At 52.4% G+C, this 57,671-nt stretch carries 44 protein-coding genes (2 of these 44 cut by a window edge); 10 read left to right on the top strand and 34 right to left on the bottom strand.

Going from position 1 to position 57,671, the window contains the following annotated elements:
* The 6 genes from L1F29_RS14280 to L1F29_RS14255 form a co-directional block, all read right to left on the bottom strand.
* A protein-coding gene (locus tag L1F29_RS14280; protein ID WP_258388968.1) for a Tc toxin subunit A-related protein crosses the window boundary here: on the bottom strand, positions 1-6,973 show its 5' portion. The gene continues 3,632 nt to the left of window position 1, outside the view; the window shows 6,973 of its 10,605 coding nt (coding positions 1-6,973); it begins with the start codon at positions 6,971-6,973; its stop codon lies beyond the left edge, outside the window.
* Positions 6,974-7,497: 524 nt separating this feature from the next.
* Positions 7,498-7,671, bottom strand: a complete 174-nt coding sequence (locus tag L1F29_RS14275; RefSeq protein WP_258388967.1) for a hypothetical protein — start codon at positions 7,669-7,671, stop codon at positions 7,498-7,500.
* Positions 7,672-7,809: 138 nt separating this feature from the next.
* Entirely contained in the window at positions 7,810-9,660 is a 1,851-nt protein-coding gene (locus L1F29_RS14270; protein WP_258388966.1) for an ABC transporter ATP-binding protein, read from the bottom strand.
* Positions 9,641-11,380: an ABC transporter ATP-binding protein gene (locus L1F29_RS14265; protein WP_258388965.1), complete on the bottom strand. Its 1,740-nt coding sequence runs from the start codon at positions 11,378-11,380 to the stop codon at positions 9,641-9,643. Before L1F29_RS14265 ends, L1F29_RS14270 begins: the two co-directional genes overlap by 20 nt.
* A 202-nt stretch (positions 11,381-11,582) precedes the next feature.
* Entirely contained in the window at positions 11,583-12,704 is a 1,122-nt protein-coding gene (locus tag L1F29_RS14260) for a DUF3626 domain-containing protein (protein WP_258388964.1), read from the bottom strand.
* A gap of 259 nt (positions 12,705-12,963) precedes the next feature.
* Positions 12,964-13,515 carry an OTU domain-containing protein gene (locus L1F29_RS14255; RefSeq protein WP_258388963.1) on the bottom strand — a complete coding sequence of 184 codons (552 nt, stop codon included), beginning with the start codon at positions 13,513-13,515 and terminating at the stop codon, positions 12,964-12,966.
* A 159-nt stretch (positions 13,516-13,674) separates the two neighbouring features.
* Here L1F29_RS14255 and L1F29_RS14250 point away from each other — a divergent pair, with 159 nt between their 5' ends.
* A complete protein-coding gene (locus L1F29_RS14250) occupies positions 13,675-14,184 on the top strand; it encodes a Crp/Fnr family transcriptional regulator (protein ID WP_258388962.1) in 510 nt (169 codons plus the stop codon).
* 45 nt (positions 14,185-14,229) lie between these two features.
* On the opposite strand, the gene hmpA is transcribed toward L1F29_RS14250, so the two are convergent.
* From hmpA to L1F29_RS14215, 7 genes are all read right to left on the bottom strand, one after another.
* A complete protein-coding gene (hmpA, locus tag L1F29_RS14245) occupies positions 14,230-15,447 on the bottom strand; it encodes an NO-inducible flavohemoprotein (protein ID WP_258388961.1) in 1,218 nt (405 codons plus the stop codon).
* 235 nt (positions 15,448-15,682) lie between these two features.
* Positions 15,683-16,060, bottom strand: a complete 378-nt coding sequence (locus L1F29_RS14240) for a hypothetical protein (protein WP_258388960.1) — start codon at positions 16,058-16,060, stop codon at positions 15,683-15,685.
* 58 nt (positions 16,061-16,118) lie between these two features.
* The gene (locus L1F29_RS14235; protein WP_258388959.1) at positions 16,119-16,826 is read right to left on the bottom strand and encodes a DUF4274 domain-containing protein; all 708 of its coding nucleotides are present in this window, start codon (positions 16,824-16,826) and stop codon (positions 16,119-16,121) included.
* A gap of 157 nt (positions 16,827-16,983) precedes the next feature.
* Positions 16,984-17,712 (bottom strand): DUF6081 family protein, encoded by a 729-nt coding sequence (locus L1F29_RS14230; protein ID WP_258388958.1) that lies wholly within the window; start codon positions 17,710-17,712, stop codon positions 16,984-16,986.
* 55 nt (positions 17,713-17,767) lie between these two features.
* Positions 17,768-18,688 (bottom strand): prenyltransferase, encoded by a 921-nt coding sequence (locus L1F29_RS14225; protein ID WP_258388957.1) that lies wholly within the window; start codon positions 18,686-18,688, stop codon positions 17,768-17,770.
* 251 nt (positions 18,689-18,939) lie between these two features.
* Positions 18,940-20,322 (bottom strand): Glu/Leu/Phe/Val family dehydrogenase, encoded by a 1,383-nt coding sequence (locus tag L1F29_RS14220; protein WP_258388956.1) that lies wholly within the window; start codon positions 20,320-20,322, stop codon positions 18,940-18,942.
* Between the two features lie 253 nt (positions 20,323-20,575).
* Complete coding sequence (locus tag L1F29_RS14215; protein ID WP_258388955.1) at positions 20,576-23,650, bottom strand: copper amine oxidase N-terminal domain-containing protein; 3,075 nt, start codon at positions 23,648-23,650, stop codon at positions 20,576-20,578.
* Positions 23,651-23,983: 333 nt separating this feature from the next.
* On the opposite strand from L1F29_RS14215, the gene L1F29_RS14210 reads away from it, so the two are divergent.
* A complete protein-coding gene (locus L1F29_RS14210; protein ID WP_258388954.1) occupies positions 23,984-24,529 on the top strand; it encodes a hypothetical protein in 546 nt (181 codons plus the stop codon).
* Between the two features lie 6 nt (positions 24,530-24,535).
* Positions 24,536-26,737 (top strand): hypothetical protein, encoded by a 2,202-nt coding sequence (locus tag L1F29_RS14205; RefSeq protein ID WP_258388953.1) that lies wholly within the window; start codon positions 24,536-24,538, stop codon positions 26,735-26,737.
* Positions 26,738-26,837: 100 nt separating this feature from the next.
* On the opposite strand, the gene L1F29_RS14200 is transcribed toward L1F29_RS14205, so the two are convergent.
* From L1F29_RS14200 to L1F29_RS14160, 9 genes are all read right to left on the bottom strand, one after another.
* Positions 26,838-27,926 (bottom strand): NAD(P)H-dependent flavin oxidoreductase, encoded by a 1,089-nt coding sequence (locus L1F29_RS14200; RefSeq protein WP_258388952.1) that lies wholly within the window; start codon positions 27,924-27,926, stop codon positions 26,838-26,840.
* A gap of 259 nt (positions 27,927-28,185) precedes the next feature.
* Positions 28,186-28,926: a glycerophosphodiester phosphodiesterase gene (locus L1F29_RS14195; RefSeq protein ID WP_258388951.1), complete on the bottom strand. Its 741-nt coding sequence runs from the start codon at positions 28,924-28,926 to the stop codon at positions 28,186-28,188.
* Between the two features lie 21 nt (positions 28,927-28,947).
* Complete coding sequence (locus L1F29_RS14190) at positions 28,948-29,868, bottom strand: carbohydrate ABC transporter permease (RefSeq protein WP_258388950.1); 921 nt, start codon at positions 29,866-29,868, stop codon at positions 28,948-28,950.
* A 15-nt stretch (positions 29,869-29,883) separates the two neighbouring features.
* On the bottom strand, positions 29,884-30,756 hold the full coding sequence (locus L1F29_RS14185) for a carbohydrate ABC transporter permease (protein WP_258388949.1): 873 nt from the start codon (positions 30,754-30,756) through the stop codon (positions 29,884-29,886).
* A 1-nt stretch (position 30,757) separates the two neighbouring features.
* Positions 30,758-31,828, bottom strand: a complete 1,071-nt coding sequence (locus tag L1F29_RS14180) for an ABC transporter ATP-binding protein (protein ID WP_258388948.1) — start codon at positions 31,826-31,828, stop codon at positions 30,758-30,760.
* 194 nt (positions 31,829-32,022) lie between these two features.
* The gene (locus L1F29_RS14175; RefSeq protein WP_258388947.1) at positions 32,023-32,889 is read right to left on the bottom strand and encodes an HAD family hydrolase; all 867 of its coding nucleotides are present in this window, start codon (positions 32,887-32,889) and stop codon (positions 32,023-32,025) included.
* 87 nt (positions 32,890-32,976) lie between these two features.
* Positions 32,977-34,314, bottom strand: a complete 1,338-nt coding sequence (locus tag L1F29_RS14170; protein WP_258388946.1) for an ABC transporter substrate-binding protein — start codon at positions 34,312-34,314, stop codon at positions 32,977-32,979.
* A 214-nt stretch (positions 34,315-34,528) separates the two neighbouring features.
* Positions 34,529-35,176 (bottom strand): glycerol-3-phosphate responsive antiterminator, encoded by a 648-nt coding sequence (locus L1F29_RS14165; RefSeq protein WP_258388945.1) that lies wholly within the window; start codon positions 35,174-35,176, stop codon positions 34,529-34,531.
* 10 nt (positions 35,177-35,186) lie between these two features.
* Positions 35,187-36,029, bottom strand: a complete 843-nt coding sequence (locus tag L1F29_RS14160; protein ID WP_258388944.1) for a metallophosphoesterase family protein — start codon at positions 36,027-36,029, stop codon at positions 35,187-35,189.
* A 331-nt stretch (positions 36,030-36,360) separates the two neighbouring features.
* Here L1F29_RS14160 and L1F29_RS14155 point away from each other — a divergent pair, with 331 nt between their 5' ends.
* Entirely contained in the window at positions 36,361-37,752 is a 1,392-nt protein-coding gene (locus L1F29_RS14155; RefSeq protein WP_258388943.1) for an ABC transporter substrate-binding protein, read from the top strand.
* Positions 37,753-37,799: 47 nt separating this feature from the next.
* On the opposite strand, the gene L1F29_RS14150 is transcribed toward L1F29_RS14155, so the two are convergent.
* Positions 37,800-38,288 (bottom strand): hypothetical protein, encoded by a 489-nt coding sequence (locus L1F29_RS14150; RefSeq protein WP_258388942.1) that lies wholly within the window; start codon positions 38,286-38,288, stop codon positions 37,800-37,802.
* Between the two features lie 171 nt (positions 38,289-38,459).
* Between L1F29_RS14150 and L1F29_RS14145 the strand changes: the two genes are divergently transcribed.
* The 4 genes from L1F29_RS14145 to L1F29_RS14130 all read left to right on the top strand — a co-directional run bounded on the left by L1F29_RS14145 (position 38,460) and on the right by L1F29_RS14130 (position 41,700).
* On the top strand, positions 38,460-39,050 hold the full coding sequence (locus L1F29_RS14145) for a class I SAM-dependent methyltransferase (protein ID WP_258388941.1): 591 nt from the start codon (positions 38,460-38,462) through the stop codon (positions 39,048-39,050).
* Entirely contained in the window at positions 39,047-39,733 is a 687-nt protein-coding gene (locus tag L1F29_RS14140; RefSeq protein ID WP_258388940.1) for a phosphatase PAP2 family protein, read from the top strand. The genes L1F29_RS14145 and L1F29_RS14140 overlap by 4 nt, the downstream gene beginning before the upstream one ends.
* Positions 39,734-39,890: 157 nt before the next feature.
* Positions 39,891-40,586: a response regulator gene (locus L1F29_RS14135; RefSeq protein ID WP_258388939.1), complete on the top strand. Its 696-nt coding sequence runs from the start codon at positions 39,891-39,893 to the stop codon at positions 40,584-40,586.
* Entirely contained in the window at positions 40,576-41,700 is a 1,125-nt protein-coding gene (locus L1F29_RS14130; protein WP_258388938.1) for a sensor histidine kinase, read from the top strand. Before L1F29_RS14135 ends, L1F29_RS14130 begins: the two co-directional genes overlap by 11 nt.
* Here L1F29_RS14130 and L1F29_RS14125 read toward each other — a convergent pair.
* The 5 genes from L1F29_RS14125 to L1F29_RS14105 all read right to left on the bottom strand — a co-directional run bounded on the left by L1F29_RS14125 (position 41,645) and on the right by L1F29_RS14105 (position 47,235).
* Positions 41,645-42,229: a GNAT family N-acetyltransferase gene (locus L1F29_RS14125; RefSeq protein ID WP_309252397.1), complete on the bottom strand. Its 585-nt coding sequence runs from the start codon at positions 42,227-42,229 to the stop codon at positions 41,645-41,647. The two genes, L1F29_RS14130 and L1F29_RS14125, sit on opposite strands and share 56 nt — an antisense overlap.
* A 272-nt stretch (positions 42,230-42,501) precedes the next feature.
* Positions 42,502-43,890: a sialate O-acetylesterase gene (locus L1F29_RS14120; RefSeq protein ID WP_258388937.1), complete on the bottom strand. Its 1,389-nt coding sequence runs from the start codon at positions 43,888-43,890 to the stop codon at positions 42,502-42,504.
* Between the two features lie 139 nt (positions 43,891-44,029).
* Positions 44,030-45,049 (bottom strand): M15 family metallopeptidase, encoded by a 1,020-nt coding sequence (locus L1F29_RS14115; protein ID WP_258388936.1) that lies wholly within the window; start codon positions 45,047-45,049, stop codon positions 44,030-44,032.
* A gap of 55 nt (positions 45,050-45,104) precedes the next feature.
* The gene (locus tag L1F29_RS14110) at positions 45,105-45,809 is read right to left on the bottom strand and encodes a histidine phosphatase family protein (protein WP_258388935.1); all 705 of its coding nucleotides are present in this window, start codon (positions 45,807-45,809) and stop codon (positions 45,105-45,107) included.
* 205 nt (positions 45,810-46,014) lie between these two features.
* Positions 46,015-47,235 (bottom strand): GNAT family N-acetyltransferase, encoded by a 1,221-nt coding sequence (locus L1F29_RS14105; RefSeq protein ID WP_258388934.1) that lies wholly within the window; start codon positions 47,233-47,235, stop codon positions 46,015-46,017.
* 226 nt (positions 47,236-47,461) lie between these two features.
* On the opposite strand from L1F29_RS14105, the gene L1F29_RS14100 reads away from it, so the two are divergent.
* On the top strand, positions 47,462-47,836 hold the full coding sequence (locus tag L1F29_RS14100; RefSeq protein ID WP_258388933.1) for a hypothetical protein: 375 nt from the start codon (positions 47,462-47,464) through the stop codon (positions 47,834-47,836).
* 129 nt (positions 47,837-47,965) lie between these two features.
* Here the strand turns inward: L1F29_RS14100 and L1F29_RS14095 are convergent, their stop codons facing one another.
* Complete coding sequence (locus L1F29_RS14095) at positions 47,966-48,244, bottom strand: hypothetical protein (RefSeq protein WP_258388932.1); 279 nt, start codon at positions 48,242-48,244, stop codon at positions 47,966-47,968.
* A gap of 605 nt (positions 48,245-48,849) precedes the next feature.
* Between L1F29_RS14095 and L1F29_RS14085 the strand changes: the two genes are divergently transcribed.
* On the top strand, positions 48,850-48,951 hold the full coding sequence (locus L1F29_RS14085; RefSeq protein ID WP_258388930.1) for a YjcZ family sporulation protein: 102 nt from the start codon (positions 48,850-48,852) through the stop codon (positions 48,949-48,951).
* A 243-nt stretch (positions 48,952-49,194) separates the two neighbouring features.
* Here the strand turns inward: L1F29_RS14085 and L1F29_RS14080 are convergent, their stop codons facing one another.
* From L1F29_RS14080 to L1F29_RS14060, 5 genes are all read right to left on the bottom strand, one after another.
* The gene (locus L1F29_RS14080) at positions 49,195-50,958 is read right to left on the bottom strand and encodes an ABC transporter ATP-binding protein (protein ID WP_258388929.1); all 1,764 of its coding nucleotides are present in this window, start codon (positions 50,956-50,958) and stop codon (positions 49,195-49,197) included.
* Positions 50,933-52,705, bottom strand: coding sequence for an ABC transporter ATP-binding protein (locus L1F29_RS14075; RefSeq protein ID WP_258388928.1), 1,773 nt, complete (start codon positions 52,703-52,705; stop codon positions 50,933-50,935). The genes L1F29_RS14080 and L1F29_RS14075 overlap by 26 nt, the downstream gene beginning before the upstream one ends.
* 382 nt (positions 52,706-53,087) lie before the next feature.
* Positions 53,088-55,310 (bottom strand): ABC transporter ATP-binding protein, encoded by a 2,223-nt coding sequence (locus L1F29_RS14070; RefSeq protein ID WP_258388927.1) that lies wholly within the window; start codon positions 55,308-55,310, stop codon positions 53,088-53,090.
* Between the two features lie 41 nt (positions 55,311-55,351).
* Positions 55,352-55,906 (bottom strand): DUF1854 domain-containing protein, encoded by a 555-nt coding sequence (locus L1F29_RS14065; protein ID WP_258388926.1) that lies wholly within the window; start codon positions 55,904-55,906, stop codon positions 55,352-55,354.
* On the bottom strand, positions 55,903-57,671 hold the 3' portion of the coding sequence (locus tag L1F29_RS14060; protein ID WP_258388925.1) for an ABC transporter ATP-binding protein. 529 nt of this gene lie beyond the right edge of the window; only the last 1,769 of its 2,298 coding nucleotides appear in the window; its start codon lies off the right edge, out of view; the stop codon is at positions 55,903-55,905. Before L1F29_RS14060 ends, L1F29_RS14065 begins: the two co-directional genes overlap by 4 nt.

Genomic DNA, 57,671 nt, shown 5'->3' with positions numbered 1-57,671 from the left:
GGCGAGGCTTCAAGTGGTACGACGTCGTCGGACGCTCCCAAGGATGGATGAGCTTTCGCTTCGATATTTTCTTCGGCGACCAGGCACCGTTCCTCTTCACGGACCAGGCAAGTTTAATTTCCCAATATTTAGGTGATTCCGGCGCTCTCTTAGGCGATTTTTCCGCTACTGCAGGCGGCTGAGTATGACGCTTAGGCAGCATCTCGGTAAAGACCGGCCAGAAAATATGCAGCTTCCGGTTGTGGACCGCGAGCGTCGCATGATCGGTTTCCAGCTCCAGGTCGATTTTCTCCCAACCGGTCCAGTAGCTATTGTCGATGTATTGACGGTAGTAATATACCGAAGGCGTCGCCTTGGTTCTCGCGAGGACATGAACGATGTTGCGGGTGCCCTCAATCTCATGGTACATCGAGCAAATATCAAGCCGTGCCACTTCGTCCAGCTTATCCAGATAGGTCAGATAAGCAGCTTCGACATGGTCTTCGGTAATATCATTCTGCGATATATCATTCTCAAGCGATTGGAAAAATTCCGACTTGTCGTCACGCAGCTCAGGCTCCGTCCAGTTCTCCGGATAGAGAAAAACTTTGCGGTTTGCCTCCCATATGCGGTAATTCTTCATCCACTTCCATTGATCCCATCCGTCCGTCTCCTTGGCGGTCACTTCGCTTCCTTCGAGATTCATCAGACATCTCTGCACAAACAGCTGCACGGAGCTGATCGCCTGCTTCAGGCGCGACGTCATCTGCTGCGCGCCCATCTCCACGTCCAGCAGGAAATACGCATACAGGTCGTTCACATGATCCCAAGCAAGCGGGTTATGCGCAATCAGATAAGATACCAGGGCATCGCGCTGCTTCTCGCGCAGCGGATCCTTAAGCGCCTTGGCCAACGTAAGCCACTGGCCGTCCTCAACCTTCGCCTTGACCGATTGCTTCAGCGATGCGGCTTCCAGCGGACCCGGGTTCGAATTCGTCCAGGATTTGGCTGTCACGGGCGCGACGCCGAGCTTCTTCGACCATAGCATCGCTTCGCTCAAGCGCAGAAGCGCTGCCCCCTCCCGGTAACCTGCCGGAAAGGCGATACCGAGGATGCCGGTATCCGCAAGATCGCCAGGTTCGCCAAGCAATTGCCCAAGATCGGCAGCCGGCCATCCCACAGCTTTCGCGAGCATGCCATGGCAGCTGCGCTTCGCGGCAGCCTTCTCGGCTTCGGATGCTCCGCTATCCAAGGCAAATATGGTCGTCATGACCGCTGCCAGCTCGGCATTCGTCAGCGGAACGCGGTCCCGCACCTCCATGAACGCGCTAAGCTTCAGCCATGCCGCGAACGCGGCTGCAGCTTGCGCCGCAGTCGTTCCGCCTTCAGATACCGGCAGACTGCCGGGATGAAGCCATCCTCCGGCCGTCGCTTTGTCGCAAACGACCGTTAACAGCTCTGGCGTCAGCTTCCACCGATGGATGATAGAAGCAATTTTCACCAGCAGCGTGTAGGTTTGGAACACGGCTGGATGGCTTTCCGGCGTAAGACGCATATTCGGACTGCTCTCCACGAAGGACGGAGCCAGAAAATCCGCGATTGCGGGACGCCTCACCGCCGGATCCGCTCCCGGATTCGTAGGCGATTGAACATATCGCGTGAGCAGCAGCTCTGTCATGGCGCTGTCCAGCTTCAACGCTTCACTAAGCTTCTGTTTGACCGTCAATTCGCTAAACGAGCTTCGGATATGCGGCAGCAGCTTGGCGAGTACATAAACGTAGCGATCGGCCGGCGTCAGGCTGCCGTTGAACAGGCCGGTTATGTCGCCTTCCGTCAGGAACGGCTCTTCCGCGGCCTGCGGCTCCATCGATTTGTCCTGAAGCGCTTCGACCGCCGAGCGGTATGCGTTCTCGCCCGGCTGCGCGAGCGAGAGGAGCACATTCCTCTCCGCATCGGTCATGACGCCAAGAAAACGCAGCTGCTTGGCAGCTTGGTCGTAATGCATTCTGGGCTGCAGCACAGCGGGAACGACTACACTGCTTGGAAGCTCGCCGAGATAGACGCTGGATTGGATGAAGCCCCCCGAATCCGGCCAAGCCTCAAGCTGCATGACGGCGCGTGCGTAATTCTCGTCGGATGACAGGGCGAGCAGCTTCAACCGTTCCGCAGCTCCGATCGCCCCTGCCGATCGAAGCTGGCTTGCTTGCGCATCATAATACACCTTGGAACGAAGCGCAGCCGGGATGACGAGTCCGGCAGGCTTCTCTTCGAGGAAAGCCGCATACTGCGTCAACCGGAAGCTGCGCAAATTCCGTCTTACGAAGGACCTTGGTTCTTGGAAAAGCTGCTGAACGGCCGTCCGATAGGAGGCATCCGCAGACTTCTCGATCAAGTACGCGCGGCGGACCTCCGTCATCACGCCGGTTATCCGCAGCTTCTTGCTTGCCGCATCATAAGCGACCGCTCCGCGCAATCTTGCAGCTTCAGAATCGAGGTCCTCGATCGCCTGCCGATAGGGAGCGTCAGCCGACGCATCCAGCAGCTGCCGCTTCTCTTCCGGCTTCAACGCCATGGTAAGGCGCAATTTACGAATAGTACCGTCATAACGCAGCCGCGACTGCAGCGATTCCGGAATCGCGATTCCCGGCGGCATCGCATGGAGGTTCACTTCATAGACCCCGATATCATTGTCGATCGCCGCCTCTGAAGGCAATGCTTCAAGCGGCGCCTCGAACACGGCGGCATCCCCCAGCATCGCCATGATCGGATCGGTTACCGCCGGGCTCCACGCCAGCTGCTCCAGCTTTTTGCGCGTGATGTCCCCGTTCGGATCGGCCGCGCCGCTTTCATCGGTATTGTCATCTGCAATGGTGCGCAGCGCCCGAAGCAGTTCAAGCAATACCGAACCGATTTGACCGTTGGTTGGAGCGGCAGACGATTCGGATGCACGCTTATGCCGGAGCAGCCAGTCAAGATCCGCTGCGCTCAATCCCGATTGGCGCCGGATATAATCGGCTTGTTCCATGAATTCGATGGCCGAAGCGATGTTCGGGAACGCAAACGAATCGATCGCGGATAGCTCGCGCAACGTTATATAATCCCGGATGGATACTTTCAATGCCTTCGCCATCGAGACATGTCGATGCAGGATGGATAGATTGCCAAGATTCATCTCATCGGCGACCTGAGTACTCTTCATAAGCAGCAGAAGGTCCGGCTCGGTTAATCCGAAGGCAGCCAATAGCGCAGGCTTATGGGCTGTCAGCGGATTGGCATTCCCGGCCGAATGCGGATGAAGCAGCTCGGTGCGTGCGCTATTGAGCTCAAACGCCTCATCCGGCGGGTTCAACACCGCCTTGCTGCGAAATAGCCGGTCATACAGCGGCGATTCTACCGGCTCTCCGTCAATAGCCTTATAGGTAACCGTCTCCATGCTGTTCCACCAGCTTAATAGCGTGGATAGCGGAACGTTCCATTCCTGCTGCAGCCGCTTCACATGCGACAGCCGAATAAGGAATGGGTCGCTTATTCCATCCGATTGCATCAATACACGCATGATGCGGTCGAGCTCCCGGAACCCGTAACCTGCCGCATCGGCCAGACGGACGAAGCGGTGCATCCTGTCGAATGCGGCAACGATACGCTGCTCGCGCTCGGCAGCGTTAGCTGCGGCTGCTTTCAGCACCAGCTTACTGAGCGTGCAGGTCAGCGGATCTGCCGGATCCAGCGATTCGATGACGAGCTGGCGAACCGGTGAATGAGGCGACTCAGGCGGATTAACATAATCCGTATCGAGCAGCTCCAGCAATTTCTTATAACCGCCGCCGGTGTCATTCTGTCCCCCGATGAATCCGGACCGCCTCAGCAGCAGATCCACTCTTGTGATCAGCTGATGCCACTTGCCGGTCAGCGTCGTATCCGGATCAACCGGATCGGTAAGCGATGCAGTCTCTGAGGAAAAGCCCCAGAACGCCCAGGGTGGGACAACGGATAAATTCACGCCATCGACAGTAGCGCGATTTCCCGTTATGACCGCCCAAGATACGGGTGTCAGGCCGAGATACTCCCGCGCGAAATGCTTATCGTTCAACATCGCATTACGCTTGTCATGCGTTGAGAATGCTTCAGCCATGCGGTCCCGTCTTGTGCCCAGATGAGCAAGATAGACGCGCGTCTCCTCCTGCCAGAGATGGAACGGCAGGTTCCATGGGTAAACTTGAGACAGGAGCTTGAGGTATGCATCATGATGGACATATTGCGGATTAGCCGCAAGCTCCGCTGCAGTACCGGTTGTCTGTCTGCTGCGGGACATGACGCGAAGCGCGCCGTCCTTCAGCTTCACTTGATACCGGAAGGCAGATTCAGCAATCATCCATCTGGCGCCTGCTTCTTTCACCTCGATTGAAGCCGCATTCGAGAGCGGAGGCACGAAAGCATTTCGCAGCGGAGCCGTTATCTCCTTCACATCCAGCGATGCAGCCAATCCGATTGGAAGACCAAACGGAGCGAATGCCGGAGGCGGCGCGACTGCCTCTTCCAGCAGTTCGTTCACCAGGTCGATATAGGGCAGAACGATGTTGGTATTGCCGCAGGAGAGCTCCAGTTCCCCGATATCCGGACGTCTTCGAAGCAGCACGTGCTTGGCGCTCTCGCCCGCCTTGACCGCGTCCTTCTCATTCAGAAAGCGGAGAATATCGACCATATAGGCCGCGGGACTGTACACCGAGCGGCAATCCTTGCACGCGCAATAATCCAGCGAGCCGAACAGCGCCTCGAGACTGGGGAATTCCTGGATCTGCTTCCGCTGCTCCTGCGTCGCCGTCCATGGCAATATCGCTCTGGGTGTCATTTGCTGGAACTCGGCTCGATACTCGCTTGCTTTGGCCAGCAGCATGGCATAGTTCCGCGAAGCCAGATCATAGACCTTCTTGGACTCCAGCTTCGTGAAGCCCTGCGCGGCGAACTTCTCGGCGAACCGGCTCTTGCCTTGAAAATACACATGTGCCGAGCTATGCCAATTTTGCTTCAGCAGCCCAATTCCCGTATTCACGCTCGGGGCCATCTTGAATGCTCGCTGCATCATTTTCAGCTCCGCAACCGCTTCTCCCCGCAGAGCGGCTTCAGCGCCCTTCTCCTTCAGGAATTGATCGATGTTCGTCCGGCGCAGGTCGAATTCCGGCAGCTTATCGCTCATGCGCACCAGTTCGTCGCCGTGCTCAATCGAAGCGACGACAGGACTGGCCGCCGCCGACATGAACGATTCGGTCGGATACAGATCCTCGGTCTTACTCTTCATAATCGCTGCGAATCCATTCACTTTCTCCGTCTGATTCGCGCCATCGACATTGTCGGGATAGCCCTGTCCGCCTCTTGCGATGTTGGCTTGAATATGCGCAACCCAATCCTCATGGCTCAGCTTCGCCAAGTCGCGGGGATCTGCAACGATCTGCTTCATATAATTGACCGTCGGCATATGGTTCTTCGCGACAGCCGCGACGGCAAACGTCTTCTTCAAGTCGGTTAAGACCGGTTCGGAGAAGGTTTGCGCCTCGTTCTCAAGGGCAACCCAGAACTCGCCCGTCGTCCCGCGATGTGCCGTATACAGCTCGGAGAATCGGTTGAACCCGGTAACCGGCAGCTTGGAATTCTCAAGAATAGTCTTCAAGCTGGCATTGCCGCTAAGATTAGCGCTATTCAGCGCATAAGCCGTACGCAGTTGATTTAACTGCGCGATAACGGCGTCGAGATTCGCCAGCCATGTGCGTGGAACATAATTGCTTCGGATCGCCGATTCAATCGCCTGCTTCTGCAGCGCCTCCTCCATGAAAATAACGCCGGCCAGCGTATTGTCGACCAAACGGTCGATCAACTGCCACTGCTGCGTGCTCTCGATCAATGCGCCCGGCAGGCTGACCGGCAGGTTCTGACGCAGAAAAGCGTAGCACACGTCCGGCGCCAATCCGCTCTTGGCTCCCATCCGGCTGGCAAGCGCAAGCTTCATGATATCGTCCGCCGATTTCCCCGTATGTTTAGCCAAGTACGTCAGATCCTGATGGACCGCGCTTTCCTCCAGCTGCTCCAGCTTCAGCTCGCCAAGCTCAGGCTTCAGCGCCTTAGTCAGTATCTCAACCTCCGAACTTCCGACATACGGCAGATTACCTTCGGTATAATTGACCCATGCGACATTACCGGGATTGGCGATCGTTTCCGTCTTCAATACATTCCCATGCGGATCAATGAGCTTGACGACAACCGGCTTGACCTGCTTGCCGTTCATGGGCGGATCATATTTAAGATCGTAGAAGCCGTTGGCAAGCGACTTCTGTTCTCCTAACAGCTTCTCGCCGCGGATCGACTTTTCGTACAATTGAACCTTGATGCCCTGCTGTCCTTGCCACAGCTCGTTGCGAATGGAACCGCGGATGCGGAATGCCGTTTCCCGTTCAGGCGGAGCGGGATTCCCGGCATGAATGACCTGGTTCAGCTTCTCCGCCGTCCCGCGATCCACCTCCCCCGTTACGGCAAGACCGTGCTTCTCTTGAAACTTCCTGACGGCTTCCATCGTGCTTTTGCCAAACCGTTTCTGCTCAGCCTCGCTTATGTCGATATCCATCTTCAGGAAGCTGAGCGACTTCTGAAGCTCCTCGACCGCATCCTTCGCCATATTAAGCCGCATCGGGTAACGAATCCGCGTTATATCGTTCAAATGATCGACCTTCAGATGCTTGATTACCGACTGTGCAGGCTTACCGGCTTCTCTCGCAGCCATAGCTTCTTTCAGCTTCGCAAGCGTTGGTTCGTCCAGCTCCCCGGTTTGCTGCAGGCGATGCGTCTTCTGAAATTCGGCAACGGCTAGCTGTGTCGACTCGCCGAGTATGCCAAGCGTATGCTCCTGTTCGGATACCGTAAACTTAAGTTTGCCCAGTGCCCGTTGCAGCAGCTTGACATCGTAGTTTTGAACATTCTTCGTTAATTGTCGGCCTGGAAGTTTCATCGTCTTCCCCCTCGTGGTCAGGCTAATCGCCTGTACCGGTATGAAACGCAAATAAACGGTTTCCCGTCGATTGTCGAATCTGGGTGCCGGATTGTTGCGGCCATTCGAGCTTTAGGGCACAGCAAATACGTGTATGATTCCTGCAGAAACAGACATTGATCATTCGGCCCTATTCAAATTGTCATTCGAATCGTAAGTCTTGCCAGAATGCGGGTATTGTGAGTACGATCTTGAGATGCGGGAGGATGCTGCGGGATGATTGAGGCAATGAATCACTAGGATGACGCGGCAAATTCATCCCCCATCTTATCAGAGCAATCGGCTTGATCACAATAGGGACAAGGAGCCATGACAGCGAGTGCAAAGCGAGTTGGATTTAAGAGAAATATGTTGGATTTATGCGACGCGGGCGCGAGCCTTCCGTACCGGAAGTTTATTAATGGGCGAATAAAAAGCTTGATCGCTCAAGCTTTTTTTATTCGCATCTTCCGCGAAGGCATCTCCTACCGCGGACACGGTTCGGGTTAACCATTTTCGATGCGCCCTCGCTGCTTGACCGCCCTTACGGTGAAATATTTTTCCGCCCAGGCTTGATTGCCCCCGACTGCTCGATGTCTGATTTCGATCTTGACGATCTCGCTGCGATGAGCCCGGCAAGGGATTGAACTGATCCCGATTGCCGACCGTATACGTCTCATGTATCCGCACACCCAAGTTATGAAGAATGGATATTTTCTATGACAGTCCCATGTGATTGCAATCAGATTTGCACACCAAACAAAGAGGCTGTCCGTTGACCGGACAGCCTCACTTCATTTCACTTCACTTCAAATCGATCATGTTCCGAGCCCCATCGATTCGCCTTTGAGCTGCCCTTTGTACAAGCTGCTGTAGAAGCCTTCCCGTTTCAACAGCTCTTCATGCGACCCTTGCTCAAGCAGCCGTCCATCCTTCAGCACCAGGATTCGGTCCGCCTTCCGGATCGTATTGAGCCGGTGCGCGATCACGAAGCTCGTCCTCCCTTTCATCAGCCGCTGCAGTCCTTCCTGGATCTTGATCTCCGTTATCGTATCGATGCTGCTGGTCGCTTCGTCGAGGACGAGTATCGACGGATCGGCCAGAATCGCGCGGGCGATCGCGAGCAGCTGCTTCTGTCCCTGACTGATGCCGCTCCCGTCGGCGCTAAGCCGTTTGTCATAGCCTTCCTTGAAGCGAACGATGAAGGAATGGGCATTTGCCAGCTTGGCCGCCGCCTCCACCTCGCTATCGGTCGCATTCAGCCTGCCATACCGGATGTTCTCCCGGATCGTGCCTTCGAATAGGAAGGAGTCCTGCAGAACGAAGGCCATATTTGAGCGCAAGCTCTCTCGCCGGATTGAAGCCAATTCCCGGCCATCGATCGTAATCTTACCGCCGCTCGGCTCATAGAAACGGGAGAGCAGCTGGATTAACGTCGTCTTCCCGGCTCCTGTCGGACCGACCAGCGCAATCATCTCGCCGGGCTTCGCCTCGAAGTTGATCTCTTCAAGCGTAGCGCCGCCTGCTTCGTATGAGAAGGAGACGTTGGAGAAGCTCACCGCTCCAGCAACATGATCCAGTGTGACGGCCGTACCTTCGTCCTTGGTCTCCACATCCTCGTCCAGCACCTCGAACACCCGCTCGGCGCCAGCAATGGCGGATAATAACGTATTCCACTGATTCGCCAGATCGTTGAGAGGCCTTGTAAACTGTCTCGCATATTCCACAAACATGATGATCACCCCGACGGTAATGAAGTCCTTGATCACCATTATTCCGCCTATGCCGGCTATGATGGCGAAGCTGAAGTTGTTCAAGCCGTTCATCAGCTTCGGAATGAAGCTTGAGATCGTCAGCGCCCAGAAGCCCGAGCGATAGATTTGGTCATTGCGCTCGGTAAAACCGCGTATAACCCGCTCTTCCTGCGAGAAGGCCTTAATGACCCGCTGGCCGGACAGCGTCTCTTCGATGTAGCCGTTCAATTCGCCCAAGTTGCGCTGCCGCTGCTTGAACAGCGGACCTGTGCGGCGCGTAATCCAGCGCATGCCGAGCGCCATGAGCGGAACTACGGTAAAGGTAAGCAGCGTTAGGAGCGGGCTGAGCCATAGCATGACGGAGAGCGTTCCGACCAACGTCAGCGCGCTGGAGAAGATTTGGATGGCCGAGCTGTTCAGCGTCCCGCTCACATTCTCGATATCATTGGTCACGCGGCTCATGATTTCGCCCTGCTGGCGTTTGCTGTAGAACGGGATCGGCAGCCGGTGCAGATGGGCGAACAGATCGGTTCGCATCCGATAGACCGTCTCCTGCGCGATCCCGATCATCCATATATTTTGCAGCCAGCTCACGAGCGAGAACAGAATATAGACCGATGAGAGGACGAGCAGGAATTGTATCCAGGACGGACCTCCCGTACCCTCGATGTAATCATCGATCGCAACGCCGATGAGATAGGGTCCGAGCAGCGCAAGCGCCGAACTGAGGACCACCATGGCCAGCACCAGCGTAAGCTTCCCTCGGTGCCGGGCCAGATAGGTCCATATCCGGCCAAGCGTGACCGTCCAATTCTTGGCCTTCGCCTTCGCTTTCTGCCCTTCCTGATTCTTCGCCGCGCGAAGATTCAGCTGTGGAGACGGATGGCGAAACGGCTCAATAAGCTCTTTGAACATGCTGCGCCTCCTCTCCATACTGCGATTGATAGATCTGTCTATACAGCGGCGAACGGGATAATAGCGCTTCATGGCTGCCTTTCTCGATTAACCGTCCTTCGTCCAGCAGCAGAATGAGATCGGCTGACATCGTAGAGCTTATTTTCTGCGTGACGAGGAATGTTGTGCAGGACAGATCGGTTAACGAATTAAGCAAGGCGGCTTCCGTCCTGACGTCAAGCGCACTGGTGCTGTCGTCGAGAATAAGAATGGATGGATTCCTGACGAGCGCCCTGGCGATGGAGATGCGCTGCTTCTGCCCGCCGGATAGATTGACTCCGCGCTGGCCAAGCATCGTATCGTAGCCTTGCGGCAAATGAATAATCGTGTCGTGGATTTGAGCCCGCTTGGCGGCCTCCTGAATCTCCTCCATCGTCGCGTTCTCTTGCCCCCAAGCAATATTGTCGCGCACACTGCCTGTAAAGAGCAGCACCTCCTGAGGGACATACCCGATTGCATCGCGAATCGCCGCAGCGTCCAGCTTACGGGCATCGGCTCCATCGATTCTTACGGTTCCTTCATTCTCCTCATAGAGGCGGGTAATCAGCTGCACGAGCGACGTTTTTCCGGAGCCTGTTGCCCCCAGAATGGCGATCCGTTCTCCGGGACGGGCAGTGAAGGAAATCTCTTCTAGCACGTTGATCCCGTTATTCGGATAGTGGAAGCCCACCTGCTGGAACTCGACATGGCCTTGAATCCGCGGCAGATTAAGCGGAGCACGTTTGTGCTCATCTGCATTGTTGTCAGTGGCAAACACCTCGTTGATCCGTATGGCGGAAGCCCTTCCCTTCGAGAAGGACACGACAAGCCAGGAGATGGCCGACAACGCTCCTATCGTCCGTAAGGAATAGTTGACCACGGCAACCACTTCGCCTACCGAGGCGCTGCCGGCTGCAATATCTCTCCGGCCGAACCACAGGATCGCGATGATCCCTGCATTGCCGATAAGATAAATAAACGGCATGGTCGTTTCCGTCAAACGAAGCGCCGATACCGTTCCCCTCATTAAATTAGCGCTTGCTTGGGCGAAACGGCCGACTTCATGGCTCATTCGCACAAAAACCCGGATAAGCCTGATCCCCGTCAGATTTTCTTGAATGACGCCGTTGACGGTGTCGAGCCTGGCTTGGACAGTGCGGAACAGCGCAGCCGACTTCTTAATCACCCACGCGATGAACAAGAGAAGAAACGGAACCGTTATGGCCATCAGCAGCCCGAGCTTCAGATCAACGATCAGCGCCATAATCATGCTGCCTGTCACAATGAGCGGTACGCGCGTCATAAAGCGCAGGCTCATAAATACCAAGTCTTGCACCTGGCTGACATCGCCGGTTAATCGGGTAATCAGCGATGAGGTCGCGAACCGGTTAAATACCGGATAGGCGAAGGACTGCATCTTCTCATACAGCTTGTCCCGGAGATCGTACCCGAACCCCATGCTGGCATGTGAAGCATAGAAGGAGCTTGCAATTCCGCACGCGAAGGCGAAGACGGCGCTCCCCGTCAGCACCCCGCCCCAGAGCCACACGACGGAGAGATCCTGCTTCATGATTCCATCGTCGATTATTTTCGAGATCATCAGGGGCTGAACCAGCTCTACGCTAAGCTCAACCAGCAGCATGGCTAAAGCTACAATTGCCGCAACCCGGTATTTCTTTAGAAAAGTGAAAATTATGCCCATTCCCATTCCTCCTGACGCCCGGAGAACCGCTAAATCAACCTCGTTCGTTCAATAATGGCCTCCATTTTGTTTGATACCTTAAGAATCCTGACCACCCATATCGATTTTTGACCGTTTGTATATTATACCTTATTCAGGTAAGGTTTCGTAAACCGTTTCCATACCCGATTATTATGCTATTGTGGTGATTTGGAACCGGCTGTCACACCCGCTCGTAAGCCCTGCCGAAATGAACAAGGACATGCCAAAGCTGCTTCAAGTGCTGTAAAGTCTCTTCGTACGACCCCCAGTCTCGCCATTGCTGAGGATGCGCCTGCAGGGATGCAGCGGCTCTGCCTATCGCCGCTGCATCGACAAATCCTGCGGGACTCGTAAATTGCTGGTCCAGCCGCCGGGCCAAAGGCGGCATTGCCGGGCCTCGAAAGTCATCCGGCACAGCTTCTGTCTCCAGCTGGAATCCGGAGTGCCAATAAAGGCCAATGCCGTAATGAGAGCACAGCCTCAACAGCCCATCGCCGATCACCGTTCCGGCGAAGGACGGGTCTGCGACAAGCGCCGCCACATCATTCATCAGGTCGATGTCCCCATGAATTTGAGCTTCGATGTAATTGTCGAGTGCCCGTCCGGGAATACCGGAGAACGGCAATCCATCCGTTGTCTGCAGATGAAGAATCCGTTCGGTGAACGACTTCAGGTCCGCAATGGGAGTGCCAAGCGCCATGCGTTCGGACACCATTACATCCACTACCGAAGCAAGCAGCGGCTCGAAGATATCGCCCGTTCCTATGCATTCCGGACCCAAGTGGCTGTCGCCGAACGTAAAGGTGCAGCGATCCGAGACCTGCGGGCGCAGCTTGAGGTAGCAAGAGCCAAATCGGGGGGCGGCGCCGTCCCCATAATTCATTATATTGAGCGCACCGTACTTCGGTCTCTCATCATGGGGCACATCGGGCGTATGATACGCACCGCCGAAGAGCAACTCCTCCCATCGGTCGCGATCCCCTCCGGGATATGCAGTCCGGCTTCCGTTCGAGACGAAGGTTTCGAACTGGCTGCGATAGCGGCCTTCGCGAAGAAGCCCCTCGATAACCGTAATGCCGCTGGGCAGCACCCGATCCGGATGAAAGTTGACTGTCACGCAGCAATATGCGGCGATGCAAGACAGAGCCGAATCCATCCAAGCGGCACCCGGAACCCCAGAACGTGATAGAATAGCTTCAGTTCTGCGGCGGTCCCGATCCCGCCTGGACTTCGCCGCTGCCCGCACATGCTGTATCGCATGCCGCTGAGCTTCCGTCAAGCGGTTCGTATCCATCTCAGCCATCATGATCGCACCCTTTCGTCGGTAAGATTGATCGAGAATGAACGAAGAACGAAGCAACGGAAGATTGATCAAGCCAATGCAACATGCAAAACCAGGCAGATCAAGAAGAAACGGCTGTCGCCGTCCTCTGCGGCGATGCAAGTTTCTTCCCTTAGAAATATAAGCAAAGTAGGAAGGAAAACTTATACTTTCTTATATTTGAACAAAAAACCGCCCTCGCAGGCGGTTTCGTCATATGGATGGAGAGTAAATAACCTGGTTATTGCTGATACACCCTGGTGTTACCCTCACCGATGAAAGGGATGAACTCATGCGGGTGCTGACGAATGTACCGGGCAAGCCGTTCAATTGTTAATGAAGTAACGGAATGGAGTCTGGCATATAACGCGCTGAACAGAAAGGACAAGTCGGAGTCTTGCTCCAAATCGCTGGCTGCGGGTTTAAAGTCGACCAGGCTTCGCGGGTAAGTCCTAATCGCGAGCTCTCGCTCGATTTCATGAAGCAGCGTTATCATCTCGTTATCCTTCAGCATATGCAATCTGCTCTTCAGTGATGACCATCTGGCAGGCTGTGCATAGAAATAGGCGCTCCACCAATACAAATCGACTGGAGACTTGCTTACGTGATCGTAGTATACTCGAAAAATAAATAACGTCTGCTGCCCGGCCGTAAGATTTTCATAAAACTTGCTTTCGTCGCCGCCTTGAATGCGCACTTCCTTGAAGGCATCGATAAGAGGCTTGAAGCATGCCGTCCCGAGAGCCATGTCGTCCAGCTCATCCAACATGAGCCGATTCCCGTTAACCGCCAATTACACAATCACTCCTTTACCATGATTATAGGGAAATAAAGGGTATAGTCAATGCCGGATCATTCGACTTTTCGGAATTGCTGTAATACAATCAAAAAAAAAGCAAGCCCCTCGTTCATGAGGGACTTGCGATTCGTTGCGAAGGAGGCCACGGCCATCATGATCCTGCATAAAGGCGAGACGTTATTCCGCCAAGGCGAAGCCGGTCCCCTCTTTCATCTGAGAAGCGGTCTGTTGAAGATCATGCGCATTCATCAAGACGGCACTGCGATTCTGGTCAATATTATTACGCCTGGCGAAGTCATCCCGCATCATTCCCTTATCAGTCCAAACCCGTATTACGGCACCGCGATCGCGCTTGTTACGAGCGAGATCGACATTCTGCCGGCATCGGACTGGTACCGGCAGCTGGAAGAGGATCCGCGCAAGTGCCGCGACCTCGCTCTGGTGCTTCAAGAGAAGCTGCGCATGATGCAGCAGCGGATCGATCAACTGACGCAGGTCGCCCCCGCAGACAAGCTGCTCAAGCTGCAAGCGTGGTTCCGGAGTTATATCGAGCCAGAAACCATAACCGATATCCTGACACAAGACGAAATCGGACAATTCATCGGTCTTCGCCGCGAAACGGTGAACCGTCTCCTGCGCGCGCAAAAGACGGCCGGCGATTAGTCAAGCAGCTTATTTCGCTTGCACCGTTTGAGCGTGGTTCGGGCTTCAATCCAATGTTCCGGCGGGACCGAAGAACTCATAATGAATATCCGCCTCGGCAACCCCCCATGTTTTCAACGCCTGGTTCATCGCTTTCATGAATGGAACCGGGCCGCAGAAATAGAAGCTTGCATCTGAAGCCGGCACCTTGCTCCGGAGCCATTCGAGATCAATATAGCCTTCTTTATGGAACGCTCCGCTTGCCGCATCTTCTTCCGTCGGCAGATTGTATACCCAATAAACCGACAGCTGAGGAAGCTTCTGAGCAAGCTGCTCCACATGCTCTCTCATCGCATGAACCTTCCCGTTCCGTGCGGCATGTATAAAGGTGACCGGACGATCCGGAGCCGTCTCTGCCAGCGTGTTGAGCATGCTGATCATCGGCGTCAGCCCTACGCCGCCGCTAAGCAAAACAACGGGGCGCGCATCCTTCTGATCGAGTGTGAAATCTCCTGCTGGCGCTGATAGCCAAAGTGTCTCACCGGTATTGATCTGCTCATGCAAGTAAACAGAAACCTTCCCTGCCGGGCAATCGGGTTCGCCCGCTTCCTTCTTTACCGAGATCCGATAATACGGTTTTCCCGGGGCGTCGGACAGGCTGTATTGACGGATATGCGTGTTGCGCTCCCCCGGAATATCCATCTTGACGCTAACGTATTGTCCCGGCTCGAACCCGGCAATGGCCTTCCCGTCCTGCGGCACGAGATAGAACGAAGTAATAACGTCGCTTTCCTTGATTTTCTTCTCTACGATGAAGGCTCTATAGCCCGCCCAGCCTCCGGCCTGTTCTTCGGAATGCTTATACATCTCCGCTTCAACGCCAATGAATGCATCTGCGATGACGCCGTAAGCATCCGCCCAGGCCTCAAGAATTTCCTCCGTAGCTGCACTGCCTAGCACTTCCTTTATGGCAGCCAGCAGATTCTCGCCGACGATCGGATAATGCTCAGGCAGCACGCCGAGACTTCTGTGCTTGTGGGCGATCTGCTTTACCACCGGCAGGATGGATTCCAATTTATCGATGTTCGCGGCGGCGGCATAGACCGCATTGGCGAGCGCCGTTTGCTGTCTGCCTTGCTTTTGATTCGCATGATTGAATATATTCAATAATTCAGGATGTGACTTGAACATTCTTTCATAAAAACGCTTCGTGATTGCAGTCCCATGTACTTCCAGAACCGGAACCGTCGATTTGATGACGGCGATCGTATTGTTGTTTAGCATGATCGTTCCCCGCTTTCGCTTGACTTGGTATGAACCAAGTATACTCAACGCGGCCCTGCTGCCCTTGTGATTACAATCACACAAATAACCAACGATTTGTGACTTATTCTCCGTTCGGACCGCCGCTGTAACGCCCTTAAATGGCTCGTCAGCTATTATTCGCCAGCCACTGGATTTTAAGTTATTCCAATATTCACCGCTGTTGCTGGTATACACTTAAGCTTCCTGACCAGAATTAACGGGTAAACTCCTGCCGTAAATCATCATAAAACCGCTTCAGAGTGTCCTTGTCGATGATAAAGGAGCATTTTACTTTATCGTTATAGAAATATACCCGGACCAAATAACCGGAAACACCCAAGCCATCGAACTCCCATGTCAAATCCTGCTCCTGCTCCCTGGCCGGGAAAACAAAATAATCGCAATCGCCCTTAAGCTGTCTGCCTAGCAATGCGATGAACGCTTCCATGTCGGGGAAGAGAAAGGTATCTTTCAGCTCAAAACGTACACCCGAGCCGGCGGCAATTTTCTGTATGAGGAATACCTCAATCGTATTCGCGCCTTTTGGCAGGAGAATAAGCTTCACTCCCGCATCCGTATCCAAAACAACCATCATAGCCCCCCTATTGCACCGGTTCACCCGGTTCGATCCCGTTTTTGCGTTTCACGGATCACTTTCCCAAACCGCCTACACGCGGAAATCTGGCCAGAATAGCGTTCGCCAGTTCGAGGTATTCACGCTCGTGCTGAGCGACATTCTCTTTCTTCAGCCAGTAATCGCCCTCCAGCAAATCAAACATTTCATAGGCCGTAATTTCTTTGCATTCCGGGTGATCGATAATGACCTTCAGCGGCTCGATCGCATCATCCCAGTTAAAATGAAGCACAAAGGCATGCAGGAGCTCCGGCGTATCCAATTTAGACATCAGCGCCATGCGTTCTTCGTGCTCGGCATATATCGCTTCTTCAATGACGGATTTCTCGAGCCGGGTCAAGGTTAACCGCAGCGAGCCTTCGGTTGCGAGCATTTTGTCAGCCATCAGCGGATAATGTCTGGCTTGGAACCAATAGGTATGCATAATGCCTGCCGGATGATTAAACTCCACGCCGCGGGAGAGCAGCAGATCGACGGCACCTAAATTGCCGAACTTGATCGCTTTCTGCAGAACCGTCAGGCCGAGCTTGTCTTGAAGCTCCGGATTGGCCCCGTGCTCAAGCAGTGCCGCAAGAAGTTCAATGGGCGCTTTCTGGGTGATGACGTAATGCAGCGGCGTTCTGCCCAATGCGTCTTGCACGTTGAGATCATCCGGCTCGCATTGATTTATAACTGCAATTAGTTCGATTATGGACTTGTTTTTGATGGCTTCAAATAGAGACATGTCTGCAATTCTCCCTTCATGCTGTCTGTACCGAAAGCTCTGCTTCCAGCCCCCATCCCGCCCGTATTCTTCCGAACGCTTATATGCTTTCAAAAAAAGGCCGCATTCTGCGGCCCTCTTCGTTGCGCAGACATTCGCCAATGAATAAGCTAAGCTGCTAATCCTTGTATGTTACCGTTACCGGCGACCATTCGCCTATTACCGTCTGGCCATGGACAGACACGCTGCCCTCCGGGGTCAGATCCTTCTCCGTCATGATGCCAAGCGCGATCGTGAAGCGGTTGAACTTGATCGGCACACCCTTCTCCCGGCGCACTTCCTCCCCGTTCACATAGAAGACGACCTCATCATTGCCCCGATGATACGTAATTTTATAGGTGTTGAATTCTCTTGCTTTGAAATTCGTATCTTCCTTGAAGACGCAGAAATATCGGGTCTTGTCCGATTGCGGCACTTGAACGCCAGGGAACGGCAGAACCGCATATACACTGGCGTACTTGTCATTGCCTGCAAAGAAGTCAAGCGCAGCGCCCGTCGAAAAATCAAGCAGATTCAGCGACACGTAACCGTCGTACAGATCGCCTGGCGCCGTATTCTGCGAACGCGCCCGGATTTGCAGCTCGAAGCTCACTTCGCCTTCTTCCGGCACTTCAACCTGCTCAACCGAGTAGTACATATGCTTCGCGTTGTCGAGAATTTGGATTTGATCATTCGACCGGCTGAGCGGTGCCCGTACGTATAGAATGCCATTGCGGACAATGACGACCGCGTCCGGCTCGCGATAGGACCAGAATGTACCGTCCGGCAGCGGAAAGCCGCCGATTTTCCAAACCTCGCCTTCGGATAGAATCGTATGAAAATCGCCAAACACTTGCTGCTTTTCCATAATCGAAGCACCTCTTTCTTGTTGCTAATCATGATTGTCATGATCGATATGATGATTATTGAATCAGTCCATGCACCAGCAAAGCAAGACCCGTAATGCCCCCGCATCGCACGGAGGCTTGGAGCGACGCGCCCATCAGCGGGAGATAGGCTCTTGAATCATTCTCCGGGCCAAGGGATCCGTAAACCTTGAACAGCGGTACGATCGTTATTAAAGCAATGAGAGCATACCAAGGCAGCGCCTGGAACAATACGCAGGCAATTAACGAGACATAGGCCAATATCGCCAGCATTCTAGAAAACACAAGCGACTTCCGCGGGCCCCATACCACGACGAGCGTTCGTTTGCCGGCTTGGCGGTCCGCCTGCCAATGGAGAAAATGATGATTGAATAAAACGAGCGTCGTCAAAAGTCCGACCGGGAGCGACAGCAGCAGCGGACGATATCCAAACTGCTCGACTTGCACATAATAAGTTCCCATTACAGGCAAAATACCAAAGGAAAGCAGAATGGCAATTTCACTATAGCCTTTCCCGCGATAACCGAACTTAAGCGGCGGGGCGACATAGAAATAGGCGATCAATCCCCCCAGACCGCCGAATAAGAGTGCCCACCAGCCGCTTGCCAGACTGACGGCAACGCCGCTTCCGAGAGCAAGGAAGAAGAACAGCCAGGTTACGAAAGCGAATGCCCGTTCCGACATGGTACCGTTAGCCAGGAAACCCGAATTGGTCGAGATGGCGGCCGCCGTTTCTTTCGCAGCCACATCGACGCCGCTGCGAAAATCCCAGAGGTCGTTGATCATATTCGAGAATAAATGAGCAGCAGCTGAACCCAGCAGCGTGATGAGAAACAGCAGCGGGTGAAAGGTTCCATTCCACGCATATGCCCCTAAGCCGCCAAGAAAGACCGGTATAACCATGACCGGCAGCACGCGAAACCGGGAGGCTTTCATCCACAGCTTGAGCCTGTCCATGAATGCATACCTCCTTCCATATGTTTGTGAAAAAAATTACATCTTCATCTCCCTCTATTATAAAACAATCCGTCTGCTTCCGGGTATACATATTTATTGGATTCGGCAAATTTCGACATGTACCGTGATGACGATTCCACGGATTGTACACATTTCCTGTCGCGAACATCGAAAAGCCTCCAAATCCATCGGATCCGGAGGCTGCGAGAAAGTTCTGCTGCTTCAGCGGCGTTAGCATGCGCCGTGAGACATTAATACAATTTCCCTTGGATGTACAAGTTAGTCGAGAGCTTCATCACCGCATAATTGTAACAAGTCTGGCGCAAAGAACGGGCGCTTTCGAAATAGGACGGATACACGGCATCCATCGTCGATTGCATCTTCTTGTTCAAGAGGTCGAAGACCTGTTCTTCGCTATAGAACTGGGTTTCCCTGCCTTGAAGCCATTCAAAATAAGAGACGATAACACCGCCTGCATTCGCCAGAATATCCGGAATGACGATTCCTCCATTATTCGTTATCCGTTGATCCGCTTCTCCGCTCACAGGTGCGTTGGCGCCCTCCACGATGATTCTAGCTTGAATACGATCGACATTATCGACTCGAATTTGATCCTCCAGAGCAGCCAGGACCAATACGTCCACATTCATGTAGAGAATATCCTCCCGGCCCATAATCTGCGCCGTTACTCCCGCTTCCGAGATCCCCTCGAGCGTGGTAGGGAGATCGCCGTTATGGGTGCCGGCATACGAAATAAGAGCAGGTATATCAAGCCCATCGGGATTATATAACGTAATATTACGGTCACTGACGGCAACGACCTTATTCGTCAGATATGTACAGCGGGAAGCTTCCAGCGCCACAACCGAACCCACGTTGCCGAAGCCTTGCACGGCCATGGTCAACGGACGATTCATATAGCCAAGCGCCGTATGTCCGAAGGCATTATTGCCGCTTGCCAAATTGCGCTGATGCTTCGTAACGAAATCATGGATCAAATAACGGAAGGTCAAGTAAACGCCTTTGCCCGTAGCTTCTCTTCTTCCAAGCGAACCGCCGTTCAAGACGCTTTTCCCGGTGAAGCTGCCGCGGTAAGGCTTGCCTGGATTAATGCTCTTATATTCCGACATCATCCAGTCCATCTCGCGCTGTCCGGTACCAACGTCAGGTGCGGGAATATCTTTGTCGGGCCCGAGAATATCACTGAAATACTGGACATACTTTTTGCAGATCAAATAAAGCTCCCGGGCCGAGTAATTGCGCGGATTAATCGCGACGCCGCCCTTGCCGCCGCCGAACGGGACCTCGTGAAGGGCATTCTTCAGCGTCATCAGCGCGGCCAAGTTGATGACTTCCTCTTCATTGACCGATTCGTGGAATCGGATGCCGCCTTTGTACGGACCCAAAGTATCGTTATGCTGCGTCCGGAAAGCCGGAATCCGCACAACCTCGCCGTTATCAAGCGGAATGCGCAGGAAGGACTTATGAATCTTGTTCGGTGTCGATAGAATAGAAGCCAACGAATGAAAGGCTTTCGTTCTGGCTTCCTCCTGTAAAGTCGGTAAGAATGCGGGATCCTCCAGCAAGTTGAGCAAGGAATTTTCAATAATGACACTGGTCTGGTTCTTCGCCATCTGTACAATCACCTCTGTTAATGATTTGATGTCCTTACATCCGCCCACTCCTACAGTATAACCAAACCTTACATCCATAAAGCAATAGAGATATGGACGATATGGGACAGTTTCGTTAATTTTCCGTTTCTTCCAGCCATAATGAAAGAGGAACCCGATTGCCGGACATGCCGGCACTCAGGTTCCTCGATTTCACTGCTTTATCGTTCGGTCATGTCGCTGCAGGCTGCTCGCCTGTGTTCGACGGTACCCATCATGATTCGAACAGCGTCACGGTAGGCGCGGAAGAGGACAGCCGATTCACGGTTGCCTTCGATCCGTCCGCCACGGTCAGCACATATACTCTGTAAGTCACGTTGTACTCAAGCGGCGTGCCGTTCACATCGACGCTTCCGCTCGAGAGGTCGACGGATCTCAATGATTTAGCAACCTGCGTATAGTTGCCCTTCTTGTAATAATCCGTTGCTTCGGCCTCCGTCAAGCCGTTTGCCGGCTGCGGTACGAGGAGGACGGCGTAGTGCGCGACCCCGTTCTCATCCGAGTTGGTGAAGGTAACACTTATAGAAGACGATGCTCCAGCCTGATTAGCCGTTACATTCTGCACCTCTGGGGCCGATACGGTTGGCAGAGCGGCCAAGGAGAACATATTCGATGAACCGGCCGATAATGCATCCAACGATCCGTTAGTATTGCTTACGGCAAGGACGAAAGCACGGTACGTGTAGCCTGCGCCTCTGCCAAGATCATTGCCTTGCGAATCCTTGAGGTTCGCCGCCAATCGCACGCTGTTGTCCGACTTGCTGACATACTGGGAATATCCGTTCGCAACAGCACTTTGGGCATCATACACGTCGAAGGTATTGGCCAGGCTGGATGGCACGATGATCACGCGATATTCTCTCACCAGCGATTCCGTCGTCGACTTGCTGAAAGTCACTTGAACATCGCTGGCATTGCCTTTGTTATCGACGATCGTCGTCGTTACGTTCCGGACGGCTGCAACCGTGCCGTTATTCGTCAGCGTAATCTCGTTCGATGCGGCCGACAGCGCATTCGAGCCGGAATAATTGCCTTCCCTTACCGATAGGACGAAGACGCGATACTTCTCGTCATTCTTAATCAATGCGCCATTGACATCTCTTGCCGTGGATGACAACACTTGTTCAATATTGCCTCCCGTCCTAGGGATGGTCGTATAATTGCTTGGATTCGTGATCGCATTCGCATTCGCCAGCTTGAAGCTGCTCGCATTCGCCGATTTCACGACAAAAGCGCGGTAATGGTTGATATTGGTTTCGTTCGCCGCTCTGGTGAAGGAAACCTTCAAATCTTGGCCGTTGTTGTAATCACTCACATCGCTTGCAACGACATTCGTTACGGCTGCGATGCTGCTGCCGGAGAGCGTAATTTCGGCCGAAGGGGCGGACAGCGCATTGCTGCCGCTGAAGGATCCTCCGCCTACGGACATGACGAAAATGCGGTATTTAACGCCTTCCGTAATCAGTGCCCCATTCACATCGCGCGCGCTGGAGGTGAGAGCCTGGCTGAAATTGCCTCCATTCTTATAGAAGGTTGTATAGTTGTTCGAATTCGTAATCGCATTCGCCGTTGCCAGCGAGAAGCTTCCGGCATTCGCCGCTTTCACGACGAAGATGCGATAGCTATTAATATTCGTCTCATCCGCCGGTCTGGTGAAGGATACCCACAGATCTTGGCCCGTGTTAAAATCCGTCATATCGTTCACGTATAGATTCGATACCGTACCAACACCTGAATTCGACAAGGTAATGCTAGGCGAAGCGACGGACAGCAGATTCGGAATCGACGCATTGTTGTTCACGACCCCCATTACGAACACGCGATAAGCAACGCCATTCGTAATGCTGTTGCCCTTCACATCCCTCATGCCCGATGGCAATGTCAGGGTGATGTTGTTCCCGTTCTTCGAGACGTCGTGATACCTGCCGGAAGATACTTTATTCGCCTCGGTTACATTGAAGTTGTAATAGTCTCCCTCTCTGACGACAAATATCCGATAATAGCTGATGCGCGACTCATCGGAAGATTTGTTGAAGGAAACCTGCAAATCGCGGCCGTTATTGTAATTGCTGACATCGGCCACTTTCGTGATCACCGGCGCCTGCGTAGAAATGCCGAGCGTAACTGCGGCTGAAGCGGACGACAGGCTGTTCAGCGATGCGACCGATCTGTCGCTCACGGACAGAACGTAGGCCACATAAGATACGCCGTTCTTGATGAGCTCGCCCGAAGTATCTCTGGAAGTAGAGTTGAATACGGTCGTCAGCGTGCTGTTATTGTTCTTCGATACCGCGTTGTAATAAGCGCTCGTGACGGCATTCGCGGCGGTCAGATCGAACTTGGACGCATCCTTGCTCTTCACGATCATGACCCGGTAGCCGGTAATATTGCTGTCGTTCGAGGCTTTGTTGAAGCTGACCGAGAGATCGCGGCCGTCTCCGTTATCGTTCACGTCGGTGATCTTGACATTCGTTGCGGCATTCACGATTGAATTCGTCAACGTAACCGTAGGCGATGAATTCGACAATGCGTAGCTATCCTTGCCGACTGTCAAGACGAATACCCGATAGGACTGGTTAGCCGATAATAACGCTCCGTCCACATCGCGCGTTTGCGAAGTGAGCGAGATGCTTTGGCCGGCGTTATTCGTTTTGACGACGGTGTAGTTGGATGAACGTACCAGCTGAGCTTTCGCCAGATCGAAGGATGGAGCATTCCCAGCCTTGGTGACCAGAATCCGATAATGGCTCACATTCGACTGGTTGGACGGCGGTGTGAAGCTGACGTACAGATCGCGCCCGTCTCCGTATTGATTGCTTGCTCCCGCGCTTACATATTGAACGGGGGAAACTTCATGCGACCGTGAAGTCGTAATTATGACGCTCTGCGAGCTAGGATCCCACAGTACTTCCTCTCCCAGCGCCTCGCTCACGAAACGGGTCGGCACCAGTGTCCGTCCATTCATCGCGCGTGCCGGGGCATCGAGCGTCACTTTCTGATCGTTAATCGTAGCCGTTGTCGCGCCGAGCTTCATGACAACCGTTATGGCTCCTTTAGTTGCGGAAATGGTCTTCGTTGAAGGAATCCAGTCAACGGTCGCGTCCAACGCTTCGAAAATGCTGCGCATCGGGACGAAGGTGCGTCCGCCGATTGCTACCGGCGCTTGGTCTGTTGCAAGGAGTTCCCCATCAATGTAAATTTTTATTGCGGAAGCAGCCTGTGCCTGCGGTAGAAGAAATAAAGTAAACATCATGACAAAAGCAATAACCGTGGACAGAGTCTTTTTCAATAGGTTCATCCTCCATTTTTTTTTACTTTCAGTTGAACAGCTCGGATTCTGATTCTTTAACGTAAGATCCGGCTCAAAAGTTTCTCAGATTATGCTAAATTTCTAAATATATTTTTTTGGTCCGTCTAAGCATGACAAAAAACCGAACATTGGTCTATGAATTCACGATTCACTATTTTATGCCAGGGTACATCTGTGATTTGGATAGTCCCTTGAGTCGAGACGAAATGGAAACGAATGTTTATCATGTTGGATAAAGGTAATCTGATTTGTAAAAAATGAAGGGGGATCTTGAGCAATCTAGCAAAGAGACCAAGCCAAGGAGGCATGTACATGTATACGGAAGTAAATCCTGCCATAAGTGACCCGGCATTCAACGCAGGCGCAAGCGACAGGAACAAAATGATGGTTGCCAAGGTGCCACAGGGCTACGAAACAAAGATTAACATTCGGTTCGTTCCGGGGACTGAATTCCAAATCCCCTCAGACGCTGACCGGTGCCGCCTCTTCCAAAAACCGAATAATCGGGACGTCGAGCTGGTTGCCTTACCGGAAAGCTTGCTCGACAAACTGAAAGACGCCAACAAGACGGTCATCGACTGGCTCGCCAAGGACGCGGCGAATGCACATTTTTTCTTTGCAAAGCCCGTTGAGAGCCTGATTCATGCCGGTGTGAGCTTGTCCCGCGCGGAGCAAAAAATGCTCTCACGATCCCGCCGTGCGGTAGAAGAGGTGAGCTTAATTGGCCCAGGGGTTAAAATCGTAGACTTATCCGCCTCAGCATATCCTGGGGGCAAAGTGGGAGACATTAGACATGCTCCAAAGGTAAAAGACGGTCGTAACGAGGTTTACGGCTGCGGACCGACGGGAAAGGGGTAACGCTTCATGGCACTTGATCGAACATCTGGTTTCGACATGCTTGTCCAAATCTCTGAGGAAGAGTTGAACAACCAGCTCGAAACAGCCTTCCTTGCCGGCGGTCTCTTCCCGTCATCCATGAGAATGCCGATCAATTTGAATGGCATTGTAGGGACGGCCAACCTGAACTTTAACACTCCTGTCGCCGACCTGGATCGGCCCCCGACGCAAATGGGTTTGACCGTTCCTTTTGCAGACTCTCAGCTTCAGATCACAGCACCGGTCGCTTTAACGCTTGAGCCGCTGGGCGGTATCATCACCATCGTCGACAACATCGAAATGATCGCCACAATGGGGAACCGTATTGCTGCGTTGGACTTCAACAACGGTGCGCCAATCGTCACGTTGGAATTCGATGCGGCCTCTCAAGCCATTTTGGCACCGGCCCTGGCAACTGCCGGACTGACCCTTCTACAGACGCAGAACATGATGGCGGGCACGGTGGTCCAACAACTTCAAACCGCAATCCGCCGTATCGATCTAACGCCGCCGATTCCTGTCGTGGATGATTCGAATCCGACCACGATCTTCAGCATCGAGGTTACCACCGTCAACGACACCACGGCTATCGATCGCGACTGTATTACCTTCGGCATTCGCATGGCGAATGACTCAGGCGGCAACATCGGCGGCGTTACAAGCTCCTTCATCCCGGCTGGCAGCCAGTCACTGGTGATGATGAGTAACTTTTGGCTGCTGGCCAAGGTTTTGCGGCCGCGTGTGGCTGAAGCTCTCAATCGGCCAGTGACTGACTTCGATACCCCGTTCCGTCTGAACCGGCATATACCCGCGCCGGGTGGCCGGGGAACGCTCACCAAGCTGGAGGCGCGAGTAGAAGGGAACCGCGTTCGCGTGGATTGCCAGGTCATGGCTTCAGGTACGGGTTGGTCGGCGGTATCAAACATTACTTTCTTTGTAGATATCGCTCTAGGCAATGGCTCCATCACCATTACCGCTTCGACTCCTTCTGTCGATACCGATATCGACATCGAATGGTGGGTGTGGCTGGTGTCCTTGGGACTCGGTGACTTGTTCGGAGGAATCATCGGCGCGATCGTAGCGGCGATAGTTCTGTCCATCTTAGAAACGCTGGGCGAAGGCATCGCGAATCATCTGATTGCCGGCGTGATCAGCGCTCCGTATAACTTGCCGGCAATTCCGCTCGGACCGATCGGAGGCGGGATAACTCTCAACTCGGTGATTCTCGATGATCTGGAGCTTCACTGCTCCATCATCCGATCGAGTTCTGTTCCTGTGAAAAATCAAGGGTCGTACTCCTCGCTCACCGGTTTTACTGTCGATCTCGATTCCGGAACGATCCGCAGTAACGTTTCCCCTGAAACCGACCTGATTTGGAATCCCTCCATGGGACTCTCAACGAACGGTCCGACGGGCTTGACTATTACCGGGACCTCGTTCGACGCATTAACGCCGGTGCAGATTTCGAGGCTCCCGCTCTCAGGACGCGACATTCCGCTGCAGCTCATTCCGGTTGTCCTGCCTCCATTCTTCCCATTCCTTGAACACGAAGAGGTCGTGTTCGGCATCCGCACCACGAAAGGCCGCTACGCAAAAGTGCGAGCTTGGCGTTCTATTCTCACGGGAGGCGAGCTGCAACTGGATTGGATAACCTACGATACGCCGGTTCCCCAGCTCGATATTCTGGACCGTTGGTCGGTGTGTGAACGGGGTCAAGTAACCGAATTCATTAGACCCGACTGTTCTTCCTGCAGTTCCAGTCCAGTTCGATGGTGCGGCGAGTTCGAAGCCTGGCCCAAACTGATGGCCTTCCCGGTTGACTACCAGTGGTGCCTTTGCGGCAATATACTGGAAGAAGGTGAAGGTAACATCGCTACCCTCCAAGGATCGCTTTCCTATAAGCTTACCGGTCGTCGTCTGTGGATCGAAACCGAAATGGGGCAGAGCCTCGACTGCGAATTGTGCGTAAGTGCGATTGACGCCAAGGGGGTTGAGCTGTTCACCTGCATTCATCTGTTGCAACCGGGTATCGAAACTCGTTGCAGGAAGTGCGTTCCCATTGCAACGCACACGAGAATCGAGATTGTCCCGGCCGAGCCGATGTTAAGCTCCTGGCGGCCGCTAATAACGGATGAAACGGCTATGCTGAAAGATCAACCCGCAAACAAAAAGGAATGCGAAACCCATTAGGTTAGCATTCTTTTTGTTTTTGCGGAATTCTATCTCATTCCCTCTGTACGTAGCCATTCATTCACTGCCTCCACTCTGTTCCACACTGGACAAGCTTCGCTCAAAATCTCTCACCGGACAAATGCTGTTTGGCTTCACGGACGATATTGCGCACAATATCGCCGGCGGATTCGTCATCCCGGTTTAACTGTGCCGCCCCTTGCCCCGCCCAGAGGGACATGTGGCCGGGTGCCGACAATTTGCCCGCCGCGGCGCGAATCTCGCGCGTTAGTTGATTGTGCAGCGGGTATGGCAGCGGGTCCAGCCTCCGCTCCTCGAATGATTGCGTCATTCGATTGGCAATCCCCCGGGCTGGGCGGCCCGAGAATGCGCGCGTAAGGGTGAGATCGGTTTCCTTGGCGTTCAATAAGCTGCTCTTATATACCGGATGAGCCAAGCTTTCGGTACAGGCAAGGAATCGCGTGCCCAACTGTACGCCGTCTGCACCAAGCAGCAGCGCGGCTGCCATTCCTCGCCCATTCATGATGCCTCCCGCTGCGATAATCGGAATATGCGGCATCGCTTCGCATAGCAGCGATACGAGAGGAAGCGTGCCGATAACCTCCCCATCGCTGCCGGGTTTGATTGCGAACGTTCCACGATGTCCGCCCGCTTCACCCCCTTGAGCAACGATGGCATCGACGCCTTCCAATTCTAATGCAAGGGTCTCATCCAGGGTGGTTGCCATCCCGATCAGCTTCATCCCCGCCGATTTTGCGGCGGCTCCATATTTGCCGGGCAAGGAGAACGCGACGCTGAACACCGGCACCTGCTCATCGATAAGGACGTCGAAACATTCGTCAAGCGACTCTTCATCCGTTGGAATACGGCCATCCCATGTCGTAAGTCCAACCTCGGATCGCATCAGATTGACCCATTCGATTAAAGCCGGGTCCGCTGCAAACGGCTTCTCAGGCGGGTTGTATAGGAGCAGATTAACGCTGAAAGGACGCCGTGTCAGTGTCTTGATCTCCCGGATTGCCCGCCGGAGTGCGTCTTTGCCCATATAGGCCGCTCCCAGAGTCCCCAATCCGCCCGCTTCCGATACGGCGGCAACTAATGAAGGCGAAGTAATATTGCCCGCCATCCCGGCCTGTATGACAGGTGCGGATATCCCCAACACATCACATAAGCGAGTATGTACTTGCATCGTAGTCCTCCTTAATAAGTCCGATTCCTGCTTTATCGCAATCGATATGGCACCTATTTAAGCACACTTGTACCTATTGCGCAATCTCATGCGGCTCGACTCAATAAGCTGCATAATAGGGGTAAACATGTAAAACGCAACCCTGAGCGCAGGAACGAATGTTACGAAGGAAAGCGATTGGTCGTCTCTGAATAGAGAAGTTAACAGCAAAAAACCGCGCAATGCGCGGCTGGTGATCCATGCTGGCGTTTCCATCCGATTATCTAAGCGCAGCTTCGCCCCGGATCAGATTCAGCAGGCGGTCCGGGTAATTCGTCGTAATGCGCGCGGCGGGATAGAGGTCCATCATTCGAGCCATTATCGCCGTGTCATCCACCGTCCATACCCCGACATCGATCCCATGTTCGGTCATCTGATCCATTAATGCCTTGGTTATAAAAGCATGATGGATGGAAATGCTTCTTGCTCCCGTATATTGAAGCTGTTCGAGCAGCAGCGTCGGATTACCCAGGAAAATAAGACCGGTCATGAAGGATGAATCAATCTCGTTTACTTTCTTCATCGAATCATGATCGAATGAAGATAACACGACTTGCTCCTTCATCTCATATCGGAGAATCAGATCGATGACCTTCTGCTCGATCCCCTCGTACATGTTCCCAATCTTCTTCAATTCTACCGCGAGCCTGCAGCGCCCTTTCGTAAGCAGGAGCACCTCTTCCAGGGTAGGAAGCTTCTCATCGTGATATTGCGGCGCATACCAGCTGCCAGCATCCAAGCTGCGCAGCTCTTCATAAGTCAAGGATTGAACGAAGCCCGTTCCGTTCGTCGTGCGGTCCAGCGTATGGTCATGAATCACGACAGGAACGCCGTCTTTGGATAAGTGTACATCTAATTCGATGCAAGCAATATCTGCATCCGATAGAGCCAGCTTGAATGCGGCTAGCGTGTTCTCCGGCGCAGCTCCCGACCATCCCCGGTGCGCAACGATTGTCGTCATTCCATATCATCCTTTCGACTATTATTTGACGCCGTTGTATACGAAAGCGCGAATAATTTGCCGCTGCGAGAAGAAGAACACGACGAGAATCGGGGCGACCAGGATGAGATTGCCGGCCATGAGAATGTTCCATGTGGCAACGCCCTCGACTTCCCTGATCTTCGCAATGCCCAGCGGCAGCGTACGCGCCGTCTCGTTCGTCGTCATTACGAGCGGCCAGAAATAATCGTTCCAATGGGCAATGAAGCTGAACAGCGTGAAGGTAACCAATACCGGCTTCACAAGCGGGACCATTACTTTCGCGATAATTTTCCATTCCTTGGCATGATCCAGCCTCGCCGCTTCAACCAGTTCCTCGGAAATCTGCATGAACGCCTGCCTGAGAAGGAAGATTCCGAAGGCGCTTGAGGCGAACGGAAGTATGAGGCCCAGATGGGTATTGAGAAGCTTCCAGGCGCTTAGCTCCAGATAGACGGGCAGAAATATGAGCTGTGCAGGGATCATTAAGGTGACCATGACAATCCCGAACAGAAGCTTAGATCCTGCGAATTGATAGCGCGCGAAGGCATAGGCCGCCGGTATAATCGTTGCCATCTGCAGAATGAGAATTCCGACCGCTATGATGACGCTGTTCGTGAAGTATTTCATGAACGGACCTGTATTCCAAGCATCGATGTAGTTCTGCCATACGGGATTGCTCGGAATCCACTCAGGCGGGAATATCATCGTTTCCGGCATCGTTTTCAGCGAGGTCGATATCATCCAGACGAAAGGCAGGGCAAAGATGAGTACCAAGACGAGCAAGGAGAGGATATTGGCAGCACGAAGCAGATAAGCTGCCGCCGACTTCCATACCGCCCGCTTATGATGTATACCGGCCGTTGATCCTCCGATAATTGCTCGATTTGCGGTGACGCCGGCGGTTTCGTTTACTGTTTTCATGAGTGGTCCCCCTTCCTACCGATAATGGACGCGCTTCGACAGAAGCTTGAAATAGATGATGGTTAATACGCCGACGATGCACAGCAGAATGACTCCCGCCGCGGATGCGTAACCGATTTTGAAGAAACGGAAGCCATATTCGTAGATATAATAGACAAGCGTATTCGTCGAGTTGATCGGGCCGCCCTGCGTCATGATTGCAATCGTCTCGAACACTTGGAAGGAGCCGATCATATTGATAATGACCAGAAAGAAAATCGTCGGGGACAGCATCGGCAGCATAAGCTTCATGAAGGTGGTCCACGGCTTCGATTCATCTAGCGCGGCCGCTTCATAGATATCTTTCGGAATGCTCTGCAAGCCGGCTATGAAGACAAGCGTGTTATATCCGAGCCCCTTCCATACGGCCACAATCACGAGCGAAACTAGCGACGTGCTCGGATGGGACAGCCATTGCAGCTTGCCGAAGCCTACCAGCCCGATTACCCAGTTCAATAGACCGTATTCCGGATCCATCAGCCAGCTCCACAGCAGCGAGATCGAGACCAGGGAGATAATATGCGGACTGAAGATCGCCCCTTGCACGAATGCATGGAATACTCCTTTCCTGTTCAGCCAAAGGGCGAGCAGCAGAGCCAAACCCGTCGTTAACGTAACCGTCAGCAGCGTATAAATCGTGGTATTGGACATCACCTTCCGGAAGTCGGCGTCCAGCAGAAGGTCCTTGAAATTTTGCAGTCCAACGAAGGTCTTGGTCGGGCTGACGAAATTCCAGTCGAACATGCTCAAATAGATCATGTAGAAGATCGGATAAATAAAAAATAAGGAGAAAATAATGATCGACGGCGCGACCATGCTGTACGGCCGCAGCTTTTCCCAAACAGTCATTTTACAAACCTCCGGCGCTCACGAGCTGCTGCGGACGTACAAAGACCTCGCGAATCCGTTCCCCGTCCGCCCGAAAATAATAGAGATGCTCATAAGGAATTACGACGCTCACCCGTGAGGCCTTCACGATCGGCTCCAGGAAGTTTTTCACGAAGAACATGCCGCCGCGAGCTTGAATTTGATAGATATTCTCCGCGCCCAAGCTTTCGCGGGTAATAATCTCGCCCTCCAGGATATATCCGTCCGAGTGCTTATTGGATCCGATCATCACTTGCTCTGGCCGGAAACCGACATAACGGACTGGAATGGAGGATTCGATGTCCAGCCCGTCAGCATCCTGGATATTCATCACATTCATCGCCGGAGTGCCGATAAACTGGGCGGTGAATAAATTCACCGGATCGTGATAGAGCTTAAGCGGGGAGTCCGCTTGCTGGATAACGCCTTTGTCCATGACGACGATCTCATCGCCCATCGACATCGCTTCCACTTGATCGTGCGTCACATAGACGAATGTGGTGCCCAGCCGCTTATGAAGCTGAATCAGTTCTGTCCGCATCTGATTCCGCAGCTTTGCATCCAAATTGGATAACGGTTCGTCCAGAATAAACACCTCGGGCTTCTTCACCATGGCGCGGGCAAGAGCAACCCGCTGCCGCTGCCCACCCGAGAGGTTCTGCGGCTTCTTGTCCAGATGGGGCGTAAGGCCGACGATCTCGCAGATATCGCTTATGAGCGTATGGCGCTCCTTCTTCGGGATCCCCTTATTCTTGAGACCGAACTCGATATTGCCGCGAACCGTCATCGTCGGATACAGGGCGTAGTTTTGAAACACCATGGCTACTTCCCGCTGACCGGGTGCCGTATCGTTCACGCATTTGCCGCCAATCCAGATTTCGCCGCCGCTCTGCTTCTCAAGACCTGCGATCATCCGCAGCGTCGTTGACTTGCCGCAGCCGGACGGACCGACGAGAACCGTGAACGATCCTTCCTTGATCGTCAAATTCAAATCCTCAATAACGACATCGTCTTTGAATTTCTTGCTAATATTTTTCAGCTCGATCTGCGCCATTGCAATTCCCTCCTGTTACAAGTTTTGTTGTGCACAGCTACCCGAACATGCGAAGCAGGAAGAATGATTCTGAAGAAGCGTCAGCGGTCGTCTTTGTTCCCGGAATTCAACCATTTAAATTTGATTCAGAGAAATCCGGGAACAACCGCGATCGGAAGAACATTCTATCTGCGCAGCGCCCCTACTTCGAAAGATTACTTCGCAATCAAACTTTTCAATTGCTGGATGCTGCGCAGAAGCTGCTCCAACTCCTGAAGCGTCGTTAACTGCATATCCCATGTCTCCGTATCCGCGCTGTTGTAAGGAGATATGAAGCAGGTTCTGCCTCCCAGCCGCTTAACCGGATGCAGATCGTTCCATGTGTTATCCCCGATGGATAGGATTTCATGCGGCTGATAGCCCTGCTGGAGCAATGATTCCATGTACCGTTCGATGCCGTCCGGCTTCTCCGCTCCGCAATGAACCTCATCGAATAGATGATGGATATTCATATAGTTGAGAAATTCAAGACCGGACTCCAGATACGTGTTCGTCATGACGATTTTCTTGTCCACCGCGTCCAGCTCCCCAAGAGCTTGGAACAACTCGCTCCGGTACGGGAACCGATAGGGCTCGAGAATCATTTCCTTGCGGACCCGCCGGAAAGCCTGCTCCAATTTCTCTTTGCCGATTCCGTATTTATGGCTCATGACGGCTGCGATGCACCAAGGATCGCCAAGGTGGATCATATCCGAGAATATCGCTTGCGACCGAAGATAAGCATCGTCGACATGGAACGGCGCCGTTCTCGTTCCCTCCCATGACAAGCTATATAGGAAGGTATCCCCTTGACGGACGAAGATCCGATCTGTCGGCTTGTGATAGAAATGTCCGATCTGGAAAGCATGCTCGCCGGACAGAATCGATCTTCCCACATACATGGCGGCATCCGCTTCAAGCTCATGAGCCGTTCCTTCCAACAAATAGCGAATATAGCGCTCCAAGTACGTATCTTCCTGATACAACGTACCGTCCATATCGAACAGGATGACCTTTACCGCCGACAGCCACTGGTTGCTCAATGCTGCACACCTCTCTTTATGTTCAACTTGGGTTGAGAGATAACCCTCCGCCTTCGAAGGCTATCTCTCGCACACCAATGATGGCTGTTACTTGCCCAGCAGCTTGTTGGCCTTCTCCGCCGCCGCATTCATGGCATCCTGCGGCGACACCTTCGGATCCAGGATCGCTTTCTCGATCGCTTCTTTAATGATCTTCGTTACTTCCGGATACGCCGTTTCCATCGGACGCGGTCTGGCGTATTCCAATTGATCGACGGCTACTTTGTATTGTGGGAAGGCCTCGAAGTGTGCTTTGATCTCATCGCTCTCTACGGCAGACATGCGAGTCGGCAGGTAGCCGACATATTTATGCTGATAGATGGTGTTTTCCTTCGAAGTCATGAACATGATAAATTCCCATGCCGCTTCCTTCTCTTCGTCGCTGAGCTTGGATGTGATGACGAGCTGACAGCCGCCGGTCGGAACGCCATAGCTCTTGTTAGCCGGCATGAATGCCGTCATCAGCTCGAAGCCATTCCCTTTGGCAATCTCCAAGCTTCCCGATACGCCGGCCGTAGAGGCGAACTTGAATGCAGACATCTGATTGGCCCAGTCCTTGTCCGCCGTAGCTCCCGCTTCATCGCCTACCGGAATCTTGATCAGTCCTTCTGCGGCCAGCTTCTTCCAGAATTCCACCGGCGCTACGCCCTCAGGCGAATTGAACGCTGCCGCTTTGCCATCCTCGGTCAGAACCGTACCACCGCTTTGCGCGACCAATCCTTCGTAAAACCAAATATCCGCAGGGAGCGTCATGCCGAGTTTTCCGTTCTCTTTCAGGACGCGCGAGTACTGCTCCAACTCGTCCCATGTTTTCGGACCCTCCGGATCCAGCCCGACTGATTTCAGCAGCGTAACGTTCTTATAGAGAATCGGGGTGCTTCTCATAAAAGGAAGACCGTACAGCTTCTCATCGACATAGGCGTTCCCCATCAAGCCCGGGTTAAAATCATCCAGCTGAAGCTTGTCTTTGTCGCGTTCGGCGAAAGCCGTCAGCTCTTGCAGCATGCCCGAGCGGGCAAACACGCCGGTAGATGCGATTTCGAGGTCCGTGACCGCAGGAGCGTCGCCCGCCGCGAATGCAGCCTGCACCTTCGCATGCAAATCATCGTAATTGCCTTGATGCTCGGCGATCACCTCGATGCGGTCCTGCGATTCGTTGAACGCTTTCACCATATTTTGCTTGGCTTCCTCAATCTTCTCGCCGAAAGCATACCAATACTTAATGGTGATCTTCTTCGCCGGCGCAGCATCCGCAGCCCCTGAATCGGTCGAGCCGCTCGTGCCGGTCGTGTTCTTCGCCCCCGCGTTCTTCCCGTCTGCCCCGCATGCCGCCAATACGACAACCATCATGACTGAAAGCGAGAGTAACATAAGCTTCTTGACCATTTTCATTCCCTCCACCTTTTCACCGATAAATTTGTGCGGTCGCAGCAAAAAGAAACCTTAATCCAGCCGCGGACATGTTCGTCCATGGCTTGATAAGGTTTCTCCAATGCTCCAACCCGTGCTATTTACTTTTCATCATCATCATAAGAGAGAACTATTAATTCCGTGTTACCGGATTGATAAGATTATATGAATTTGCATGTGTACGGTTCGGTTATAAATTGCTGCAGAGCTTGCTGCGGTTCATGCTTGGCTCCTTATCCTGTGAAACATTCAAATGCTGCCACAGCTCCGGCTTGGAGGTCGTGACGGCAACCGCCCCGTTGTTGAGACATTCGATTGCCTGTCCCTGTTCGAATAACAATCCGCCGGTCAAGATCGGAAGCGGCGTGAATGCTTTCACCATCCTGAGCATCTCCGGAATACGCGCAGGCATCACCTCGACGATGTCGGGCTCTACTTGGCACAGACTTTTGGAGATGTTCTCCAGCCCTTCGGTATCGATCAGGAAGAACCGCTGGATCGTGAGCAGCCCCATTTTCATCGCCGTCTTGACGACATTCGTTTTCGTCGTGATGATGCCGGTCGGTTTGATTGCTTTGGCCAAATAATCCAAACCGTAGAAATCCGTGCTCAAGCCGCCGATTTTCTCAAGATGGAGAAACACCGGGAGCTGATGCTCCTTGAATACGTCGACATAGCCCTTCACGACGCCTATGTGGCCGGTCAGCAGAAACACGCCGCTCAGACGATGGCGATGAGCCAAAGCGATCTCGATATGCTTCGGTTCTTTGATGGAAGCGATCATTCGATGCGCCTCAAGCCCTCTGAAAAAATTGTCGTGCATGCTGCTTCTCTTCATCGTGCCCCCCTCATTCCGGCAGCTTCGCTTGCATGAGAGGAATCCGGCAGCCCCGATCCGTATCCTTCCCCCGCGCGTTCGGGTTAGGCGAAAAGTATTTCATATGGGAATATAACGTTTCCGCATGATCCAGCAAGCCTTCTTCCTCCAGATCGATTGCCGATATTTCAATCGTTTCATCCGTAAATTCAACCATACGGAACCCATGCTGGTCCAGACAGGCCGACAGCTGTACGAACAGCCAGCCATTCTGTTCGACGATCGAATCCGCATGCGTATGTCCATTGAAGTAAATCCCGATGCCCCGCTTCTGGCTCAAGATGCGCCACATATCGATTTCCGGGCGGATCGACATTTTGCTTAGCTCTGACCGTGCTGTCGTGTTGTATACCGGATGGTGGCCGAAGAGAAGCAGCGGCTTCGTTCCGGAGGCTTGAACCATGCTTTCCAGCCACTCCAATTGCTCCTCATCAACCGAGCCGCTCCAATCCTCCGGCGACATCTCCAGGCAAGTATCCAGGAAGACCAGCATCGCTCGCTCCGTCATTATGGCGTAATAACGCTGGCCGCCGGTTATGGCAAGCACGTCCGATCTTGGCTGAGCGTACAAATCATGATTGCCCAATACATGAATAAACGATCGGTCTTCACTGCGAAGCATGCGGTAGACATCCTGAAGCTCCGTGATGGATCCTAAATTCGTCAAATCGCCCAGCGAGATGTGATAATCCGCCGCGACATCGAGAAATCGAGCCAGCACCGTTTGATAATAAGCTTCACGCGCCGCGGACCATTCCGGAATGCCGTCATCGATATCGTGATAATGCAAGTCGCCCATCAGAACCAGTTTCATGTTTACTCTCCTCCCGGTTATCAACGATTTAGAAGTACATCATCCATACTACTAGCAGCGTATTTTGTTTTTATTAAATAGAGAAGTTTTTTTTGTAAATATTTAATAAAAAAGGTTTCCGCCAATTCATCTTCCCGCCTTCTGACGAATATGGATACAAACAGGATAAATCCCGTTATTTACACCCTCCCTGCCCAGTTGTTATGTTACGGGTATTAAGATTTTGTAAGTGGAATGAAAGGGGTGGTCGACGCTATCCGGGTGCATGCCGAATGTGCGCCCTATGTCGAAGAGTCTGAGAGGCCATTAATCAAACTGGAGGGGTTTATACGTGCAAAAGACAAAGGCAATGCTCCTATTCCTAGCTATATTCGTTCTCTTATTTGTAAGCGCATGCAGCAACAATTCCAACAGCAAGAATGGCAATGGGGAGCAGCCCGCCGACAAACCGGCAGCGGAGAATGCAAATAAAGAGACGCCCGTTCAAGAAGAGCCGCCGGCCGAGCCCGAGCAGCCGGCTCTGGATATGAAGGGCGAATCCATCAAAATCATGCTGTGGTACGGCGAGCCGGTGGCCGGTACGGAAGAAGGCGATCTCGTAATCGCCAGACAGAAGGAAATCGAGAAGAAGTATAATACGAAGATCGAGTGGGTTAAGGTGCCTTGGGGCGAACCGATCCAGATGATCACGGCTGCCGCCCTCTCGGGAGCGCCGGTCGCCGATATCGTGGCGCTGGACAGATATCACGCCATCCCCGCCGTTAATCAAGGACTGCTGCAGCCGATCGATGATTATTTCGACTTCAATGAGGGCAAGTGGCCGAAGGGAATCAAGGACTTCGGTTCCTGGAACGGCAAGATGTACGGATTCACGGAACGCGTCACGGGCAGCGCAGGAATGTATTATAACAAGACGCTGTTTGAACGCGAAGGCTTGCCGGATCCGCACGACCTGATCGCCGAGGATAAGTGGAATTGGGACACCTTCCTTGATATTGCCAAGAAAGCAACCAAGGATACGAACGGCGACGGGGTCATCGATCAATGGGGGCTTGCGAACGAGGCCGGCACATTGGCAAGAATCATGATCTATGCGAATAACGGGACGATGATGGAGCAGAAGGACGGCAAATGGATGTTCCCCGCCGAGAATGCGAACATGATTGAAGCGCTCCGTTTCATGGGCGATATGTTCAACACGCACAAGGTCATCGCTCCGAATGACGGCAACGATGATTACAATGAATCGCAGACTCTGTTCAGCAGCGGGAAAGCGGCGATGGTCACCGGCGAGCTGTGGGAAGGCGCCGAGCGCAAGACGATGACGGACGAGCAAGGCTTCGTCTATTTCCCTAAAGGGCCGAAGGCTTCCGAATATGTGAATAACGTTGCGAACTTTATTATGTGGTATATGCCTGCGAACGCCAAGAAGCCGAAGGAAGTGGCCACGATCTGGCAGGATTTCATTCTGTGGGACCGCATCGATAAGCTGAAGCGGGAAGATGCCGAGAAGCAAAATTTGGCCAGCGAGAAGGATATCGAGCTCATGATGAACATTACGGACTTTGTACAGCCGGTCTTCCTTCCGCTCGGCGGATTGTTCGGGGAAATCACAGGCTCGATCGCCATGAAAGGCGAATCGCCGGAAACGGTGCTGCAGCGCTCGAAGCAGATGGCGCAGGACGGGCTTGATACCAATTTGAATACGGCTCCAGCTAAATAAATGAAATCGAACAATAAGAAGGAGGCGGCCATCCGGTCGTCTCCTTCTTATTGCGTAATATCAATGCGTTTGGTTTTGGTTATACCGAAATACCGATAGGTTATGGTGACATCATTCATATTGGTGTCATTGACGATACGAATGCCATAATGGATCGGTTTGGCCATTTTGCTGTCGATGATGTCCCGAACGTCCTTCGCCTTACGTGCAGGCGTTATCGGTTCCTCATCAAGTCCAACGAACGCCGCTTGCGGCGAGCCCTCGATCCCGCCCAAGACAAGCTGCATCGAATAGCTCATCCCGAGCTCCGCTTGCTGAGGTTCTGCACTGCCATTCACCTGAACCTTTTTCAGATGAAGGCTGCCCTTCCCTTCGTTGACGACAGACAGGAGCAGCTTCTTCCGCTCGTTATCATAATTCGTTACCCCGTCCACCCGCAGCGGATCGCTAAGATAGACATACGAGAATCCTGCAACAAATACAACGATTGCGAATAGGCCGATGAACGCTAATATTCGTTTATTCTTCTTCCTCATAGAACCTCCGGCGAAATGTTACTCCTACCTTACCATATGTGCCCTCTTCCATCCAGGACAGCCGCTTTCGGCTTCTTCACCTTTTCTTCAGAAATAATTCAGAATCATCCTCCCTTGATCCGCAGATTTGCAAACTACTATAGAAGGTGTAAACCAGGGGGAGGAATTCTTATGACATCGAATATTAAAGCTCAGCTTCAAGAGCGGTTGTTGTTTATCTCTCGATTCATCAAAGCTCCCGGGCAGATTGGAAGCCTGACGCCAAGCTCTAAATTTCTGGCCAAAAAAATGATCGAGGCCGTCCCTTGGAAAGATGCTAGCGCAATAGCCGAATTGGGAGCCGGTACAGGAGCGATTACGAAGTATATTCCTCGTTATGCAAGGACATCTACCAAGGTGCTCCTCTTCGAAAAGGACGCTTTTCTGCGGACGCAATTAGAACGGCAATACCCGGAATTTCCATGCTATGCGGACGGCTGTGAGCTGCAGCTTGCGGTGCGCAGCGAAGGGATTGAGCAGCTCGATTGCATTCTGAGCGGCCTGCCCTTCTTCAATTTCCCCAGGGCCGTTCGCAGTAAGCTGATCGAGCAAATCCGGCTGTCGCTCAAGCCTGGCGGATTATTCATCGCCTTTCAATATTCGCAGCAGATGAAGAGTCAATTGTGTGAGCATTTTATCATGAAGGATATACAATTTGTTACGATGAACGTTCCGCCGGCATTCGTATATATATGTCAGAATAAAGGGGGTTCATTCGAATGAATCAGAAGATCGCACGGTTACTTCCATTGCTATGGCTGCTGGCGATTCCGGTCCTGAATATCTTCTACATGGTCTTGAATCACGGAGAAACGACCGTTCGGAGCTTAATGACCGGATTGGATGAATGGATTCCTTTCATTCCGGCCTTCATTATACCGTATATCATCTGGTATCCTTTTATCTTCGGCATGCTCATCTACTTCAGCATGAAGGATCGCAACGTGTACTACCGCACGCTTCTCACCTTATGTCTTGGGCTTATCACATGCTATATCATTTACTTCTTCTATCAAACGACGGTCGAGCGCCCCTTGGTTACGGAAGATGGACTGCTCCATAAGCTGGTGATGCTGATCTACCAGACAGACCAGCCTTATAATTGCTTTCCCAGTATTCATGTCCTGACCAGCTATTTAATGCTGAAGGGAATGTCGGATTGTGCGTTCGGGTCAAGAGTCTTCCGCTTCGGAGTCATTGTTACGTCATGGTCCATCATCGTTTCAACCTTGTTTGTGAAACAGCATGTCTGGCTGGACATCGCGGGAGGCATCGTTGTAGCGGAAGTGCTGTACGCCATTGTTCGCAAGTGGCTCATTACAAGGGATAGAACCCGGCAGACCGTGAAAGCCGCAGGAGATGAACGTCTGCCGTCCGCAGGGCAGACCCACTCCTCGCACCGTTAATGGCTGCCCCCGCATTTTTTCACACTAATCATAGTGCCGCTGATTTATAATAACAGAATAAAGCGAGCGCCTGAGGCTCTCTTGAACACCACCGTAGTGAGATCCGCTTATATTGTTCATCATCACTTTGATAAATCTTAGGAGTGACTGCTGCGTCATGAGTAAAACGATCTTGATTGTCGACGATGATCCGGAAATTCGGGATGTGCTTCATATCTATCTTCGCAATGAAGGCTTTCGGGTCATGGAAGCCGAGGACGGGCAGCAAGCACTGGATATGCTGCAGCATGAGTCAGTGCATCTTATCATACTCGATGTCATGATGCCTCATGTAGATGGCATTATGGCCTGCCTCCGCATTCGGAGTGAATCCGACGTTCCGATCATCATGCTCTCGGCGAAGGAAGAGCCCCTGGACAAAATCACCGGACTGTCCACGGGAGCGGACGACTATGTAACGAAACCGTTCAATCCGCTGGAGCTAATCGCCCGCGTGAAAGCGCAATTGCGCAGACAAAGCTTCGCCACCGCCCAACCGGCCGTTAACGCAGCGGAAATCGTCATTGACGATCTTGTGATTAACAAAGAACAGCATGCCGTGACGGTACGCGGGACCGAGATCTCGCTGACTCCGATCGAATTTGCCATATTGGAATTGTTGGCCGCCCATCGCGGACATGTATTCAATATCGATAAGATCTATCAGAGCGTATGGAAGGAACAGCACGCCTATTACTCGGACAATACGGTCATGGTCCACATCCGGAACATTCGCGAGAAGATCGAGATCAACCCGCGTGAGCCGCAGTATATCAAGACCGTCTGGGGAGTGGGTTATAAGATTGAGAAATAGAATCTGGAATTTCCTGATCGGCAGGAGAAGCATCCGCATCCAGATGCTGTGGGCTTATGTGCTGAGCCTGATTTTCACCCTTATCTCAAGCTATCTCCTTAATCTCGTGCTTGACGCCTATTTGACTGATTTCCTCTATTCGCTTGCGTCTACCGCCCTGTTTTTCTTTCTTTTTATCTTCTTCTTCTATATTTGGACCCGCCGCATCATGAGCTACTTCAGAACGATTACGGCCGGATTAAAGTCGATCGCCGGCGGGAACCTGAGCTATCGGATTCCGCTCGCAAGACAAGACGAGCTTGGCAATGTTGCGCAAAACGTCAATCATATGGCGGGGCAGTTGAATCAGCAGCTGGAGAAGGAACGGTTATTGGAAAAGTCGAAGATGGAGCTCATTACGTATGTGTCCCATGATCTGCGGACTCCGCTGACAAGCATAATGGGCTATCTGGACTTGCTGAAGTCCCCTGCGCTGCTCACCGAGAAGGAACAAGAACGCTTCATTGGCAATGCCTACAACAAGACGCAGCAGCTTAAGAAGCTGATCGACGACTTATTCGAATATACGCGTTTGACGAACGGGGACGCGCTTCTTGTCTTTCAAGAGATCGATTTCACCAGCCTGCTCGAACAAATTATCTCTGAATTCGAACCGGTTGCGAAGGAACAGCATATAGCGATCCTGTCGGATATCAAACCCGTTCCCGTCATGCTGCGGCTGGATAGCGAGAAGATGGTTAGGGCCATTGACAACCTGTTGACGAATGCGATGAAGTTCTCCGCCCGGCCCGGTCAAATTCATGTTCGGCTGTCCATGGTCAAACAGCGAGCCATCTTATCGGTTGAGAATTTCGGCAATCCGATTACCTCTGAGCAGGAGCAGCAATTATTCGAGCGGTTTTATAAGATGGAGCCCTCCCGGAATGATGCCAATTGGCCATCCGGTTCCGGTCTTGGTCTTCCGATCGCGAAAAATATCGTGGAGCTGCACGGGGGACAAATCTGGCTGGAGCATGCGAATGGCCATTACAAGTTCTCGATCGGAATGGATGCGGCTACTAATTCGAAAGGAAACCTTCCAGCCTTGCCTTCACATCCGGCCACTCTTCCATAATGATGCTGTGAACGCATGCATCGCGCACATAGCCGTCACTGAGAATTCGGTTGCGTCTCAAGACGCCTTCTTGTACGGCGCCGAGCCGCCGGATCGCTTCGTTCGATCGCTCATTGCGAATATCGGCAATAAACTGGACGCGTACCGTCTTCAGCTCCTCGAAGCAATGGGCTAGCATCATGTACTTGCATTCCGTATTGATTCTAGTCCGCCACACCGAAGGATGGTACCAGGTCCAGCCGATTTCCAGTTTCCGGTCAGCTCTGGCAATGTTCAAGAAACGTGTCGATCCCACGATCATATTCCTATCCTGATCCATTACGGTAAACGGAATATCCGTCCCCGCTTCCTTGTTCGAGAGCGCTTGTTCGATAAAGGAGCGGGTATCCGCTAACGTATGGATTTTGGTTGGCAGGTATGTCCAGATTGCCGGACTCTTCGACGCTTCATACAGCCCTTCCGCATGCTCCATCGTCAAGGGGACAAGCTTGGCACGAAGGCCTGTCAGCGTTACCGATTCGATCATCATCATTCCTCTTCCTTTCCATATCGATGTGAAAGCAATAATATCGGAAATCGCGGTACGATTATAGATCCGATTTTTCGGCTTTTTATTAGACCACTTTTCGAAAATGCACAGACGAACGCTCTCTTCGGATCGCTGTTGTTTCCTACATTCTGCTTTTGATGAATATGGCAGTACTAGACCGATAATGAAAAAAGGCTGAACAGGTTTGAGGGCCTGTTCAGCCAATTTTACGGTCTGCAGCAGCATGTCGATTCATGCATACCCGATATCGATCACACCGGCAAAGGACCAAAGACGGGCAGCGGTATACCCAGCTCATCCCGCACGTTTACGGTCGGATTAATCCCGCGTCCGTGACGCAGCTCGCAGGATTCAGGCGCCGACTGTTCAAGCCTCAGCACGATATGATGGCCCTCTGCGTCCAGATGAGCCGTCAGCGGCAGAACGTGCTCCCCGTTCGTGACTTGGAAGGCGAAAGCCCGCTCTACAGGCCGGAGGCGTCCGTTCACGCCGGTGAATGTCAGCGTAAGCTCCGTTCGCTCGCCATTCCAAGCCGCATACGCCAGTCTAGGCCCGGTCTGGTTAAGCGGCCGATCGTGAACGAGCCGAAGTGCAGCCCATGCCATACGATGTCCGATATCGCGCAGCGACGAGGCATCGGGATGAATCGCATCGGCCAGCACCGAGTCGATCGTCGGTACGAGCGCCGCCCTGCCAAGCTTGCTCTCCAAGCGAAGCTGCTCGTCCTGAATGCGATTCCACGCCGCTTCGCTTCCCCAATTCATGACGGTTGCAATCTGCGCATAGATGAAAGGCAGCTCCGGATCTCCCAGGTCCCGTCTCAGGCTCGCGACCCATTGGATCATCCGGTCATAATAGAGTCCGACAACCGATTCATCGGCATCGCTCTCCCCTTGGTACCATAGACAGCCCTTTACTTTCCCGCCGCTTGCTTGAATCACGCGCAGCATTGCGCCATATAAGGAGTGTCCTCCTTCATCGGCCAGCTCATCGCTCCATTGACTCATCGAGGTTCCGCCATGCGCAACCATGAGCAGACCGACTGGAATTCCGGTATGCTGCAGCAGCATCTTGCCGAACGGAATGCCGAAGCCCGCTCCTTGCACGCGGTCGCGGCGATGAGCCGCTGCATATTCTTTCAGCCTCTCTTCGGATACGGAAGCTCCCTCCGGAATATGCATCCAGTGGATCGGGTCGGGCGATTCGAATACCCAGCACAACGGCTCGACCGCAAGGTCCCATCTGTCGCCCATATAGAAGCAGCTTACGCCAGTCTGAGGCTCCTCGATATCGATCAGCTTCCCGCAGCCTTCGGCATTGGATTGTCCCGCAATAATCCATAGATCACCGACGAATACCGGTCCGATCTCGCCTTCAGCCAACAGTTCCTTGTTGTCGGAAGCTAACACCCGTACATAAAGCGAATGCTCGCCTACCGGAACCGCTTCCATAACACCTTCGAATACCGGCTCATTGGCCAGCCCCAACGTCCGCCATGCCCCCGCCGATATCCGGGCCTCCACACGTCCCTTAACCTGGTCCGGCAGCTGTACCGAGAACGTAATGTCCGCTCTGTTCCGCTCATCCCGCTGATACACCCGATGGGCTTCCGGACTTGAGAATGTCAATCTCTTCGTCATCTGCGTATCCCCTTCCCTTTTTTTACAATTCGATTCGCAATATACATTCCACGCTTCCCCGGATATTCCTTCTTCCATGCATTAGTCTGCTGCATTCAGGTTAGTCACGAATGTCTATACGAATGCAGCAGTTGAATGCTCACTCAACGTCAAAATCGAAATACTGCTTCGGGAACGGTTCATCGTGAAGCGTGTAGTGCCACCATTCCTTCGAATATGGCTCAAAGCCTTGTTTGACCATCGCGTTCTTGAGTATGTTCCGATTGGCCGCCTGCTTCGCCGTAATCAGCTTCGAACCATGTGCGGAGATATCGCCCAGAAAATCAAAGACGCCTCCCATATCGACCTCGTTGCCGGTCTCCTTGTCAACGATCGTCAGGTCGACCGTACTGCCTCTCGTATGTCCGGATCGCTTGGCAATATAGCCGCGCTTGAACAGGCTTTCTTTCTCTTCATCCGGATAGAACGTTTCTTTCATCGCCGAATCTTGACTGTCCTTGGACCATCTTATGAAATGCTCGACTGCCTTCTTCGGACGATAGGCATCATAGATTTTGAGCACATACCCTTGGTCCTCAAGATCCTGATTGACAGCAGCCAGCGCCTCGGCCGCTTTGCTGGACATAATGGCAAGCGGCGCCTTGTATCCCTCTATTGGTTTGCCGACGAAATTATAATCGCTATAATAGCGGATATCATAGAGAGCGGAAGGGATAACCTCATCCAGATAGACGAAGCCCTTAGGCAGCTGACGCTTCTTAATGACCGTCTCCTCCTCGATCCCGGCTTCAGCGTCATGGTCTCTATCGCTTCCAACAGCGACGTCTTCCTCATGCTCGCTGCCTGTTTCCGATTGATCGACCGGCGGTACTGCCGGTACAACGGACTCCTCCGCTTGAGGCGGTTGTACGGGTACGTCAGGCTGCGGGTCTTTACTTTCGGTGAATATCCATTTCTCCCCGAATCCGCTGATGCCTAGGCCCGGCGATTGATCATATGCATATGAAATCGCAAACCAAATAAGTACATTAATAAGGAGAACGAGAAGTATACTTCCGATACTGCGGAATCGATTCTTTCTAAATCTAATGGCAGCTGTAATTCCTGCCAGAAGGCTCAGAATGAATAGAGCCAGCAGCACATACACCAATGTGAACATAATACGTTATAAGTTCCTTTCGTCAGCATTCCAACTTGCATATCAAGCGCTGGTATTAATCGAAGTTCGCAATAATCCCCTGACTGCTGGTGGGCAATTCAGACCCGAACAAATGCGAAGTGTCGCCTAAGCCCAAGCAGCGCGGGACCGCCCACCGCTCCGAACGCTCGTCCATCAGAATGGTCGTAACCGAGCTTGGCGCTTTCCAGAAGCCGGTCCACATCGAGGGCACCGGAATTTCCAGCAGATGCGACAGCCATGTAAGACCGAACCCCAAATGGCAGAAGATGGCGATCTTCTGCTGATTCGGCTGTACAATGCGGTATCGTCCCCCCTCCCGCTCATACCCCAGCGACGTCAGAAACCGGTCCGAATTCCCCTTCAGATCGTCATATCGGGCGAGGAAATCCTGCTTGACGAAAGGCCCAAACTCGCACCAGTTGCTCCTCTGCGGGAACGGCTCGCACTCGCGGACAATTTCGCCATCCACATTCCATGCCGCCTTCGGCTGCCCATTCGCATCATCGACATGCCAGCCCCCAAGCTCGGCCATCCATGGTTCGATTGTCGGCGTAAGTCCCGTCAGCTTCGACGTATATTCCATCGTATGAAGCGCCCGCGGCACAGGAGAGCTGTAGATGCGATCAATTCCTTCACGCTTCAATCGCTGTGCCAGCGCCTTCGCTTCCAGATGGCCCGGATCCGTAATGGTATCATTCGGGTAGTCCGGATCTGCGTGACGGATGATGTATAGCCGCATACGGAATATCCCCCCTAGTAGGACAAATTTTATAAACAGTGCTTACCTTACTTCAACATCTCCTGCCGATTCCCCTTTTCTCCGATGAACATTCTTTCAGGAACGGTCCGCCGCGCTCGCCGTCGCTTGTTCGAACGCCAACGAACCGGCGCTTGCCAGCAGCCGGTTGATAGGTTTGTTCGTTCATTCTCTTGCCTATCTTATTCTAGAAGTAATCGGAGAAATAAGGATGCTCGTTCGGGATGATTTTCTCCAGCAGCTGGACGCTCTCGTCGTCGGATTGAATACGGCCGATTCGCGCAAGATAGGTGGGGCGTTTATAGCCCATGAGCATTGTGGTCAAGGTAGGGATATCGGCAGCGACGGACGGCTGATCTCCGCCTTCCTTCAAGCTGCCCTTGCCTGTTTTATCAACCGATAACGTGAAGGTCCCCTGGTTCCATTCCAACATCGGATCATGCAAGCTAAGTACCAGCTCGCAATCCGATTCCTGCACATTGAACGGGTATTGCTCGATGAACAGTCTGGCGTCGACTATCCGCGCCATGAAATAAGGAGCGATCGTTTCCTTAATATCGCCATCGTCCAATATGAACGCAAGCGGCTCGTTCTTATAGATATCTCCCTTAACGAGGGTGATCATCGAGAAATGCGCGTTGATGAAATTCCATAATCCTGTCCGCGCCTCTTCATGAAGATACACCATCTCTTTCATATGGAAGATCTCCTCCGCCACCCAATACAGCAGATACCCTGCAGGCCTTTCGTCGCCGTCATAATAGATGGCAGCCGTCATATCGTCCAGATCCCAGCGCAGATACTCCTCCCAAGCCAATTCATTCCGGAGCATCGCACCATGAGTCTGCATCGCAAACCGCTCATAGACCGTTCGGATGTCCGGATGCTCAATCGTCACACGCTCCACGTTGCCGGGCACCGTCCTAAGCTTCGGCAGCTGCGTGTCCTGGACCTCGAACGATATTTTATCGGATATAATTTCCCAGCCCTTGCGCCGATAATACGGAATCGAATACGGATACAGATAGGATATCGATTGTTTGCGTTCCCGCATTTTTCTCAGTGCATGCAGCATGAGCTTGTTCATGAGTCCCATGTTCGCATACTCGGGATAGGTTCCAACGCCGGTCAGTCCCCCCATCTCATAAATGCGGCCGAACAAATTGACTTGAAAAGGATAGACGGCCAGCTGAGAGATCAGCTTATCGCCATCGAACCAGCCCAGTACATTCGCATGCTGCAGCACGGGAAGCTTGGATTTCGCGATCTCTCGATTCTCCCAGCCGAAGGTTTGCAAATCGCGATTGGTGACTTGAAATACGTAACGCAGCAGATCATTGAACTGCTCGCCATGAATCGTCTCGACGCTCTTTAGTTTGAGTCTTTCTTGCAGCTTACGGCTGCTCATTAGCCATTGCCCTCCATCGTTTAACAATAATATCCATTAGCTTCTGTTCCTTGACTGCAAACTATACGGATCGAACAGGAAATTTCCAATGATCTTGTTATAGACGGGGACACATATTGTACGGACGTAGTTTTAGACCCAACCAAATTGGTTGTTTGGACATATCTTGACGTAAGCATAGATTTCCAGTTACACGTATGTAGGTTCAGAATAAAGGAGTCGAGGAATGGTGAAAGTGGAAAGAAAAAGAACCGTTCACGTGAAACAATCTCCGTTCTCATCCGGTGCAGCGCCGGAAGGCAGCCTAAGCCCGGAAGGCGGTCAGCAGAATTCCCCGCTGTCAGCATTTGACCGTTTCGGCGGCATCGACGGCATCGTATCGATTTTCAGCAAAATATCGCAGCTTGTCGGAATGTTCAGGCAGATTAGTCCCATGTTTAAATTATTCGGTTCGTTCATGGGGCCCAAAGCTTCCGTGACGAGTTTTTCCGGTTATGAGCGGAAGAAACCGGCTGTACGATCGCATCAACGACACGGGTCACCATCACGATCGCAACCAAGACAAGGATCTCCATCCAGACGCACGCCAAAGAAGAGGTAGAAAGCAGCTTGAACCACGAAGCCGGTTTTATCCCGATGTTATTTATTCAGATGCGCATTTAAAAGATGAATCGGCTAGACCAGGAAGATGGCTGCTCTCCCGGCGGAATACGCGAGAGCAGCCGTTTGTTTAGAAAAAGCCTGGACCTCCAAATCCTCCAAATCCTCCAAATCCGCCGAATGGACCAAAACCGTCAAATCCGAACGGAGAAGTGCCGATGGCAAGCAAATCGAATAGAACCAAAGGAATAAAAGCTTTCGTTCTTACTTTCTTCCCTTTATCCATCTCTACGATTAACCTGTTGCCTTGTATGCGCACAAGCTTTCCCGAAACGACCGAGCCATCCTTTTTAACCGCATAAACCTTTTTCCCGTACAGCTTTTCAACTTGCTTTCTTGTAACGGCCATTTGTTTCCCTCCCTCGATTAAGAAGCGTTAGAAGAAAATCTTCTTCTCTATTAATCTATGAAGGTTTGAGGCATGTTGACTAGACACGGATGCAGAAATGGATGTCTGTCCCCCTTGTCCAACAAAAGAAGAGCCGGGAATTTCCTGCAGCACGTAAATTATGCTGGAAGTCCCGGCGCCGTATAGGAGACCTGCTCGGTAACGATTTAGGAGCCGTCTACCGGCTGTGCGAACGAACCATATTGATTGTCTGTGTAACGAATACCCAATCAACACGAAAGGTATGCACATAATATAACGTGTACACTAACGGAAGGAGGTGTTGAAATGTCCGGATTTGTCGGTGGAGCCTTCACGAGCACAGGGACAATTCTCGTTCTGTTTATTCTGTTGGTGGTCGTAACTTGCGGCTGTTTGAGATTCATTTAATGCCAGTAGGAATATGAAAAGGATAATGGCCCGGCCTTGTTCCTTGGCCGAGCAGGACCGGGACTTTTCATTCATGCAGGATCAGTTAGAGGAATCAACAAGCACTACTGCCGTTGCTTACGGATTGAAATTTAGCTTGCGGGCCAATGTGTGCCCTAACGAAAGGAGGTGCTTGAATGTCCGGATTTGTTGGCGGAGCCTTCACGAGCACAGGAACAATCCTCGTTCTGTTCATCTTGCTGGTAGTCGTATCCTGCGGCTGTTTGTTCCTAAGATAGTAGAATGGAATAGGAAATGATGATGTCCCTGCGTTGTTCCTTGGCCGAACAATGCAGGGACTATTCATGCATGGAGATGGAACACGGCTTAGCCGCGGACGCCGGAGCGGGCAGAGAACCTGCTCTGATACGAGTGTTGGCATCGATATGCTACACGATACGATAGATTATGCATCGGTCGCAAGTAGGTGAACGATCGTTTTAACCCAATATTTCGGCAGGCGCATTTCGTTCTATTTTCTCTCAACTGAGCAGACTTCGGACCGTCTCGCTGCCTTCACTGTCTATTAGCTCCCGATAAGTCCCTCTCATCTTGATCCGCCCATTGTCCAGCACAATGATTTGATCCGCAGCCTGCATGACATACTCGTTATGCGTGACGACCAGACAGGTACTCCCGCTGGTCTGCCTCTCACGATGCAATCTTTCCCACATGCGCTGCTCGGTGTTCATGTCGAGGGCGCTTGCAACATCGTCCATAACGAGCAGCTCCGCGTTCCTGATAAACATACGGGAAGCCGCAACCCGCTGCTGCTGTCCCCCTGATAGCTTGGATCCCTTCGTACCCATTACAGTATCGAAGCCTTCTTCGAAAAAGGGCAGATCGTCATCCAACACCGACAAATACGCAGCATGAAGGAGCTGCTGTTCGGAGGCTTGCTGTCCCAGCTTTATATTCTCCCGGATCGTTTCATTGAACAGGTGAGGAACTTGTGGGGTGTAGGCTGTATTCGGCGGCTTAAGCCAATCCGACTCGGCATCCGTACAACTTCCGTTCCAATAGACGGCACCGGAAGACTTGGGCAGAAGCCCGAGAATGACGCGCAGCAGCGTGGTTTTGCCGGATCCTACCTTGCCGGTGATAACGGTGAACGAACCCCTTGGCAGAGAGAACGTAATATCGTGGATCCCTTGCTTCGAAGCTTGATAGATAAACCCAAGCTCGCAGACTTCAATTCTCTCTAGCCGCTCCCTCCGGATGCTCCCTTCATCATACCGTGGCGGCTCTTCCTTTAGATATAGCGTATCGTTGTTCGTCAGCTTATGAATATGGTTGTCGCCGATGACCTCATGAATTCTGGCGAGCGAAACGGCCATATTTCTGAATCCCGCCCATGTCCTGCCAATCAACCGGGTCAGGTTGGACACATAGCCCAAGAAGTAGACGAACAAGGTCAAATCGCCGAGCGTGAACTGTCCGTCGCGGATTTTCCGGCTGATGAGCAGCAAGAGCAACGCCGTTCCAATGCTGACGATATTGTCATAGACCGAATCCAGGGCGGTTTTAAATACATCATTGCGCCTGCTTGCCGATGCCCGTTCATCATTGAACCGCGTAAGCCGCTGCAAGAATGAATGCCCGGCATGATTGATTTTAATCGCCTGCCAGTAGTTGAATATATCCGACATCAGTCCGGTGACTTTGTCCGATGACTTCTGCTGCTCCTCATAATAGACGGTGATTCTCTTGTTAAACCAATTCGTCACGACGATCGCCAGCAGCAGTGGCGTGAATAAGACGACCGTAACAGCCCAATCAATGGAAGCTAGAATAATCAAGCCGCAGCAGGAGAAGATCGCATAGGCCAGGAAGTAAGGGATATCCCACATCAGCGATTCGGGATTCGCGGTATCCGAACGGATGACGTTCATGAGCTTCCCGTGATGAACGGGCAGAGGGGCTGCGCCTGGCCGCTTCAGCAGCTCCCGAAAGATGTTGCGGCGATAATAGGAACGGATAATTTCGGTCCAGCCGTAGCTTAACGACAGATCGATGTAATAGGTTGCCGCTTGTACAAGGGGAACGGCAATCAATAACGCGGTAATGATGTACAAGCCGTTCGAAGTAAGCGTATGGTCCGACACTTGATCGAAGTAGCGTTGAATCAATAAGCCTGGGAGAATGCCCAATCCGGCAAACCCGCCAATCCGAATCAAGGAAACAGCCGAATAATTCAAGGGGTAGTACATGAAGATCCTTCTAAGAACGGTCAAGACTTCGCGCATGTAATTCCGCCTCCCCTTCTCCAATCATGCTTGAATAGGATGATTCCGGATCCTGTTCCAGCGCTCTCGTCTCCCCGAATTCCAATACACGCCCTTCCTGCAGCACAAGCGTATAATCCGTCTTTCGGATCGTCGATAAACGGTGGGCAATTATGATGCAGGTCCGGTTCTTCATTAAAACCGCCATCGCCTTATCCAGTCGTCTCTCCGTTGCAGGATCGATGCGCGAAGTGGCCTCATCCAGTATAAGAATTTGAGGATTGCGGAGAAATACCCGGGTGAATGCGATAAGCTGCGCTTCGCCTCCTGACAAATTGCGGCCGCCCTGTTCAATTCTCTTATCCAGCCCCTCAGGAATACCGCTTATCCATTCCTGCAGCGCAAGCCGATCCAGAATCCGCATAATTTGATCATCCGTAATATGATCCTTGTACATCGTGATGTTGTCTCGTAACGTGCCTTCGAACAACTCAATGTTCTGTGACACAATACCCATGCTCTCCTGCAGGCTGTCCAGCTCGAATTCCATATGGTCCGATCCATTAATGGTAATCGATCCTTCTTGAGGATCGCACATCCGGCAGAGCAATCGGGCCAGCGTCGATTTGCCGCTTCCGGTCTTCCCCAGCAGTCCGAGAGTCGTGTTCGCAGGCAGTTGAAAGCTTATATTGCGCAGCGCCTTATGCTCCTCATCTCCGTAATGAAAGGATACGTTGTCGAACCGGATCTCCAGCGCGGTGTCTTCGATGCGTGCACAGCCGGTAGTTTTCACGTTGCTGGAATAAGAGAGCAATTCATTCAACCGCAGCAATGCGGCGTGCACGTATTGAAGTTCCGAGACTTCAGCCACCATACTCTTGAGCGGGATAAGAAGAATCGTCATGTAATAATAGATGAGAAACAATGTTCCTATGCTTAGATCGGCACTCTGCAAATGAATGATCCCCAGTGACAATAACGTGACCGCCATAATGATGGCGAGCACCATCTCCCCGATGTTCAGCACAGTCGCAATCCGCAGACCGGTTTGCTTGCGGGTCCGAAATAACCTCTTCAATCTTGTGTAATAGGAATACAAGGTATAGGAAACCGCGTTAAATGCTCGAATATCTTCCCTCCCGGTTATCCGCTCATCCAGAAAACCGATGGTATCGGCTGATTCCGACAGATAGTTTCGAATCGTCTTCGAACCGAATCTGCCCATTCGGGACAATACATACAATCCCAAGACACAAGAAAGCGTTACAACGATTCCCATACTGACATTAATGGTGAAAATAATGATGACGACCGTCACGATCAACAAATTATTGCTAATGACCTTCAGAGCAAATACAGACATGAAATTGTTCAGCTTGCCGACGTCTCCATCGATCCGCTCCACCATCTCCCCCGGCGTATGTCGGTTGTGGAAGGACATGTCGTAATTCAAGCATTGCCGTGTCACATCGAGCCTTATCTTGTTCGTTATCTTCCAGGTGACATCGCTTGTAATAAACTGAAGAACGATGACGACGATTTGTCTGAGAACCGTCAGTCCCAGGAACAGGAACGCGATTCTCAGCAGCCCGGATGTTTCCTCCCCTGCTCTCGCACGGTCGAGAAACTGTTGAATATACAGCGGACTGTAGATTTGGAGGGCGATGCTCCCTAATATGAACAGCAGTAACAGCACTAACTGTGCGCGATGATTATTCAGATAGACATACATGAATCTGATCTGCGATCTGTCTAATCGAATGAACATACCCGGCCTCCTTGATCGAATGAAAGTTTCATCATTAAAAATATAGGAATTTCCTGAAAAGGTATAGACTTATCCTTTTCCGACATTTATACTACTATTATGGAAGGCGAGGAAGCCTGAGTTGTATTAATCTATGTCAAAATCATCGACTCCTATAAGTAAGCGCAATGCCAAGGGCATTGCGCTTTTTTTGATTCACGCGTCTCGGATCATCCCATCGTATAAAGAAAACCTCCCCTTGGTCGATGGCCGTCGCCACTTCACTCGAACAAGGAAAGGTTAGATTGGTTACAGACGACAGTGCCGTTCTTATTTGAACAAGTCGAATCGTAAGAAAAGGCTTCCCCTCGCCATCTAAGACGGCATCCGGGTCAGCCCCTTCCTATTGCACGGCATGCTCGATCTTCTGCTCCGTCTTCTTGGACATGTCGCGCTGAGCCATAATAAGATTATAATAAATGCCTTGCTTCTCCATCAAATCGGTATGGGTGCCGATCTCAGCGAGTTCGCCTTTCTCCAGTACAAGCAGCCGGTCCGCATTCCGCAGCGTAGCGAGCCTGTGCGCGATGGCGATGGTCGTCCGGTTCCTGGTTACCCGCTTCAATGCCTCCTGGATCGCCATCTCGGTATCGATATCGAGCGATGCGGTCGCTTCATCGAGAATCAGAATCCGTGGATTGTTCATCACTGCCCGCGCAATAGCCAGCCTCTGCCTCTCGCCGCCGGATAGATTGTTTCCGTTCTCCTCCAGCTTCGTATCGTACCCATCCGGGAAATTGATGATGAAGTCATGGGCATTCGCGATTTTGGCGGCTTGGATAACTTCCTCTTGCGTAGCGTCCGGCTTCGAATAACGGATATTCTCCATGATCGTTCCACTGAACAGGAACGTTTCTTGAAGCACGACGCTAATCTGCGATCGCATATCCTCCTGCTTAATATCCCGGATGTCGATCCCATCGATCCGGATCGAGCCATCGGTAACATCATAGAAGCGGGACAATAGATTGATCAGTGTTGATTTGCCCGAGCCTGAATGGCCGACCAAGCCAATCATCTCTCCCTGCTTCACGTCGAACGTGATGTGCTTCAAGACAGGCTCATAAGACTTGTATCCGAAGACAACATCGTCGAACGCGATGGTTCCTTGAATCGTATGCTTCTTGGAAAGCTCCTTATCGAGAACCTCGGGCTGTTCGTCGATGACCGAGAACACCCGGTCAATCGAGATAACGGCATTGGCCACCCAGCGCGGCATGAACATCATCCAAGCGATCGGCCCGAAAATCATTCCGGCATAGCTGCTGAATTGGATGAGCTCGCCTAAATTCATCTTGTTATCCAGAATCATGTTGCAGCCGATCAGAAGAACGAGGTATTGACCCAATTGAATCAAGTAGTTCGTGATCGGCGACAGAATGCTGAACAGCTTCTCGGATTTAATCGCGGCATCCCTGAACTCGCTGTTGTATTTCCGGAACTTCAGAATTTCGCCGTCTTCCTTGCCGAACGCTTTCACCACGCGTATGCCGCTCAGCACGTCATGCAGGAACGAGTTGGCTTTGTCGTACACCCGCCACTGCTTGTGGAACAGCTTCCATAGCACGTACTTCCAGATATACCTATGCATGTACGCGACGATCGGAGCGGGAAGCAGAACGACCAGCGCCAGCTTCCAATCCGCGTTGAACAACAGAATGCTTGCCGATACGAGCATGATCAGCTGAAAGATCGCCGTCGTGCAGACTTCTTGAATGAGATGCCGGATCCGGTCCGTATCGGATGTAATCCGGTTCATTATATCGCCAGAACGCTGCGATGTCAGAAAGCCGAGCGACAAATTCTGCAGCTTGTCATAGACGACCTTCCGCAGATCGGCAGCAATCCCGGAGCTGACACTGGCCATAATGCGTCCTCGAACGATGCCGAACAGCTCGCCGAGCAGCAGTGCAATCAGCATCGCGCCCAAGGCGAAAAAGAATATCGGCTTGCTGGCGTCCTGGCCCTCCGGCGGCTGCAAGGACGAGTTGATCAATATTTTCTGCAAATAAGGTCCGATTAGTGCGACAGCCGATGAAGCGATCAGCACGCCGAGGCCTAAGCTCATCGCTTTCCAATGCGACTTGGAGACGGCGAACAGCCGCTTGAAGGCCGCCGCTTTGTTCATGCACCTTGGGCAGACTCTGGTGCCGTGAACGAGCGATCCGCCGCATTTGGTACAGACCGGCTCTTCCTCATTATTGAAGATCTGGATCCTTCTCTGAGCGGACATGTCGTTCAGAATCTGTGCGATATAGCCATATCTGGCCGCATGCTGCATCGTAATCCTGACCACGATTCGTTTGTTCGTACCTTCCGCGGCTTCCAGTACGGCGTTGCCGATCAGAGGGACGATCTTGTAATCATGCATGGCGCCAATCAGTCCGCTTTCCAGAACCTCGCCATGCTCCACGTAAGCCCACTTATCTTGCCCGATGACAAAATAACCGGGCGTTCTGTTCCCCGTTAACGACAGGTCGGCAGGAACCCCATATCGGATATCCTCGCCAACAGCTCGCTGGGCTGCCCGCAAATCTTGCTCTGACAGCGTAAAATTGAGATTCATCGAATCCTCCATCCCTTATTTGAAAGGCGCTGCAGCCTAAGCTACATGCACATCTCAACCATCCGGTATTCCCTGTCGCTCAGACGTTCCAGATCGGCAATAATAAAGCGGTTCCCGTCCACATCCGTAATCAGAAGACGCTTATCCGATACCAGCTTCGCGTTGCCTCCGCCGTCCCGTACCGTAAATCGGCACAATCCTGCGGTCGTCTCCGCTTCCCAGTACGAATAGCCGAACTCCTGCTTTATTGTAACCACATTCGTTATTTCCGGCGCGAAGTAGCGGATATGGACTTGCTCCTCCAGCAGATCCGCGACATCCTTAGGAAAATCGTCAAGCGAGCGAATCATCCCGACTTCTTTATTCTCTATCGTTCGGACGGAGATATAAATTCGCTTATTCGTATGAGGAAAGGAGCAGTGCACGTAGACGATCGGGTGCTCCTCCTCGCCTACTTTTACGGATAGCATATTACCCGGCGTCTTCTTGAACACCGTATTGTCTGGCGACAGATATCGAATCTTGGCCGCTTCGGCCAGATCCGACTCCGGCTTCACTTCCTCATTCACGATCGGATTGGCAACCGATTGCATCATGCTATAACCACCTCGTTCATTTTGAGCGCCTCATCGTGCTTCTTCACTAAGCCGTGGTAGATGCCTTCCTTTTCCATCAGCTGGTCGTGCGTACCGTCCTCCACAACCTTGCCATGCTCCATGACGACCAAGTAATCGGCATTACGGAGCGTCGATAACCGGTGTGCGATTGCGATTGTCGTTCTGCCCTTGATGAGTGAATCAAGCGCCTCTTGAATCTGCAGCTCCGTCTCCGTATCGAGCGATGCGGTCGCTTCGTCCAGAATCAATATTCTCGGATTATGGAGAATAGCCCGCGCGATGGATAACCGCTGCTTCTCGCCGCCCGACAGATTATGCCCGCCCGTTCCGACGATCGTGTCATAGCCGTCCGGGAGCTTCTCGATGAAATCATGGGCATTGGCTATCTTGGCTGCGTTAATGATGTCGTCTACCGTGCATTCCGGATCCGCATAAGCGATATTCTCTGCGATGCTTCCCGAGAATACATAGACGTCCTGGGATACGATCCCGATATTCTTGCGAAGCGACGCGGTCGTCATATCCTTGATGTTGATGTCGTCAATCCGGATTTCGCCTTCCGAGACGTCATACAGGCGGGAGATCAAGTTCACAAGCGTGGATTTCCCGGCCCCCGAATGTCCGACGACCCCGATCATCTGACCTGGCTTGGCGTGCATCGTGACATTCTTCATAATCGGCTTATTCGGTTCGTACCCGAACACGATATTCGAAACTTTAATATCGCCCTTGATCGTCTTAAGCTCGATTGCATCGGGCTTCTCGGCGATTTCCGGCACCGTATCTTGAATTTCAAAAATCCGCTGAGCCGCCGACATGCAGTACGACCACCAGTTCACAATGTTGTTCATGAATTGAATGGGTCCATACAAGAGATACATGTAGTTAACGAACGTCAGCACTTTACCGAATGTGAATTCGCCCTGCATCACCATCCAGCCGCCGAACGCCCAGATCAGAATGCCGCCCGTCTGCGTCAGGAAGTTGAGTACCGGGAAGATGGTGCTGCCAAGCTTGTTGAACGTCTGCTCCGCATCGGAGTAAGACATATTGGACCGGTGAAACCGTTCCATCTCCTTCTGTTCCTTCCCGAACGCCTTCACAACCCGCGTGCCGCGTATGGTGTCGCTAATGATGGAGTTCATCGCACTGACTTTGCGGTGCCGTCTCCAGGACAAGCGCCACAGCCTCGGGAACACTTTGTTCACGATGATAAAAACAAGCGGAAGCGGGATAAAGCACAGCAGTGTCAGCTTCCAGTCCATGTACAGCAAAATGGCGGTAATCCCGATAATGTTCATCGCGTTGACGATGAAATAAGACATGCCGTCCACGAAGAAGAACTGCAGCTCCGTGGCATCGTTATTAACCCTGGTCATCAGCTGCCCGGTTTGCTTTCGCTGGAAGAAGTTGAGCGACAGCCGCTGCATCGCCGAGAAGACGCTTGACTTCAGATCGAAAGCGACGTTCGCCGCCAACCGGGCGTTGATGACGCCGAACCAGACCCCGAATACGAGGGATATCGTCCGGAATGCGATGATGAGCAGAATGACGAGGCCAATCTGCCCGGCGAAGTCTCCTTTGCCTCCCAGCGCCTGGTCGAACAGTACAGTGCCTTGCAAATAAGGAATGACAAGACCGGTTGCGGCATTAAGCAGCATGAAAAGGACGATAAGAAACATGGAGCCTTTGTACTTGCCGGCGAAGGACAGAAGCCTAGCGAATATAGCATGCTTCTTCATAC

The organism is Paenibacillus spongiae (genome assembly GCF_024734895.1).
In the GTDB taxonomy this organism is placed as follows: Bacteria; Bacillota; Bacilli; order Paenibacillales; family Paenibacillaceae; genus Paenibacillus_Z; species Paenibacillus_Z spongiae.
This window is presented reverse-complemented; position numbering and strand designations above follow the sequence as displayed.

Bases quoted from the DNA above. Each gene is read 5' to 3' on its own strand.
- L1F29_RS14195 (WP_258388951.1), bottom strand. From the start codon at position 28,926: ATGACGACAATCGTTGCGCACCGGGGATGGTCGGGAGCTGCGCCGGAG.
- L1F29_RS14185 (WP_258388949.1), bottom strand. From the start codon at position 30,756: ATGACTGTTTGGGAAAAGCTGCGGCCGTACAGCATGGTCGCGCCGTCG.
- L1F29_RS14210 (WP_258388954.1), top strand. From the start codon at position 23,984: ATGTATACGGAAGTAAATCCTGCCATAAGTGACCCGGCATTCAACGCA.
- hmpA (WP_258388961.1), bottom strand. From the start codon at position 15,447: ATGCTAAACAACAATACGATCGCCGTCATCAAATCGACGGTTCCGGTT.
- L1F29_RS14095 (WP_258388932.1), bottom strand. From the start codon at position 48,244: ATGGCCGTTACAAGAAAGCAAGTTGAAAAGCTGTACGGGAAAAAGGTT.
- L1F29_RS14270 (WP_258388966.1), bottom strand. From the start codon at position 9,660: ATGTTCAAAGAGCTTATTGAGCCGTTTCGCCATCCGTCTCCACAGCTG.
- L1F29_RS14100 (WP_258388933.1), top strand. From the start codon at position 47,462: ATGGTGAAAGTGGAAAGAAAAAGAACCGTTCACGTGAAACAATCTCCG.
- L1F29_RS14065 (WP_258388926.1), bottom strand. From the start codon at position 55,906: ATGATGCAATCGGTTGCCAATCCGATCGTGAATGAGGAAGTGAAGCCG.
- L1F29_RS14220 (WP_258388956.1), bottom strand. From the start codon at position 20,322: ATGGCGAAGAACCAGACCAGTGTCATTATTGAAAATTCCTTGCTCAAC.
- L1F29_RS14135 (WP_258388939.1), top strand. From the start codon at position 39,891: ATGAGTAAAACGATCTTGATTGTCGACGATGATCCGGAAATTCGGGAT.
- L1F29_RS14150 (WP_258388942.1), bottom strand. From the start codon at position 38,288: ATGAGGAAGAAGAATAAACGAATATTAGCGTTCATCGGCCTATTCGCA.
- L1F29_RS14230 (WP_258388958.1), bottom strand. From the start codon at position 17,712: ATGGAAAAGCAGCAAGTGTTTGGCGATTTTCATACGATTCTATCCGAA.
- L1F29_RS14080 (WP_258388929.1), bottom strand. From the start codon at position 50,958: ATGCGCGAAGTCTTGACCGTTCTTAGAAGGATCTTCATGTACTACCCC.
- L1F29_RS14235 (WP_258388959.1), bottom strand. From the start codon at position 16,826: ATGTCTCTATTTGAAGCCATCAAAAACAAGTCCATAATCGAACTAATT.
- L1F29_RS14120 (WP_258388937.1), bottom strand. From the start codon at position 43,890: ATGACGAAGAGATTGACATTCTCAAGTCCGGAAGCCCATCGGGTGTAT.
- L1F29_RS14165 (WP_258388945.1), bottom strand. From the start codon at position 35,176: ATGAAGAGAAGCAGCATGCACGACAATTTTTTCAGAGGGCTTGAGGCG.
- L1F29_RS14145 (WP_258388941.1), top strand. From the start codon at position 38,460: ATGACATCGAATATTAAAGCTCAGCTTCAAGAGCGGTTGTTGTTTATC.
- L1F29_RS14190 (WP_258388950.1), bottom strand. From the start codon at position 29,868: ATGAAAACAGTAAACGAAACCGCCGGCGTCACCGCAAATCGAGCAATT.
- L1F29_RS14070 (WP_258388927.1), bottom strand. From the start codon at position 55,310: ATGAATCTCAATTTTACGCTGTCAGAGCAAGATTTGCGGGCAGCCCAG.
- L1F29_RS14075 (WP_258388928.1), bottom strand. From the start codon at position 52,705: ATGTTCATTCGATTAGACAGATCGCAGATCAGATTCATGTATGTCTAT.
- L1F29_RS14140 (WP_258388940.1), top strand. From the start codon at position 39,047: ATGAATCAGAAGATCGCACGGTTACTTCCATTGCTATGGCTGCTGGCG.
- L1F29_RS14085 (WP_258388930.1), top strand. From the start codon at position 48,850: ATGTCCGGATTTGTTGGCGGAGCCTTCACGAGCACAGGAACAATCCTC.
- L1F29_RS14110 (WP_258388935.1), bottom strand. From the start codon at position 45,809: ATGCGGCTATACATCATCCGTCACGCAGATCCGGACTACCCGAATGAT.
- L1F29_RS14240 (WP_258388960.1), bottom strand. From the start codon at position 16,060: ATGGTTGTTTTGGATACGGATGCGGGAGTGAAGCTTATTCTCCTGCCA.
- L1F29_RS14125 (WP_309252397.1), bottom strand. From the start codon at position 42,229: ATGATGATCGAATCGGTAACGCTGACAGGCCTTCGTGCCAAGCTTGTC.
- L1F29_RS14265 (WP_258388965.1), bottom strand. From the start codon at position 11,380: ATGGGCATAATTTTCACTTTTCTAAAGAAATACCGGGTTGCGGCAATT.
- L1F29_RS14260 (WP_258388964.1), bottom strand. From the start codon at position 12,704: ATGGCTGAGATGGATACGAACCGCTTGACGGAAGCTCAGCGGCATGCG.
- L1F29_RS14225 (WP_258388957.1), bottom strand. From the start codon at position 18,688: ATGGACAGGCTCAAGCTGTGGATGAAAGCCTCCCGGTTTCGCGTGCTG.
- L1F29_RS14115 (WP_258388936.1), bottom strand. From the start codon at position 45,049: ATGTTCACATTGGTGTATGTGCTGCTGGCTCTATTCATTCTGAGCCTT.
- L1F29_RS14170 (WP_258388946.1), bottom strand. From the start codon at position 34,314: ATGGTCAAGAAGCTTATGTTACTCTCGCTTTCAGTCATGATGGTTGTC.
- L1F29_RS14200 (WP_258388952.1), bottom strand. From the start codon at position 27,926: ATGCAAGTACATACTCGCTTATGTGATGTGTTGGGGATATCCGCACCT.
- L1F29_RS14250 (WP_258388962.1), top strand. From the start codon at position 13,675: ATGATCCTGCATAAAGGCGAGACGTTATTCCGCCAAGGCGAAGCCGGT.
- L1F29_RS14275 (WP_258388967.1), bottom strand. From the start codon at position 7,671: ATGAGACGTATACGGTCGGCAATCGGGATCAGTTCAATCCCTTGCCGG.
- L1F29_RS14105 (WP_258388934.1), bottom strand. From the start codon at position 47,235: ATGAGCAGCCGTAAGCTGCAAGAAAGACTCAAACTAAAGAGCGTCGAG.
- L1F29_RS14205 (WP_258388953.1), top strand. From the start codon at position 24,536: ATGGCACTTGATCGAACATCTGGTTTCGACATGCTTGTCCAAATCTCT.
- L1F29_RS14160 (WP_258388944.1), bottom strand. From the start codon at position 36,029: ATGAAACTGGTTCTGATGGGCGACTTGCATTATCACGATATCGATGAC.
- L1F29_RS14180 (WP_258388948.1), bottom strand. From the start codon at position 31,828: ATGGCGCAGATCGAGCTGAAAAATATTAGCAAGAAATTCAAAGACGAT.